Source organism: Terriglobales bacterium (genome assembly GCA_035567895.1).
GTDB lineage: Bacteria > Acidobacteriota > Terriglobia > Terriglobales > Acidobacteriaceae > Gp1-AA112.
Genome location: DATMPC010000083.1, coordinates 57,672 through 108,737, shown reverse-complemented (window position 1 = coordinate 108,737; position 51,066 = coordinate 57,672). Strand labels below are relative to the sequence as shown.

Below are 51,066 nucleotides of genomic sequence, written 5' to 3'. Positions count from 1 at the left end.
TTTCCCGAGCAGATTGCGGAAGGACTGGAACCCTGGCAGCCCTTGAAGTTCTACAACGACAATCGCAGCGAAGCTGACGACTGGACCATACGCGTGGATTCGGGGGTTTACGATCCGGTTCTGGGACGCACGTATGGGCAGATTGCGCAGGAGGGATTGGGGCAGCAGGTTTCTCAAGCTGCTGCCGGCCCGATTCTTCCCGTGGGTTGGCCTTCGCTGAGCTACTACAAGTTGGTTAGCTCTAAGGTAGGGATGGCGGACAAGGAGTCCGACTTCTTCGAGCGCATTGATGTATCGCTGCGGAAATACCCACAGCTAGAAAAGCACATTGCAGCGGCGGCGAAAGCCTTTGATGCTCAACATCCAGAAGCCTGCCTCCCGCCTCTGGCCGAAGCCTTGAAAGAGGTACGTCGGCTTCGGGCCGCCGACGGCAAAGATTTCGATCTCGCCATCAAAGAGCAGCAACTGCAGACGGCTTTGGGCCAAGCACTGGGTTTGCAGTTTGAAGCCCTGGTGGAACCGGAGAAACCGGGCCGGACTTCCGGAGAGTACAAGGCGATGCGCACACCGCTGACTTTTGTACCCGGCGACAGCTTTCGCGTGACCGTAAATTTCAGCTCGACCAACGGCGATGCCGTCAAGGTGAAGCAAATCCGGCTGCGCGCACCCGCGGGCTGGAAGACTACAGAGCTGGCTTCCAACCGGTTTTCAGTCTCGATTCCGGAAAATGCCAGTTTGACGAGCGCATTCTGGATTCGCGATTCGCCGAACGATGGCTTCTACCGCATCACTCGCCCAGAACTGCTAGGTGAGCCGATCACACCGGATCCGCTGCAGGCTGAGCTCACTTACGCGATCGAGGGCGTTGAAGCTTCGATGCGCACCGACGTGGAAACCAGTTCAATCGGCAACACCGGCGTGCAATTTCGGCATGCAGTCGCGGTCGCCCCTCCGGTTTCGGTGCGTTTCCGACCGGAGGCGATTGCGCTCCCCCAGGGCCGTTTGCGCCAGAAAGTGATCTGCTCGGTTCGCAATTATGTGAATGGTCCCAATGAAGGAACAGTGCATCTGGAGCTGCCTGCGGGCTGGCGCGCGGAACCGCAGTTGGCGGCCTATGCCTTGCAGAAGCAGGACCAGGATGCAGACATCGTCTTCGAGCTGGTGGTTCCCCCTAAGTTGAGCGAGGGTGAATACCATCTTGCAGCAATAGCCGAATCGAGGGGCAAGAGCTACCGCAACAGCTTCCTACCGGTTACCGAAACCGGATTAGACACGGTGTACCTGGAGCTGCCGGCGAAACTGACGCTGCGTCCAGTCGAGGTGGTGATCCCAAAGGTGCGAGTCGGCTACGTGATGGGAACCGGGGATGAAGTTCCTGATGCCTTGCGCCTGCTCGGCGTCGACGTAGACCTGGTGGACAGCACGGCGCTTGCACAGGGCGATCTCTCCCGTTATGGAACGATCGTGCTGGGGGTGCGCGCCTATCTGGCGCGCGAAGACCTCCAAGCCTACAACTGGCGCTTGCTGGAATACGTGAAGAATGGCGGCGTGCTTGTCGTGCAATATAACACCGAGGAATTCGACGAAAGCTATGGTCCATACCCCTACGCCGCAGCAGGAGCCGCCCAAGATGTAACTGAAGAGAATTCGCAGATCGAAGTTCTTCAGCCGAATCACCCTGTCCTGAACTATCCCAACAAAATCGGTTCAGCAGATTTTGACGGATGGCTGGAAAAGCGCGGTCTCAGATTCTTAGCTTCTTGGGATGAAAGATACGTCCCGATCCTGTCAACGCACGATCAAGGACAGAAGCCGCAGGCTGGCGGCTTGTTGGCTGGCCGGTACGGTAACGGCGTGTGGCTCTACAACGGTTACTCACTCTACCGGCAACTCGCATTGGGAACGCCTGGAGGAGTTCGATTGTTCATGAACCTACTCGATCTCGGGAGCATGAATTCGGGTTGGCGAACTGGAGACGGTCAACGTCACTAGGCGCACATGTGCGCACATTATTACGCGCGTCGATTACGGCGAAATTATTCATGCTCGCATCGACGCCACGACAAGATAAATAACATTTAATCTCCCGTTTCTAATTCGTCTGGCTATGCTAGGCGGCGACGAATTCCGTTCTCTTGGCCCGACAAGGAAAGCAAATGGCTGTACTTGCTGTGCAGAGCTTTGTTCGTGCGACTCACGTGCCATCCAATTTCATTCGTCAGCCTTGTCGAATTCAGCACGATCAGTCCCCGCATGTTTGAGTATCCGGTCCTGATCTGACTTTCATGGAGGCACCACCATGAGTTGCAGGCAGCAACCAGTTCGCTTTTTCCTCAGCCTTCTCTTTCTCGCTTTTGGAGTCGTCAGCAACTTGCACGCGCAGGTTGCAGCCGGCACGATTCTAGGAGCTATCACCGACACTTCGGGCGCGAGCATTCCTAATGCCGCGGTTTCGATCAAGAATCCCGCAACCGATTTCGTGCGCAATGTTGTCACCAACAGTGAAGGTCTGTATCGAGCGCCCGACTTGGATCCGGGAACATATCAGGTCAGTGCCGCGGCACACGGATTCGCGACAGGCGTTCGTAACAGTGTCACGCTGAGGATCGGAGCAGAGTTGGTCGTTGATATGCAATTACGGGTCGGCGTTGTCAACGAAACTGTCGAAATAAAGGGTGACACCCCATCCGTTGAGACGTCGACTTCCACAATTGCGACAGTGGTTGATGCGAGAACAGTCCGGGAATTGCCTCTGAACGCCCGAGACTGGTCAGCGCTTTCCAATCTTGAGCCGGGAGTCGCTACCGTCCGCACGCAGGTTGGCGCTGCGAGTGGCTTTGAGAGAAGCAATCGCGGTTTCGGCACTCAACTCACCGTATCCGGCAATCGTCCTCAACAAAACAATTATCGCCTTGATGGAATCAGCATTAACGACTATTCGAATGGAGGGCCAGGAAGTGTGTTAGGCGGGAACCTCGGTGTTGATGCGATTCAGGAGTTCTCGGTCGTCACGAGTAACGCAACGGCCGATTACGGCCGCACGTCCGGAGGGATCATCAATGCGGTTACGCGATCAGGCACCAACGCGTTTCATGGTTCAGCCTACGAGTTTCTTCGTAACAGCGTGCTTGATGCGAGTAATTTTTTCGATCTAAAAAAGCCCCCATTCAAGCGAAATCAATTTGGCGCCACGGCAGGCGGGCCAGTCCGAAAAGATCGAACGTTCATCTTCGGAGACTATGAGGGTCTTCGCCAGACTTTGAACGTGACACAACGCTCTACCGTTCCTTCACAGGCAGCTCGAAACGGCCAGCTTACAACGGGTACCGTCCAGATAGACCCGAAAGTCCAGCCATATCTTGCGCTTTTCCCTTTGCCGAACGGGAATGCTAACGGGGGAGATTTTGGAACATTTACCTTCTCCAATCCTCAGGTTACAACGGAGAATTTCTTCACCATACGGGCTGACAACAAGTTGTCCGAGAAGGATAACTTTTACGCCACAACCATGTTCGACGACAGCCTAACTACCAATCCGGACACTTATACGTTTGTCATGCTCGAGTCGCACTCGAAGCGCGACTTGGTAACGATGGCGGAAACTCACATGTTTACCGGGAGTGTGCTGAACTCGGTCCGTTTTGGATTCAGCCGTGTCATTTCGGAAGCACCCAGGACGATTGGTGCCATAAATCCTCTGGCCAAAGACACAAACCTCGGTTTCATTCCGGGCCGCACCGTGGGACTGATAAACGTGTCCGGATTAACTATCTTTCCGGGAGGGCTGGATGCCCCCGGAGAGTTTGACTACCACTTCAACTCTTTCCAGGTGTATGACGATTTGTTTGTAACGAAGGGAATACACTCAATGACCATTGGGGGAAATGTAGAGCGAATCGATGCTAATCAGCTGGGCCAATCGAATCCGAACGGCAATTTTGGCTTTGCATCGCTGAGGAACTTTCTGACCAACAGGCCCAGATCGTTTATCGCCGCTCTTCCCGGGATTATTACTCCTCGAGACCTCCGACAGACGATTGCGGCCGGATATTTTCAGGATGGCATTCATTGGCGACCCAATTTTACTTTGAATGTTGGATTGCGATATGAAATGGCGACCGTGCCCACAGAAACAAGCAACAGGCTCAGCAATCTGCGGAATGTTACCGATCCCCAGCCGTTCCTGGGATCTCCATACTTCTCAAATCCAACGTTTCGCAACTTCGAACCACGGTTCGGATTCTCGTGGGATCCTTTCCACAACGGCAAAACAGCGATTCGGGGCGCGTTCGGTCTTTATGATGTCCTGCCGCTGACATATCAGTTCGATCTTCTATCGATGTTATCTGCCCCGTTCTTCGCCCGAGGTAACGTCGTTGGTTTGTCGCCGGGCGTTTTTCCGACGGGAGCGACGTCACTCCTGAACCCAAATCGCGTGAGATTCTTCCATATCGATACTCCTCGACGAAACTATGTCATGCAGTGGAACCTCAACGTCCAGAAACAGCTCACTCGAACTCTCACGACTGAAGTTGCTTATGTAGGTAGTCGGGGCGTGCATCAACCTTTACGTGTCGACGATATGAATATCGTGTTGCCGACTTCTCATACGTCCCAGGGTTATTTTTGGCCCACACCAGCAGGCACTGGCAAGATTCTGAATCCACCACTCGGACAAATCAGCGGGTTGTTCTGGGTAAACTCGTCTTCGTACCACGCAATGGAAGTGCGCGTGACGCAAAGAATGTCTCATGGACTGCAGTTTGGAGGCTCCTATACCTGGGCGAAGAGCATTGACACTGGATCCTCCTCGCTTGCCGGTGACGCTTTCCTCAATGCAGTTTCAAGTCTGCCTTTTTTTGATCCGAAACTGCGCCGCGGATTGTCTGACTTTGATATTCGCCACAATTTTGTTCTCAACTACACATGGCAAATCCCGTCGCCTGTTTCATTCTCGGGGTTCAAACGCGGATTAACGAACGGCTGGCAGTTGGGTGGGATCTATCAAGCGAGCGCTGGTTTGCCTTTTTCTGCACTGGTCGGCGGGGATCCACTTGGCTTGCTCAGCGGAGATACGTTCGACTTCCCGGATCGTATCATTGCGCCCGGATGTGAGTCTCCTATCAATCCTGGAAATCCGAATCACTACATCAAGACTCAATGCTTTGCTGCACCGAATCCACTTACTCGGTTGGGAAACGCCGGACGAAATACGATCATTGGACCCGGGCTCTCGAACTTCGACGTCTCCATTTTCAAGAACAACCCGGTGCCGAAGATCTCAGAGAGTTTCAATGCTCAATTCCGAGTTGAAGTGTTTAACGCATTGAATCATCCCAACTTTGCTCCTCCATTGCACAACAATACGCTATTCGACCAGAGTGGGAACTCCATCTCTACAGCCGGTGTGGTCGACTCGACATCCACGACTTCAAGGCAACTACAGTTCGCTTTGAAACTTATTTGGTAAGTTTGTTTGAGGTGGGAGAAGTGGCTGATCGTCAATCGGCGTTTGCCTTCACGTCTGATGCCTGACCCTTGTATTTTCGAATTGCGGCAGCTAGCTATTCGAGCCTAAACATGAGTAGCAGCCGAGGCACACCGATGTTGCCGAGTTGCTCTTCGGTTTGGCTTGCTCGCCCGGCTGCTACTACCATTCAATAGAATGGTATTTGTCTAACAGTACTCGTACGAGTGGGTAGTCTCGTTCATCCCGATGAGAAGGGAGACTGTCCGAGAACAGACTGATGGGTTCCGGAAGTTTTCAGGTTGGTTTTCCAGAATACTGACAAGCTCGGAATTCCTATTCATAACAGGCATCGCCCATGCTTTCCAGCAGCGGGCAGCTATCAATCCATGTTCTTGATTGCACACCTAAAGAGGCTTTTGTTTTTACGCGCCGCGCTCATCTGCACCTTCATGACAGCCCCCGCTTTTGCTCAAAATGCAACTCTGCGCGGCATCGTTACCGATCAGACTGGCGCCATTATTCCCGGCGCAACCATTACCCTCAGTGACGGTGCCGACGCTTCGCGTTCTGCGACTTCTGATCCGAGCGGAAATTATTCGATAGGTGGGCTTATCCCCGGCCCTTACACCTTGAATGCATCGGCCCCCGACATGGTTCTCGGCCAGCCCCTTCGCTTGGAGGTGAAATCAGGGACTCAAACGCATAACTTGAAACTTCAGGTACAGGCCGTTATCCAGAACCTGAACGTGGAAGCCGAAGGGATACCGTCGGTCAGCACGGATGCAACAAACAATGCCAGCTCGACGGTGTTAAGAGGAACAGACCTTGATGCGCTTTCGGATAACCCCAATGACTTAGCGGACGATCTGCAGGCTTTGGCGGGACCGGCCGCCGGACCGAATGGCGGCTCGATTTACATCGATGGATTCAGCGGCGGCGAGCTACCACCCAAGAATGCGATTCGCGAGATTCGCATCAACCAGAATCCGTTTTCACCGGAATACGACAAACTGGGTTTCGGCCGAATCGAGATTTTCACCAAACCCGGCTTCGACAAATTTCATGGCTCAATCGGTTACAACTTTGCCAACGACTTCTGGAACTCACGCAATCCGTACGCGGCCCAAAAGGCACCGTTTCATTTGGACGAATTTAGCGGGAGCCTGGCCGGTCCCCTCAATAAGCGCGCATCGTTCAATCTCGATGTGACGCGCGAGATGAACGACAGCGGCAACGTGATCAACGTCGTCACGCTCGATCCGCAGACCCTCGTTACGACTCCTTTCACCGGCAGCGTACTGTCCTATGACCGCTGGACGCGCGTCACTCCACGCGTCGATTATCAGCTCAGCCCCAACCATACGTTGTCGATGCGTTACGCCTATAACCGCGACGATGTCCGGAACGCCGGTACTGGCGCTTTCAATCTGGTCTCGCGCGGCTACCACAATGACGCCCGCAGCCATACGGTGCAGGTTACCGAGACTGCCGTGCTAAATGCGAACTCCATCAACGAAACACGGTTTCAATACTTCCGGTCTTACACGGTGTCGCAAGCGAACACCGCGGGATATGCCCTCCAGGTGCTCGGGGCTTTCAACAGTGGCGGCAATCCGATTGGCCACTCAACCGATACCCAGAACAACTACGAAGTACAGAACTACACCTCAATGCTTCATCGCGCGCATGCTTTGAAGTTTGGTGTCCGAGTGCGAGGTCAGACGGAAGCGGCTGTGTCGCCACAGAATTTCGCAGGCACATTCACCTTTGGCGGAGGTTTAGCCCCGGAGTTGGACGCCAATAATCAGCCCGTTCTCGACGCTTCTGGTCAGCCGGTGCTCGTCAATATCTCTTCGATTGAGAGTTATCGACGCACGTTACTTTTTCAACAATCGGGATTTTCTGGTGCGCAGATCCGGCAACTCGGGGGCGGTGCAACGCAGTTCACCATCAATGCGGGAAATCCGCTGGTTTCGGGCGGCCAGTTCGATGTGGGCGCTTTCCTGGGGGACGATTGGAAGGCGCGGTCGAACCTCACGGTTAGCATGGGACTGCGGTATGAGTCCCAGAGCAATATTCACGATTGGCGAGATTTCGCTCCCCGCATCGGATTGGCTTGGGTACCTGGTGGAGCTGGGGGAAAAACCGCAAAGACGGTGCTTCGCGCGGGCTTCGGCATATTCTACGACCGCTTTAACCTCTCGAATACACTGACCGCATTACGCTACAACGGCGTAGTACAGCAGCAAGTCATCGTCACCAATCCGGACTTCTTTCCAGCAGTACCGATTGCTTCTTCACTCTCTGGCTCGGCTCCTCCAAGCGCACGTCAACAGATCAGCTCCAATTTGCGAGCACCGTATCTCATGCAATCGGCTGTGGGGCTCGAACGCCAGATGCCTCTCCGAACGACAATCGCGATCACGTATGCAAACTCCCACGGCCTTCACCAACTGCGCTCTCACGACATCAATGCCCCTCTGCCTGGCACGTTTAGTCCTGAGGTTGCGGGTAGCGGCGTCTTCCCGTTGGGAAGACCTGGCCAGGTGTTCCTCATGGAGTCCGCTGGCCTATACAACCAGAATCAGTTGATCGTGAATGTAAATTCCAAAGTGAACCCGAACATCTCGTTGACAGGCTCATACTCGTACAACCGCGCGATGAGCAACACAGATGGTCTCGGAACCTTTGCAGCGAATCCATATAGCATGGCCGGGGAATATGGACCGGCTGCGACGGACGTGCATCATCGTGCCTTCGTCGGGGGCAGTATTACTCCCATTTGGGGAATCCGGCTCAATCCGCTGTTCATCGTTAGTACTGGACCGCCGTTCGACATAACGGTTGGGCGCGATCTCTACGGCGACACTCTGTTTAATGGACGTCCCGGGATTGAGAGAGATGCAAACCGGCCTGGGGTTATTGCGACTCGGTATGGCTTGCTCGATCCGAATCCCATACCAGGTGAAACGCTACTCTCTCGTAACCTCGGTCGCGGGCCAGGCCAGATTATGCTGAACATGCGGGTCGGACGCACATTCGCATTTGGAGCCCCTCGCGAGCCTGCAGCATCCGGCCACTCTGATGCAGGCGGAGCACCGCCTCGTGGCGCTTCCACCGGCCCATTCTCAATAGGTGGCGGTGGAGGCGGAGCTGCTTCATCCGATCGGCGGTACAGCCTTACAATCTCGATGTACATCCGAAACCTGACAAATCACAATAACCCTGGCGCCATCATCGGCAACATCACGTCGCCTTTGTTCGGCAAAGCCAATCAACCGTTCGCGGGTGTCGGAGCCGGAATCTTCACCGAGAGCGCCAATAACAGACGATTAGAACTGCAGACTCGGTTTACTTTTTGATGACTTTAGATCTTGCTAGCTCAGTAGCGACCAAGGGCGACGACATAAAGCCATCCAACGATTCAGCGACTTTCGTAGCCTCTTCCTAAGTTGGGAACGGTGCTGCCGCAGCGGCCGCCAGGTCGCGACCTAAACTCAGGAACTGCCATTGTGAAAAGTACTTCGCAGAACAATGTAAGCCCTTCTTCGTAACCGCGGCATACAGAAGGTTCACGGAAACGAACAGGCGAATTGCTAGCAGGCGCGGCTGCTCCTCACGCAACCAAGCTTGCCACCTAGGATAGTCTTCGAGGTTGGTGCGGTAGTCGTAGAAGGGTCGCTCTGAATCTCCACCTGGCCGAGCTGATTGAGAAGAGCAAATTCATCCGTCCACAGACCGGGGTCATAGCGTTCCACGTTGGGATCGCTTCCGACATGGCGCGTCTGAGTCGTCTGCAGCGACAGCAGGTTGGTACGAAGCGCGCTTTCGTTCGCGGCGGGATGAGCGATACCTCCCAATCCTCTCGACGCATGACCAAGGTCAAAAACCGCAAGCGGGCGGACTGCTTGTAGCCCAGCATGGAAGAGGGCTCTGGGTTTACAACGGTTACTCCCTTTACCGGCAAATACTGTTTGCAGTGCCTGGTGGCATCCGTTTATTTGCAGACTTAATCAGCCTTGGAAGTCCCGACGCACCCTGGAGAACCTCCCCCGCGGTAGCCAAGCCTGCCCGGGTCGGGAATCCTGATAGCGGGCCGCACGTGATCCCTCTAGGCCCATCCTCCCGATGACGGAGTTCACTCCGCCTGTATTACTTGCCTCCGCTCGATTGGCAGACACAAGCGCGGTTGAGAATCCGACGGCATCGCTGCATGTTAAAACGTTCAACGGTCCCGCCGGGTCTAGACCGATTGCTTATCGCGAGAACATTCAATCAGGCAAACGGGTTGGTACCAGCTTAAGACTCCATCTGTCCGATGAACGACATTTCATGTGGGCTTAATGCAGTCTTCATTGCCGTAATTCTTAATGAATCGTCTTTTTCCTGCACAGGAAACGAATGTGCGCCGAAGCATCAGCGAGCGCGCTAACGCAGTTGATCCGTACGAAGGAAAAAGATGGAGCCGCACACTGAGAGTTAAGTTCCTGGCTTCGTGCGTACATTCTGCACCCCCTGCAGCTTTGGCGGAGTTGGTGTTTGCGTTGACCGCCTCTTCGGGTCCTTTGCCCGCGTTCGAACGGCCCGTCTGATTCTTCCGGGATATCGAATCAGGATCTTCACGATTGTGAGGCGTGCGTATGCATTTCAGTGATCGCAGATTTGCTTCACTTGCACTCGTTTTACTCCTCAGTACCTTCAGCTCAATCGTTTGCCGTGGGCAAGTTGCCGGCGGCACCGTCAGCGGCGTGGTTAGCGACGCCTCTGGAGCTCGCGTACCGCGGACGCAGGTCTCTATTCAGAATCGTGCGACCGGCGTTACCAGAGTAGTGACAGCCAACGACGAAGGTTTCTACAACGCTCCAAACCTCTTGCCCGGCGAGTATGAAGTCACTGCCTCAGCTGCTGGTTTTCAAACGCGAACAACTGTTCTGGCGCTTACTGTTGGCCAGGATCTCGTCCTGAATGTCGCCATGCAGGTGGGAATGGCCACGCAAAGCGTAGAGATAAAGGACACTGCGCCCATTGTGGAACTTGGATCATCGACGTTGACTGATGTAGTCGGCGCCGCAGCCGTGCGCGATCTGCCTCTGAATGGACGCAGCTGGACCGACCTAGCGCTGTTACAGCCTGGAGTCGCGGCGGTAGAGACGCAGATTCCTTTCACCGGCGGAGCCGGCCGAGGAAATCGGGGATTCGGAGCGCAGATGTCGATCTCTGGGGCGCGTCCTCAACAAAACAACTATCGCCTCGACGGCATCAGCATTAACGACTACGCGAACGGTGGGCCCGGCAGCGTGTTAGGCATCAATCTGGGTGTCGACGCAGTTCAAGAGTTTTCCGTTTCCTCGAGCAACACTTCCGCCGAGTACGGGAAGACTTCCGGCGGCGTGGTGAATGCAACTACACGCTCCGGCACCAACCTGTTCCACGGAGATGCCTACGAGTTCCTGCGCAACAGCGCGCTCGACACCAGGAACTATTTTGATGGCGCGAGGATTCCACCGTTCAAACGCAACCAGTTCGGCGCCGCGGCAGGCGGACCAATCATCAAGGATCGGACGTTTATCTTCGGGGACTACGAAGGAATACGGCAGTCGTTGGGAACAACGAACGACATCGTAGTTCCTACCGACACTGCGTGGCAGGGTTTTGTTTGCACCGTCAATTCGAGCGGTCAAAAAACATGCCCGACCACGCCTATCGCTGTGAGTCCCGGGTCGCTGAAATATCGCGGCCTGTATCCCTCTCCCAATGGCGTAATTTCACCCGATGGCAACTCCGGTCACTTCCTGTTTGCAAGCCAGCAGGTAGTGAACGAAGACTACTTCACCGTCCGAGCCGATCACAAGATCTCAACCAAGGACAGCATTTTCAGCACCTACATGTTCGACAATGCTCCATTTACGCAGCCGGACAGTTTCAATAACGTCCTGCAGGGTTCCAAGACGCGACGGCAGGCTCTGATACTCGAAGAGAGTCACATCTTCAGTCCGACTCTGCTGAACACGTTCCGTCTTGGCGGGAATCGGCAGGCAGTAGATAACAATCAAAGCGTGGCGGCCATCAATTCGCTGGCCAATGACACTTCCCTTGCCGCCATGCCGGGAAGAACTGCAGCAGGGATCAACATACCTGGGTTCGACCGCATGGTCGGCGGGGTCGGTGCTTCTCCCACTTACTTCTTCCACTTCACTACTTACCAGGCCTATGACGATGCGTTCCTCACTCGCGGACTGCACTCGTTCAAGCTCGGAGCGGTCTTCGAAAGATTTCAGGACAACGTTTTAGCCCTCAGCAATCCAAATGGGCTATTTAACTTCGGAAGCCTGACTGCATTTCTCACGAACTCGCCAAAGAAGTTTCAAGCTGGTTTTGCCGATACGCTCACTCCGCGCAATCTTCGGCAAAATCTGTTTGGCGTCTATTTCCAGGATGACTGGCGATGGCGTCCGAACCTGACGCTCAACCTGGGACTTCGCTACGAGATGACTTCGGTTCCGACTGAAAAGCATGGAAAGCTTACCGTGCTGCGGCAGATCACCGACGCAACACCTCATCTCGGAGATCCCTACTTCTCGAACCCAACGCTGCGAAATTTCGAGCCGCGAGTCGGGTTCGCATGGGACCCATTCAGCAATGGCAAGAGCTCAGTCCGCGGAGGCTTTGGCATCTACGACGTATTGCCTCTCCTGTATCAGTTCCAGATTCTGGATGCGCTCTCTGCTCCGTTCTTCGAAATCGGTGCAACAACCAGCTGCGCCAAGCTGCCTCCGGCGCCGGCAACTGCAAGTTGCGCCGCTGTAGGCCCAGGCGGCAACGCCCAGTTCCTCACCGGCAACCCTGCAACTTTCGGCCAGGCCTACATAGAAGCCAATCCGCCTCGGAATTACGTAATGCAGTGGAACCTCAATATCCAGCGCCAACTCGCCAACAATCTCTCTCTGACAGTCGGGTACGTAGGCTCGCGCGGGATTCATCAGCCGTTTCGCTCTGAAGACGCGGATATGGTCCTGCCCACACTCACGCCGCAGGGCTACTTGTGGCCATCGCCAGCGGGATCTGGAACCAAGCTCAATCCTAATGCGGGAACGATTCGCGCGCTGATGTGGCGATCGGACTCCTATTACGATGCTCTCGAAGTCGGCGTGAAAAAGATCATGAGCCATGGCTTCCAGGCTCAGAGTTCGTTCACGTGGGGAAAGAGCATCGATACCAGCTCTGCCACCAACGCCGGAGATGCTTACGGAAACTCGGTTCCCAGCCTACACTGGTTCGATCCAAGACTCAGCCGTGGACCATCTGATTTCAATATTGGGAAAGTGTTCGTGCTAAATGGCATCTGGAGCGTTCCCGGAGTCACAGCGTCGGGACCTTTCGCATGGGCAGCGAAAGGCTGGCAGCTAAGCAGCGTTTTCAAGCTGAGCGACGGCGTGCCATTTACTCCGCTCATTGGCGGCGATCCCCTGGGCCTGAACAGTACCGATCCGTGGGACTTCCCGAACCGTGTGCCTGGATGCAGTCTGGTAAATGGAAACTACAAACAGCAAAGGCTCGACTACGTGAACCTGAGCTGTTTCAAGTTTCCTAATCCGGCGACGCTACGCGGCAATGCCGGACGCAACAGCATTGTCGGCCCAGGACTGGAGGCTCTGGATTTCTCGGTGTTCAAGAACAACTACATCCCGCGAATCTCGGAGAGTTTCAACGTGCAGTTTCGCGCAGAGTTCTTCAACATCCTGAATCACGCTAACTTTGGCCCGCCCAACACAACCAATCAAACATTCTTCGATGCCACTGGAAATCTGACCGGCGCGGCTGGCGTACTGAGTGCCCCAACCGTGACCAGCTCGCGGCAATTGCAGTTTGCCGTGAAGCTTATTTGGTGACGACGTCAAGTACGGAGGAGGTTCTCGGACATTCGAAGTTTTGGCTGTGATTCGGAGGCTCATTGAAGGTGCGGGAATTCCGTTCTCTAAAATACTCACCCGACGCTCAGCTTATTAGTGCATTACTGACGAGCCACGGATTGGTTTCAGCCGCAGGAGCGGCGCCTGCGGGCTCGAAACAGAACATGAGGACGCCTCAGGAGAAAAGGACATGATTCATCGCGGTAGAGTTCGACCACTCTGGATTTCGCTTGTTCCTGCGCTTTTTTTCTGCCTCGCCCTGCAGGCCCAGGTCAAAGACCGTCTCTTTCGGGTTCAAGTGGGTGGAAAGTTCGGGTATATGAATGAACAAGGAAAACTCATCATTCCCCCCGACTTCAAAGCAGCTCGCAAGTTTCGGGATGGCTTGGCTCCTGTACAGGCTGGAGACAAGTGGGGCTACATCGACACTAAAGGTCATCTTGTTATTAAGCCTCAGTATGACGATGCTCGAATCTTTTCTTTCGGACTTGCTTCAGTGGAAGTGGGAGAGCATTGGGGCTACATCAATCGCCAAGGGCGAGTTGTCATCCCTACGAGCTTTGAGGTCGCGCGGACGTTCATGGATCCAGGCGACGGCACAGGACCGACAGCTCGTGTCAAGACTACGGGTAAATGGGGAATGATTGACACGCAAGGGCGAACTATCGTTAATCCGATGTATGACGAGATGGAGGGACCGCTGGAGGAAGGAGTATCACCCGTAAAGTTGAACGGACTTTGGGGCTACATCGACCGCACAAATACGTACGTTATACAACCACAGTTCGAGTTTGCAGAAGCGTTCACCTCAGGCGTTGCCGCAGTAGAAAAGGATAATCACTGGGGCTTCATAGACCACAAAGGCGCCTGGCTAGTGCCCTGCACTTTCGATGGGGCTAATGAACTTTTCGAAGATCGGGGACCCGTGAAGATCGGCTCTAAGTGGGGGTTCGTGGACAAATCCGGAAAACTGGTTATTCCAGCGCAGTTTGAAGAAGTTCAAAGCTTCGAAAATGGGCTGGCGGAAGTCCGAAATGAAGTTGGTCTTGGCTACATTAACCGCAATGGAGAGTGGATATGGAAATCAGCAAAATAGGCCGCACCAGACTCAGGCGCTTGTTTTGTACTGGGCTGCTGAGTCTTTGCATTACTACCCGAGCTCTGGCCGAAGAGAGCTTCTATCGGGTTCGAATCTGTGGCAAAGTTGGCTTTATCGATAAACAGGGGCGCTTAGTCGTGCAGCCAGCTTTTGATTTTGCCCGCCGATTCCAGGACGGGTTGGCTCCAGTCAAGGTTGGCGAGAAGTGGGGCTATATCGATCACCAGGGTAAATTCGTTATTAAACCGCAATATGAAGAAACTCGAATGTTCACCTCGGGAATTGCTCCGGTGAGGGTTGGGGATCGCTGGGGGTTCATAAATCACAAGAACGAATTTGTCATCCCGCCGCAGTTTGAAGCGGCACGCAGTTTCGCGGAACCAGGCGACGGAATGGGCAATACGGCACGTGTTCTGTTGAATGGTAGATGGCATCTGATCGACGAGAAAGGCCATGACATACTTCCCCGAGACTTTGACGATATGGGGGGACCGGTCGAAGAGGGAGTGATACCTGTAATGGAGCGTGGACTGTGGGGATACATCAACCGCAAGGGCGAATATGTCCTGAAACCGCAGTTCCAAGGTGCTGAGGCGTTTACGTCCGGTGTAGCTGCCGTCAAACGGAACGGCCACTGGTGCTTTATCAACCACAGCGGCGAGGTTGTTATTCCGTGTCTATACGATGACACACACGAAATGTTCGAGGATACAGCGGCAGTGAAACTTGGATCTGAGTGGGGGTACATCAATAAGTTGGGCAAAGTGGTGATTGAATTTAAGTTTAAGGATGGGCAAAAGTTCCTGGACGGGTTATCTGAAGTAGCGGCCGAAACCGGATCTGCTGTCATTGACCATGACGGAAATTATGTGTGGGCCCCCGGCGCCGAGTGCAGTCGCTAATACCGAGTCATGCAGTCAAATCGCAATGAGAGCACCTCGGGCCCGGCAGGAGATGGATGGGTGTTCTGTTCCCAACTTGTTCCTCGTTCGTGTTCCAAAAGAGTTGGTTTTTGCGAACAGTTGTTGAGGAAGATCCAACATATGCGCTCGGTGCACAATGTAAACCCCGGTTTGTAAACTCCATCGCAGAGAAGCCCGTTCTCACGAGATTGCGGTCGTTGACTTCCTGGCGCGGCACCAGAGATTCAACGCGGGTCTATGGAGTATCGGAACGGTTTTCCCAAAAAGGAAAGCATTGCTAGCTCAGCGAAAACGGACGGTGAACCGCTATCCGGAAGAGTACTTTGCGAAAGAATGTAAACCCTTTTGTGTAAACCCCTAGCTGCGGTTTCGCGCAAGTCATTAATAAATAAGGAGAGGCAAAATTGGACCGGGAATCGCAGGAATTGCGCTGTAAGTCTCCTTCTTTCAGAGAGAAAGCCTTGTCCGAGGTCTCTGAGACCAGAGCACCTGGTGCTAGACCAGGGGGTCATCGACGACGCCTTGCATTTGCAAGTCTCTGATTCTAAAGTAGTTTGGTCGGGGAGAGAGGATTTGAACCTCCGACCCCCTGGTCCCGAAAAAGGGATTAGGTTGTCGTACTGAATGTTTTCAATCTCTTGTAGTGGTGCTTCAACCGTATCATTCCTACTCGGTCATCCCAGTTTGGAACTTTTGTAAACCCTTTTGTGTAAACCCTCACCAGGGGTTCAACGGTCGTTATCAGTCGAATAATTTGTCCCAAAAAGATCTCTTGCTGTTTACACGACGGATGAAATTCGAGATTGCGCTCCAACGCCACTCGACCACACGGTGACCATTCAGCTCGGGCGGAACCGCGCCTCTTTCATCTCGATGAACGTGAATTCCGAGTATCGGCAAGTGCTCTTCATCTGCGCAGCACATTTCCCATCGTGCGCCTTGCGCGCGCCAGGTCTTTTTGCTCAGTAGTGCGATGAAGCCGTGGCACTGCGAAATGTTTGCGCGACACCTCGTTTTCCATTTCGAGTCAAACGGCTCCTGGAGGGACATGTCACGAAATTCGAAAGGGGTATCTGAATGTTTTGCTTGACCAACCAATAGGTCTCGGTACCTAACATCTTCGGCGGCGAAGCTAATGAATATTCTCGGTGCCATATGAAGGTCCTTTATCCAGCGTTTTGAACGACTTCTCGTTATCCGACGTTCGCAGTTCCGTTAGGTTCCAGACGCTGAACAGTACGCAATATGGGATCGATGTGGATCAGTGGCGTGCCCCGGCGAAGCGCGTAGCCTACTATGTCAGCGGTACCACCCTTGCCTTTTGCCGTCTTGCCATCCCACACGGCAATGACAATGTCGGACAGATCGACAACGCGGTGACCTGCGGCTAAATACGCGTCCTCATCCTCATCTGTCTTCGGCTTGTGAAGCACTTCCAGGGTCGCCTGTCTTGCCAGTTCACGATAGGCAGAAAGATCCTGGATGGAAAATGATCGCTCAATATCTGCGAACGGCAAGACAGCGTGAATCTTTCCGCCAGCCTCTAGCACCAGCCGTGCGAGAAGCTGATCGGCACCTATCGCAAGAGATGTTAAAGCAGTTAGCGGTGGCGTCATTCGCGCTAGTTCTGCTCGCATTGTGGTGGCGACCCAAGACCACGCCTTAGGCTCGTCGAGCCTTTGGTGACCGGTGACCCCGACGCGAGTCATATCCACTCCTTCAACATGAAGTTCATCTATTTTGCTCTCACGACTAAATTCGCTTTCGGGCAACCAGCCGCCGATAATGTTCGCCAAGCACCGTTAGCTTGCATGTTTTGCTGCCCATGGCTGCGTGGTACATGTGCGGCGCATCGACTGGGACAACGAGATTCACACGATTGTATTTCTGAAGAATTGCGAATACGAGAGTGTTCTCTAAGTTGGGATTGGTGCTTTCAGGCTCGAATGACGGATTAAGCTGGAACTCGAACCCCGGAGATGGGAAAAACTCCGTAATTCGCTGCAAATCAGATAAATCGATCGGGGGCTGCACTTTTCGCAATGACACGAAGCTCTTAACATTCGTCTTGAATACCGGTCGCTGCTCCCAGGGACCCAAGGACTGGTCGATATGCGCATAGACGCTACCGGGAGTGACGTCCCCTACTAGATTGCTTGCGGCTCCGCTCAAAGCATCGATGAAGAGTGTCGTGAACACTCCGCTGCCGTTTTGCTCCGTTGCATATTGCTCCGCTGTCGACGCAGTTAGCACTGTGAGGCCCTCTGACAGTTCTGCGGTCTGACGAGCAACTGGACGCGTCCCCGCGACACCTGAGTGACAACTGTCCAGGACAATGACTTTATTTCGCGCCCTGGACCCATTTGCAAGCGTGAGCACTTCGTCCAGGGCAAGACCGTCGTCGCCAGTTTCGCAATCACTGCCACATAGATATCCTCCCGTCGTTTCAATATGGCCATGGCCTGCAAAGTAGAACAGCGCAATCTCGACATCATCGGCGAACAGACCTCGCACCCCTTCCTTCAAAGTCGCGCGAGAGATGCTTTCGGTCGGACTTATTCCTGCCAGCAGCTTGACTCCGAAGTTCACAGTGCCATCGCTGTTTCTTTCGAGAATGCTTTTCACCGAGTGAGCATCATTAACACACCCAAAGAGGGCGGAGGCTCTTACGTAATAGTCAATTCCGACCACAAGCGCTTTTCGCATAAGCAGAAATCCTTTGTAGGCGTACTACAGGCTATCTATGAACTTCTTAATCGCGTCCCACGTCCAGACGACGGTATTCGTGCCCGGAAGATTGGTCCTATCGTCACTGTAAGCCCATATCCCAAGCACCCTCTTCCTTTCCTCCCTCGCGCAGCTGAGCTCCCAAGCTTGGCCGCTGGATGTGAGGGAATTCTTACTTACCAGAGCGATGACTCCGTCTGAACGGCGAATGCGGGTACGCACCCGTTCTTTCCACTCCTTGTCATACGCTTCTTTAACGGACATATCGATATATTCAAATGGGCAGGCCGTGCTGAGCGTTTGCCCTTTCAGAAAATCCCTCTGCCGTTCGTCTTCTATCGCGAATGCGACAAACACAACCTTCTTGTCAGCCATCTGGTCTCCCATTCACATCTGAGTCCGAGTTTACTCCGCGCCACTGTGTCCCCATTGGTTCTAATAATCCCATTTTGAAATTTGCGAGTGAGTATTTTCGAATGACACGCCGGGCAGCGACGAATTTCCTTTATTCCATCATCACGGGATTGATAACGAGTGTATCTCCCATCGCGACGTTAAGAATGCAGTCGCATGCTTGCCGGGCGGGGCGGTCACTTTCGTCAAGTTCCCACTCTGGCAGAAAAAATTTCAGATCATTGGGTGTGCGAGTCGTAATCTTCAATGCGACCTGCATGAACTCGATTAGCGCCAAACTTACTCCCAGCATATTGAGCGGCAACACGCTTGGTTCAACTCCATCAGTTTCTTCGAGCGGAAGACCATAAGGGATCCGGTCTTCGATCCCGCGCTGAGTGCCCTGGGCTTCACGCATGAGAATATGAGAGCTGATCGTTTCGCGACACCAAGCACAGGGGATACCGGGAGACCAAACGTGGGCGTGCGTCATCAAGGCATCAATCTGCTGGTTGCGATCGGCGTGTACCCACGATGCCATATCGATTGTCGGTATGAGATGAGCGTAAGCCAAGTCGTTGAGGGGAACACGTGCGGCAAAGTTGTCAATGCAACAGAAGATGAGATCACAGTCTTTTAGCCTTGTGAGGGCCTCGGCGGTTGTGGCCCAGTCTTCGTAAACTTCAATAATGAACGGCTCGGCCGTAGCAACCGATTCGGCCATGACCTTCATCGCGGTAACCTTTGGCTTGCCAATTTGATCGCTAGTTATGCCCGCGGTGCGATGACGATTCTGCTTCTTCGCGATGTCCTTGTCCCACACGAGGAGTTTGCCAACCCCCATCGTGGCCAACCCGAAAATTGTGAGACTGCCCGTACCGCCTGCACCGGCAATACCTATGCGAAGGTTCTGCAGCCGTCGGCGTCCTTCCCCTCCCCACAGGCGTGTTGAGCGATCCATGACGGCTGGATCGGGATGATCTTTCCAAGGTGAGGATGGCGTTTCAATAATCGTGAGTTCGGGTCCTACGGCGCGAATTGCCTGCACGTCCTGAGTTACGCACTCGCCTCGCTCTCGCCACCAGATACGCGCATCGACATCGCCTGCGCTGCCGATTACGACGCTGGCTGAGATGGCGCCTGGACGGTCGAGAGTGATCGTAGGAAATAGCCGATTCTCGTACCAATCATCTCGGGAGCTAAAACGAGCGATGCCTTCGCCGAATTTCTCGGACTTGGGATGGGTATGAACAAGACAGAGACCAACCATCGCTCCTGCGTCAATCGCCGCGTCGATGGCTCTCGAGATGTAGTCAGCCGAGAGTTCCAAACTTCCTGGTGTTGCCTGTACGTCTCCTGGTTTTGGCCAAATGATCTCGCGAAGAATGACTGTCGTGCGAGTAATTCCTCGGCTCGGACGAGTTAAGAGAAAACAGCAGGCCTCGTCGGGGGCAGCCGCCGTCAGTTTAGTGCAAACCTCGCGCCAGGTGTCGGCGTCCGCGGCAATGTGCGTTTCGTCACCAAGCCGCGATGTGATTAAGGACACAGATTGGCTGTGCATCAGTCGTGTTCCGCCCTTTCAAATCGCCGTATGGAATGGGTGTAATGGTCGAACAGGGTGTGCTTGCGCCGATCCCAGGGGACGGTGTTCCACAAGTGCCAGGAGAAGACCAAAACAGATGCATTTCCCAGTCTGGAACCGCTGACGTGACCTTCAGCACGGCCGACACGGTTAAGATCGGCGCTGTTGCGAACCGGATCCGGGACTCGCAATTTTGCGTCGACCGCTGCAATGAAGAAGCTGTCCTCGGGGGCCGCTGTAGGAAGATTGAAGGGTACTCGAAACCCAAGCGGACCCGAGGTAATTGTGTATTCCGGCCGATACTCGTGGTTTTCGGTATGCACCACAAACAAGCTAGTGCCCGGTACCGGCTCCGGCGAGATGTGAAAGACGTGCCCCGATCTCGCCGAGAGCTCGGCGACCGCTTGGAGGAGCAGTTCAGAGGGCGGCACCGGGACCTCCGTGGTTGGGCACAGTGCGAAAACGCTCATCCTTGTGCAACTCGGTCTCCTCAGAGTCGCCGATAGTACGGATTTTCTTGCCCTGGGCGTTTACTTCCTGGGTTTCAAATCCGTCAACACGGTCTTGGGCACCGAGTTCGCGAATTTGCCTGCCGGTAAGTCGGCGTGAGGGACTCATGACGAGGAGGCCATCCAAATAGATTTCTACTGATTTCTGTTGCCCAGGCGCATCCTGGACCGATTGTTCAGTGACTTCTGCCATAAAAAGTTTCTCCTTTACCTCTCGGGATTTCACAACAGCTCGCCGAGCTGTGATCTCAATACATCTCACGATTTCGCGTTACAACCACTCGCCGTTTTTGGCAAGTCTCCAACGACGAAGAGTTATGCTGGTCTCGATGCCTTTTTAGACGAGATTGCGTTACAGGGTTTTGCGGTAGTTGCAGCGAGGGCAAACGTGTCACAGGTCAGATCACAATTCATAAGCAAGATGGCTGCTAAGCTGCTGAAAGAAAGCAAAATAACTGCACCACCTGTAAATTTGCTGATGATTCTTCAGGCGCATGCAATTGAATACAGAGAAGTCGATGGTTTTCCCGATTCAGTCGACGCATTAATCATCGATGACGGAACTCGGATTTACGCAGCCGTAAATGCGGGGCAACATCCGCATCGCCAACGGTTTTCGTTAGCGCACGAACTTGGACATTATTTCCTGCATCGGGATGCCGGAATTTATGAAGGTGTCACGATCGACAATCCACCCTCGGAAGAAGGTGAGATTGTGACCAAGGACCCGGCCGAAACAGAGGCAGATTTATTTGCGGGAGAGTTGTTGGTCCCGCTCGCATTTCTAAAGCTTCACACCGGGAAAAACGTTCCAGAACTGGCCAAAATATTTTTTGTTAGCGAACAAGTGATTGCAATAGCCATTAGCCGGCACATGAAAGCGCTCTTCAAGTAATCAAATCGTGTCGCCCACGCTTTTTCAGCTCGGCTTCGAGTTTCGCTAAGCAGGTTCGTATTTCTTGAGAAGTATTGGGATCATCCTTTGCTCTTGGATGAACGGTCCGCGCAAATGCCTCCAACGCACGTTCCACGTCTTCTCCACGCTGGTCGTGTCTCATACCACCATGGGAACGTGCGATTGCCGTGTAGCCGTGTTTTGCTCCCGCAATGCTCGCGCTAGCCGTAACCATCGACGGCAACACACTGAACTTGATATGAAAAAGCTCCACGACATCTGCAAATTCGTTAGTCTTGAGTTGCAGAGGATTGATATGCCCGCGTTCGAGTCGTTCCACAAAATCGCCAGTCTTATGCAGTCTCTCTCCGATGGCTGACCGGTCAAGCCCTGCTCCTTCGCGCACAGTTTGAATGAAGCGGCCAAATTGCACTGAAACCTGCGGGTGAATGGTAGCTCTAGCAGCTGTAATGGCCGCATCCTGCATCCGCATTTTCAGCTTCGACTTTACGCGTTCCGTGGATGCATTAGAGACCTTAGAGCCAGGCTGTTCGAGAATACGATCAACGATTTCATCATTGAGTTCCAAGGAAACGTGACCACTTCGAACGGCGGATGCAAGCAGATCATTCAATAATTTTTCATTCATGGTAGGGCTGCTCCTTTGCGGCTAGCCAGCTCGGCGGCGCGACAGCTAACAGCTTTTCAGTGGCACGTTTGTGCCGAACGCGAGCCGTTCCTTCGGTGATGCCGAGCCATTCTGCAATCTGCGAATACGGAATGCCTTGTGCTCGCCAGCCTAAGAGCCACTGATCTTGTTGCGACAATTTGTGGATGTGCTCCGACAACCATTGGAGAAGCTCTCGGTTTCGCCCCGCGTAACGTCCGTCGCTCGTAGTACGAACTTGGAGCGTATCAGGAAGCAGTTCAACTTCCTGCGGAGAAGACGCACGATGGTAATCTATGGCTTTGTTTTTTGCGATCTCGAATATCCACGTCGTTAATTTCGCTGGTCCACCATGCCGAAAGGTTCCGATTTTGGTATGGATGGTCATTAGCACATCACTTGCCAGTTCTTCGGCGTCTGCCTCCGGAATCGTTTTTCCAAACGCTAGAAACTTGATCAAATGTGGCAGCAGCTGATCGACCAGACGTTCAAACGCAGACATGGATCCTTGGCGCAGGGCCGAAACAAATTCTTCGGAATTGAGCTCCTCAAATGCCGTAATTCTCTCCCTATTTTGATGTAACGGATTTCCGTTACATGTATGACGATCTCAAGTGGCGTTCTTCTTAGGGGATGGACTACCTACTTGAACCGTTGACAATGCTAGTCCGCTCATGACTTAATTGTCCAGCTCTAGTGATAATCTGCCTGGCCTAAATGAAAGACATAGACAAAGAATTCGTCCACCTGGCCCGTTTGGCACTTGAGGGGAAAGCCGAGGATGTCGCTGCCGTAATCAGGCGCTCGCTGCGCGATATAAGCGAGAGACGACCGGATTTAGCCGGCGAAGCAAGGAAGCTGATGACAGTCGCTGGCAGTACTCCGCTGCGCTCATTTGGAATCGCCACGGCGATCCCCGTTGACGCTGATAGTCGGCTGGAACTTCTGAGACGGGAAGAGGATCCTGAAATCCCGATCGACCCGATTTGGCCCGAGAGCGTTTTTGCACATCTTGAAGCCGTTCTCGGAGAACGGGCCAACGAAAAACAACTAATTCATGCAGGTCTGACGCCGTCAAAGTCGCTTCTCTTTGTCGGTCCGCCGGGAGTAGGCAAAACGCTGGCTGCACGATGGCTAGCGAAGCAGATGAGAAGGCCGCTGATCACCCTTGACCTTTCGGCAGTGATGAGCAGTTTTCTTGGAAAAACGGGAAACAATATTCGTGTCGTGCTGGATTATGCACAGAAAACTCCATCGGTCCTTCTCCTCGATGAATTCGACGCAATTGCCAAACGACGTGATGATGCGGCAGAGATCGGTGAGCTCAAACGCCTCGTGACTGTCTTGATGCAAGCTGTGGATGACTGGCCTGCTGAGGGTCTTCTAATCGGCGCGACGAATCATCCTGAGCTTCTCGATCCGGCAGTCTGGCGACGATTTGATCGGATTGTGCAGTTTCCTTTGCCTAACGCCGAAGAGATTGGTCGAACGGTTTTCCGAGCGTTGGGGGAACTGCATAACGGTAGCCGCAACTCCTTGCTGCAGTTGCTGCCGACCATGCTGCAGGGTCGATCATTCGCAGAGATAACGAGGGAATTACTTCGGATGCGTCGCGCCGCAGTCCTGAGGGGATTACCTGTCGAGGAAGCGCTGCTCGGTTTGGTGACGGAGTCTGCGAAATCTGCCCCATTAAATATGCGCCTGGCGATTGCGCGGGAGCTACAAACAAGCGGTTGCTCGCAGCGTGGTATAGCCGAAGTCACAGGATTATCGCGCGATACGATTCGAAAACACCTAACGGACCGGTCGCAGCGGAAACGGAGGGATGGTGCCGCGCGCTAATAACTTTCTCCTCGGAAACGGAGAGCGCCTAACCGCAAAGGTCCGCGTGGCGACCGGAGGAGGGGAAAAAAACCCTCCCTACACGTTCGAACGTGCCCAACGGCGGCTATCGAGCAAGCTTCGCGAAACGGTCATAGCTTTGGACGCAATTCCCGACGATGCTGCGCCAAAAGATGAAGTCGTCGCCGTCGTAACGATGCATCCTCGCTACATCTCAAAGAGCGACTTTCCCCAAGAGCTGCTATCCGCAGTGGGGCTGCGGCCAATCGGCAGCCGAGCGCAAACTATTACTCCAGAATCGTGGGGTATTAAGAAGCATCCGAAGACGGCCATTACAGAACAACTCTTTGTTGCCGGAAAGAGGAGCACTTTTAGGAAATGGGCGGGTGAGGTTCAGCGCTGGACTTCAGCTTCACGAGGTGCACAGCAAATCTCGCAATTCGAGAACGTAGCTGCATTCGGACCAAAGGACAAATTGCGCAGCATCCCTTCCGAGCACGGGAGTCACGGAATTCTCGAAATCGTGCTCCATAACGCCGGTGAACGAGAAATTGTTGACTCGTTCGTAGAGTATGCTCGTCGCCACAATGCGCGTCCCATTACGGATCGCAGACGAGACGTGAAGGGCCTAACTTTCATTCCGGTCGAAGCTGATTTTGAAAGAGCCGAAGAATTGGCCCAGTTTTCCTTCGTTCGCATTGCTAGACCCTTGCCCTCGCTGCGCCTGCGACCCGCGCTGACTCGAACTGTTGCTGCCGGTTCCGTGAAGTTACCGGCTCCGGCTCCGATTGATCCATCGTTTCGGGCGGTTGTGTTTGACGGCGGTCTGCCGGACAGCGCAGTCGGTGCTCTGAGTCCATGGGTCAATTACGTCGAACCAAGCGGTATTGGAACCGCTGTGCCCAGCATGCAAGACCATGGACTAGCAGTCACTGCGGCTTTCCTGTTCGGTCCCGTGCCGTCGGGAGAGTTGCCGGTGCCACCTTGCGCGGTGGATCACGTTCGTGTGATCGACTCCCAGACCACACCAGGACCAGATCTAGAATACGTTGATGTTCTTGACCGCATCCTCGCACACCTCGATGCTCACCCCGACTACCAATTTATAAACCTGAGTCTCGGGCCAAACACGTCGTTGAGCGACGATGAGGTCACAGCATGGACTGCTTCCCTCGATGATCGGCTCGCGAGCGGTCGAGCGGTCGCAACTTTTGCAGTCGGCAATGAGGGAGAAAGAGATGCGTCGGCTGGACTGAATCGTCTGCAACCACCCGCCGATGCGGTGAATGCACTAGCGGTGGGGGCTGCCGATGCATTGGATACGCCTTGGATCCGCGCACCTTATAGCTGCATAGGCCCTGGCCGCAGTCCCGGCTATGTAAAACCGGATGGTGTGGCCTTTGGCGGATCTGACAATGAGCCGTTCGCTGCGCTCGCAATGGACGGAGGTTTAGTTCTCATTGAGACCCAGGGGACGAGTCTTGCATCGCCTTACGCTCTGCGCTCGGCTGTGTCTGTTCGTGCACAATTGGGAGCGACATTGTCACCCCTCGCCATTCGTGCCCTGCTCATCCATCGAGCGGACCCCGGCATGAATAGCCGTAATGAAGTCGGCTGGGGCCGATTTGAATCAAATCCTGAACGCTTGATCACTTGTGATGACGATGAAGCTGTAGTGGTGTATCAAGGCAGCTTACCGGTAGGTGAACATTTACGAGCGGGAATCCCACTACCATCGAACGGTTTGCGTGGAATGGTGCATCTCACAGCGACACTGGTTATTGCGCCGGAAGTCGATCCTGAACATCCAGGCGCATACACGCGCGGCGGACTCGAAGTTGCATTTCGACCAAACTCCAAACGCTATTCCGAACATGAGGGAAAGCGTTCTAGTCATCCTAAGACGCGATCATTTTTTTCAGCCGGAAAACTTTGCGATGGCACCGAGACCCTGTTGAGCGATGAAGCATATAAGTGGGAACCCTGTCTCCGGAGCTCGCAGCAGTTTAGAGCGGCGACGCTTCACGAGCCTTGTTTTGACATCTATTACCATCACCGGCAGTCTGGTAGTAAAGCAACATTGCCGCAGCCAATTCCGTATGCCTTCCTTGTGAGCATAAGGGCACCGCGCGTTCAAGATCTATACAACCGGGTCGTTAGAGCCTATGCGAATGTGTTGGTGCCTTTGCGTCCCCGCGTACGCATTCCTGTTAGGACGTGAATGACCGTGCCCTTCAGAGAGGGATGCGCCGAACCTCGGCGCCGTACAGTCAGGATGTCCGCTCTTCAAAGAGTTGCAATCGCTGATTTTCGAGGCCGAATCGAGTCGTAAGAATCCATGACTGTCACACTATCAAAGACCCGCTTTCTCGCAGGCTGCCAGTGCCTCAAGCGACTTTATCTTCAACTGCACCAACCGGAGCTGGCAGCCGAGGGGGATGATGCAGAGTACGCAATACTGGAGCAGGGGCGCGAAGTCGGCCTACTCGCCCGCCGATTGTTTCCCGATGGTATAGAAGTGGAAGGTTCCAGTGGCCTGGACCGGGCAATCCGCACCACAAGAGAGCTAGTCGCAAATCCCGAGGTTCCTGCAATTTTTGAGGGTGCTTTCCTGTATCAAGATGTCGTCGTTAAGACGGACATCCTCCTTCGACGTAAGGAAAACGTTTGGCGCCTCATCGAAGTGAAGTCCACAACAGACTTTAAAGAACATCACGCACAGGATTTGGGAATCCAAAGTTACGTGGTCTCTCACTCGGGAGTGAATCTCGGTTCGACGTGGCTCGCGCACATAAACCGCGGCTACGTTCTGGCGGGAGACACCGTTGATCCGCGCCAGTTCTTCCTCTTCCACAACCTCACCCGCAGAGTTCAGGAACTTCAATCCGCGATTGAGGCTGACCTGCGCTCGCAATTTCATGTCATCGCCTTGCCCGCCCCTCCGGATGTCGCGCCTGGACCGCATTGTCTCGAACCATTCGTCTGCGAATTTTTCAGTCATTGCAATCCTGCGAAACCGGCTGATTACATCGGCTACCTACCGCGTTTGAGTGTCAGTGCCCTTCAACAGCTTCAAGAAATGGGTGTTGATTCTATTCACGGCATACCGGCTGATTTCGATTTAACGGAATTTCAACGACGCGTCTGCACTGCTATGCAGACGGCCCAGCCGTGGTTTGGGGAGGAGCTAAAGAAGGAGTTCTCATCTCTTCGCTATCCGCTCTACTTCATGGATTTCGAAACGGTAAATCCAGCAATTCCGCGTTTTGTCGGGATGCGCCCCTACGATCATGTTCCGTTTCAATGGTCCGTGCATGTGCAGAGAGAGCCAGGAGCGACACCGGAGCATTTTGAATTCTTGGCGATGGACACCACAGATCCTCGTAAGGACTTTATCTCTTCTCTGTGCGTCGCTTTAGGCGACGCTGGCAGCATCATTGTCTATAACCAGCAGTTTGAATCTCAGCGGCTCTGGGAGCTTGCGAACTGGCTTCCACAATACGCCGAGCAAATTCGCGGTATTCAGCGCCGCTTATGGGATCTGCTCCCAGTTGTGCGCAGTCATGTTTACCACCCAGCATTTAGTGGATCGTTTTCTCTAAAAGCAGTGCTTCCCGCTCTTGTGCCTCAAATGAGCTACAGCGGAATGGATGTGGCAAATGGGCAGGCTGCTGGACTGGCTTGGGAATCCATGATCGTGGGAAACTGCAGTGAGCCTGAACGCGAAAGCAAACGAAAGGCACTGCTCGCCTACTGCGGACAGGACACATTGGCCCTCGTTCGACTTCTCAAAGCCCTCCATGATCGCTGTATTGCCTAAACCTGAACCGCAGTCCCAATCCCGTCGTCATCCAGCCGCGATCCTTTTGAAGATCTCGTTGATATGCCGCAGGTTTTCACGGTCACGGAAGAATATGTGATGCACTTCGAATTCGTCCTCCGTCATGCCGGAGTCCCACCAACGCACCTGCTTATATGGGGTAACCGATATCACAAACGAGTTGAGGACAACATTCGGATCTCCAAGGCGCTGTTCCAGGGCTTTGATCGTCTGGTAGAAGCGTATCTTCGGGTCACTCGGTCCTTCCGCATTACGCAGGCCGTGAGGATCAACAAAACTCACACACTGCCGCCCCGGGATAAGCAGCCAGAGGATGAAATCAGGGTAAAAATTGCCAGCTTCAAAAAATCCGATGCCCCGCCCACGGCTCTGGTTCCTCAGCAGATACAGCTCTCTCCCAGTGAAGTATCCGCCGTTTTCAGTGTGGAACCGCTTCAAGTCGAGCACGAAATCGCGTTCCCCTTCGTTCAGCGCAACGGGACGTACATCGATCAAATCGCCACGGATATGAACGAGAGGCTCGTATAGATGGCGGTTGAAAGTCATGCAGCGCAGGTTTCCGACCTCAACATCTCGCAGCTTCCCCTGGCCGATCTCTTCCTTGATCTGCTTAAGGGTCTCAATCACAGTCTCTTCCGATTTGGCGATCAAGAAGCGGTATTCGTCGAAGAAATTCGGGTCGTCCGCCTTTAGCTCTCGGTATTCGAGATGAGGCAGCTCGTATTCGTTCCGGCGATATTTGTAATAGCCGTCGCAGTACTTCTTCAGCAAGGCAATGGCGATTTCTTGCCACAGGCGCACACGTTTGAAATCGGTAAATTCCAGTTCCTCCGGAGGGATCAGCAACTTGTACCAGTCCGGCGTCTCCAGCAGTTGACGCACGGCCTCGCGTGGCAGATTCAAGTTGTGCCAGACCCTTTCGTTCTTGTACTGCTCCAGTTCGAAGTAAACGGCTTCCCAATCAAGAAAAGCCAGATGGTCCTTCCTTAACTTTGCTTCGTACTTCTCGGCGGGATCGACAGCGGCTCGAATACCCTTGCTCCGTGCGGATTGAATCTTGGGGTACCAGTCCAGAATGACGGAAATCTTGTCATGACCGACCGGCTCGAGTGTTGGCTTGGGACCTGTTTTCTTAAAATCGATGTCTTCCTTGAGCCGAATGATCCTTAGCTGCAACTGCTCCAGGCCTTTGAACCTGACGACAGGGAGAATGAATTCCTCGCGTTCTTGTTGGTCCGGCAGCCCTTCTTCTTCCAGATACTCCTTGAACTGCCGCATGTAATCAGCGCGGATGCCGAAGATGTTCAAAGTTTCCAATGATCGGATGAATCGAGGTGCCCGAACGCCCCGCTCCTCCTCGACCTTTTGGCTTCGTTTGAGTGAGTAGTTATAGCCCTTCAGGCGAACGCCCCGCCCGAATAGCTGAATGATCTCGGAGCCCTCAGTCCGGCCAACGTTCATCAGGCCCATCGTACTCACACGCCAACTGTTCCATCCCTCGCTGAATTTCTTCGATCCGATCAGTACGTTAACCTTGCTATCTGGCGAGGCCAACGCCTGGAACAGCGATTCAGAGAAATCATGCTCCGTGACGACTAGCTCCTCGTGTTCCTCGCAGAGGCCGGACAGGGTTGCAGCATCACCAACATTGATTACGCCGAAAGGCTCGTTGTCACCCAGCCGCAACGCAATCTCGCCTTCGGTCCCCTTCAGTCGCTCGACGTGCAGCGCAGCTTGAGCAGGAGCATTGAAAAGGGTGCCGAGAATGTCCTGGAACACCTGTCCCGGCAAAGTCCCCTTGCTGACGAGATATGCAAATGCATTGGCGAAGATCTCGTGCCCCTTCGAGTTAGTCAATGCTCCGCGATCCCGCAGCAAGCGGTCAATGCGGCGAATGGACTGCGTGCGTTCGCCCACGAACTCCGCCAAGAAGAGCAAGATGTCGAGCACGTCCGAGACCTGTCTGCCGCGCTCGGTTCTAACGGCGTTCACGCTGCTGCCGACGAAGACCCACAACGGGCGCTCAAGCAGGTATTGGCGGAATTCGCCCTGCTTCTCCCGAAAGAGGCAAAGTTGCTGATAAAAGACGAGCAGGCAGGCAGTTAGATAGAGCTGATAATGGTCCTCGTTCCAGGTCTCTTCTAGATTGAGGATGTGATAATCCTTGCCGTAGCCATCGCGGTAAAAATACTTGTACGAATAATCGAACAGGATGCACTTCGCGTATTCCTGGACCAACGCCTCGCGCCGCTTGACGGCTTGGCCGAAAGTGGCCGAGTATTCGAACGAAAAGCCGTCCTCGGACAGCGCATTCCGGAACTTCATCCAAGCGCCCTCTTCGCCGGCTGATGCGCCGCGATGACCTTCGTCGACAAGAACAAGGTTGTTGCTCTCGAATGCGTCAACAGCAACTGTCTTGCTCCCCATTTCTTCTTTCAGCTTGTGAACGTCGATGATCTCTACCGATCTGCCTGCAAAAAGGCCGCGGCCTTCGTTTGAAAATAACTCCGCCTCGACTCCGGAAAGCTCAAATTCGTCCAGATGCTGTTTGGAAAGACCCTCATTCGGGGTTAGCAGGATGATTCTGTTAAGCTCACGCTCACGACTATGTAGCGCTAGATAATGGCGGTACTGCAAAACGTTGACGTGCATCTGGAGAGTCTTGCCTGAGCCTGTCGCCTGCCAAAACGCTAGTTTGTTCAGGTCACCTCCTTCGAAGGCGCTGATTTGGTCTGTCTCCGGCAGCCCCGTATTGAAATCCGCAACAAACGTGTTCAGGCTGGTCAGCAGCGCACCCACATCACGAAAATAGCGGTCCAGATAGATCTCAGAAAACAGCAGGGCCAGATATTGGAAGTACTTGGGAAACAGGGCAGTCCCACCGCGGTTCCGGTCAGTCGTAATGCGGCGCCAGTGCCGCACGATGTTGTGGTCATATCCCTGGAGAACGTCGGCTGACAACTCTTTCCGCTCGAAAAGCCGGGTCTTAAGGACGTGGTGGTAGCGCGAGGTGTTCTCTTCGTCGAATGCTTCGAGACTTGGGTCTTTGAGGGGTTCAGCAAGCTTCGCGAGGCTGTCAGCCTCGAAAAGATGCAGCACCCATTGTTGCAATACAAGACGCTTGTCGAACGGAACACGCGGAGGAGCGGCGCGTCGAGCTCGTGGGCGGGCTGTCGTGGCTGTTGGCATCGCGTTTTCCTACACGTCCTGCACGTCGAACATCAGCTTCTTGAAGTCTTCTTCAATCAGGCGCACCTTCCATGTATCGTCCGGCCGTTTCAGATTCTCAAGATTGTTGTCGCCATTGACGTAAATCACGTCGAATTCCATGTCGCGCGTGTTGTAGCCCTGCTTGAGGAAGAAGTCGTCCAAATCGCTGTTGGCCTTTTCACCTGTATTGCGCCAGATCACCAAGGCTCTTTCACCTCTTGCCATCGTGCCCTCGACGACACGAAAACCACGAATCGTGTCGATGTGCTTTACCCGAAGTCCTAGGAGCCAATTGAACGTCTCGATGAGATCAACAGTCCTCTTGCGCGTTTCGCCCACACTGCCGTTGCCAATGCTGAGCGTGTAATTGAGGGGGTCATCGAATCTAACGGTATTCAAGAGTGACGAGCTCCCGCTGCTCTCGACATCGAGCATGTAACGCAAGACGTAGTCTTCTCGCAGCCCAGCAGCGCGTCCGAGCAAGTCTGCTTGCGTCTGCGTGCGTTGCAGCTCTACGTTGTTCAACGCATCTTCGTACGATTCGAGCCGAATCACTTTCACGCAATGGCTGACACCCTTACGATCGACCGGCTTACCTGCTTTCCAATCGCTCGAATATGCGGCTTTGAGCACACGTGGTTTCAATATCGTGTCGAAATAGCTTCCCACCTCAACGAGAACATATTTCCTGTGGCCACGATCACCCCGATTTAGTTTGACTACAGCATGACCGGTGCTGCCAGTTCCACCAAAGCAATCCAAAATCGTGCTATTTGGCTTGGCCGAGTGCAGGATGAACCTCGATACAAAATCCGCGTGCTTCGGCGCGAGGAAAATACCGGATCGACCAAACATGGCAGACGTCTGCTTCTCGCCGTCCGAATAGTCCTGGAAGACGCTCTTTCCGATGTTCGTTTCAACCTCGTGGAGCATCCGCTTGATGCGAGGTACCTTATTCTCATCCTTGCCCCATGCAATTCGGTGATCGCGATCGAGCGATACAAAGCTCCGCTTCTCAGGTGAATCAGCATCATCGTCATATGCGAACTTCCATCCACTCTTGGGGTGTGGGCATGGCCTCCCTGTCTCGGGGTGCGGAGGTTTATAAAACCGCCAGTTTGGGTGGTTCGGATCGCGGGTGGTCTCAGCCTGTTTCGTTGCCGGCATCGAAGCGTCACCCTCTTGGAAAACCCAAATCTTCGCCGTCCTCTCCTTTGCTTCGCCCTCGGACGCAAACGCACCTGACGCGTCGCGATACTCAGCTTTGCTGTAGTTGAAGAGGCCCCTCCATGGATCGTTGCCCTTCTCATCCTCCCATTCAAGCCCCTGCGCTTCGACAGCTTCGCGGTACTCGATCCGATGGCGTTCGTAAAGATTCTGGATTTCCCCTTCGATCTCCTTAATCGCCGGGTATTGGGGATTCAGCCGTGCCACTAGCTCCATGACCTCTTCAAACCCTGGCTTAGGCTCACGGAACATGGTCGGGTCCTGTTCGGCGATCCTGCGATCTCGCGCATAGACCTCGACGTACTCATGATTGGTCGAGTAATTTGGCGCCTGGCTGTTTGTCGTATTCATGGCCCAAATTAACTCTTCCACACGATTCCCGTGCCCAAAGATCTCATCGAGCGCGTGCTCAAGTACGGTTCGTTCTGTCTTATCTATGCTGACGAAGATCGCAGCATCCGGCGTCATCGTACTTCGGAGCTCTGCGAGACGATCTCTCATCATGGTTGCCCAAGACGAGTGGCGATAATCATTCTTGTAGGGTATTGAGCTGCTGTCTGTGTTGTAGGGCGGATCAATATAGATGCACTTTACCTGCTGCCTATAACGCGCCTCCATGAGACGCAATGCCTGGAAATTGTCGCTGTGAACTAAGACGCCATCGATGTGCTCATCCAACTCCTGAATGCTCGCCAGCAGGCGGTCTTTGAATTGTGAATCAAAGAAACGCGTATCCACTGCCAGCGTATTGTGCGCCTTGAGGAACTCTACCGTCAGGGGCACGGAGTAAGCGGGTACAATCAAATCGCCTTTGATCTCGTCGATGGCGAACAACGCGACCCACTCGTCGCGTTGTGGCACACTGGCAGCAATTTCGGGGTACAGATCCTCGGGGATGCGATCCAGCGTGATGCAGTAGTTCGTCTCGACGACAAACTTCTTTTTGAGCCAGACCTTCTTCTCGAAGTTCTCAATCTGGGCCAAGAAGTCGATAACCTTGTGCGAGATCTGTCGGATCGCCTTCACCTTCGCCAAGTACTGCTCGACGCGTGGGGCAACATCGGATTCGATGTCGTCAAGGTGCACGATCTCGTTCTTTATGTAGAAATCAAGCTCGCGCCGCAAGAATCCGGCCAAGTCCTTGTGGATGAAATAGTCGAATGTGTTCCGCGCCGTGTAATCCGCCAAACGTTTTTCGAGGACAGTTCGATCTGGATTCTTGTCAGTAGGCGCTTTTGCGGCGATGTCGGCGAGCCAATTGCGGGCAGCCTCCGCCTCGAAAATCCTCCGAGTTGCTTGCGCATTCAGGTCAGTCTGTTTGCGCTTCCCGCCATCGGGGCGATATTCAAAGCGAATCACCAGCTCGCCATTTTCTTCGCCTACCGGATCGGCCTCGCGCAGAATGAAGCGCCGCTCGCGTCCGTTCGGTGTCCGGTTGTTGTCTTGCTCGCTGTCCGCGTCGGCGAGCCGAAAATGTACACGTCGGCCATTTCCTACGGTGAAGGTGTAATCGCGGAAATACTCAGCGGTCTTGATGTAGTACTGGTCGTAGTTCGCCCAATGAAACTTAAGCTCCTCGCCTTGGTACGGGATCGCGTACACGCCCTCTTTGTAGCGCCGCAAGGAGAGAAAATCACCGTCGTCGTAGTACCGGCGGAAGAAGTTGTAAAGGTCCGAAAACACCTCAGCTTCCAGTGCCTCGATATCGGCCGTTTTGGCGATCGCCTGACGAAGCTCCCTTACGCGGGGCGCGCTCTCCGGATCAACCCCCACGCCCTTGGCCTGTTCAATTGCCTTTGCAAGGTCCGTCTGAAGAGCAGCACGGTCGGCCTGCTCTAATTCGCCGATTGCCGACCGAACCTGCGGAAGCAGATCATTGTCAAGAAAGCGCGTGATTTCGTCGCGCTTCGCGTTCATGATTCGATAAATGCCGAAATCGAGGTCGGCTTGATCGAACATGAAAAGCTCGGCAAGAAGTCTCTTGAATTTGTCTAGGTAATTTTCAGCCATCAGCCCCGGTCCATCGTCCCGCTCATGCAACTACAAACCGCACTGTGAATAACGGCTCAACCGTCGTGCGCTGGCTCAAACGCTTCTCCAGGCCTGCAATTAGACCGTCGCGTCTTGCCGTGATCTCGTCTTCAACGTCGAAAATCCGTTGACGCTGCCGACGCATTTGCTTTTCGAGTTCCCGAATTCTTTCTTGCCACGAGTGCTGTTCCTGCAGAGTGGTGGCCATTTGCGCCTGCCTGTTGGCAGCTTTGATCTGCCCTTTTGTATCGGCAAGCTCCTTTTCGACAGACATCACCATGTCGTCTGCCCAGCGTTCGAGCTTGTCTAGTTCCGTCTCGAAAAACTTCGCATTGCGCGCTGTGAACTTTGCCAGGACCTCTTTCTGCTGCCGCTGCAATCCCTCGTCCAACTGAGACTCAAGCGTTTCGGGAACATAGCTGCAAGCTGCGGAGCCCTGTGAAGCATCGAGCGAAAAGAACCGCCGGCATTGTTCCGCATCGACCGGGGTGCCGTCATCGCAAATCCCACTCAGAAGAACGAAGTCTTCGGTTTCGAGAGCTGTCACACTCTGGCAGACTACGCGCACGAAGCCGCTCTTGCCGACTAGAGGCTCGATAATCGAAATCTTCTTACCCGAATGGCGGTAGTCGAATACCAGCGCCTGCGAATCAGGCGTCGATGCTTTGCATTGTTCGATAATCTTTTGGGCGAGCGGATGGCCCATGCGATAGAGGTTCGCGTCCTCGATGTTCTTGCCGCTGCGATACGGTCCAGGATGAATCTGGGCATCGGGGAACGGATTGTTAATGAGCATGAATCCGTTTTGGCCGTCCTCGAATTTGGCGTATGGCTGGAGATAGAACCGCGTTAGTTGCCATAGCCAGTTATCGTATTTGTTGAGGACTTCGCTGCTCTCCCGCAGATTCACCCGCAGCTTTTCGTGGACTTCTTCGTCGAAGTTTTCCAGCAGCTTTTGACGTGTCTGCTTGATTCGCTCATCAATCTGCTGCTCCAACTCCTGTTGAAGCTGATCGAAGTTGAACTGAATTTGCTCTTCGGTGCGGCATTTCTGGTAAATGTCAGCGATGCGCTTTTCGAAATCGATTCCCGACTCGATGCTGCCCAACACTTCGTCGCTCGCGCCAAAGACGCCGCTGAAGAGTTTGAACTTTTCGTCCAGGAGTTGGTAAACGCGCTGATCGGCAGCGTTCTTCTTGTTGAGAAAATTCACCACGACAACGTCGTGCTTCTGCCCATAGCGGTGACAGCGACCGATTCGCTGTTCGATGCGCTGCGGATTCCACGGCAGGTCGTAATTGATGACCAACGAACAGAATTGTAGGTTGATACCTTCGGCGGCTGCTTCGGTTGCGACCATGATGATCGCTTCGTCACGGAAGTAATCGACAAGGGCAGCCCGCATATCGGCGGTTTTCGATCCTGTGATTCGGTCCGTGCCCTCGTGCTTTTTCAGCCAGTTTTGATAAATCTCTTTCGACTTCGGATCATTGTTGGAGCCGTTAAATAGTACGACTTTGCCTTTGTACTGCGGGATGGATTCAAGAATGGAGCGGACGTATTCTTGAGTCCGTGTGGACTCGGTGAAGATGATCGCCTTTTCAGCGCCGCCCTTCTTCTTGGCTTCAGCGAGTCCTCGCTTCAGCGCCGTCTGGAGCCTTTCTCCCTTCGAGTTCTTGACTATCGAATTTGCCAACTCGGTGAACAGCCGGAGTGACTGAATCTCCGCTGTCATTTGTTCTATTTCTTCCGGCGTGAATCTTCGCTCCTCAGCTTTCTTGTCCTGTTCCTTCTCTTCCTCGTCCGCCTCCCATTCGTCTTCCATTTCCTCGAAGCTCTCGAAGGTCTGAGCAACCTCTTCCGGTGCCTCCACGACGGGTGCGTAGGCCTTGGTCGCCTTTTCGAGCTTGTTTGCCAATCCTTCCAGGGTTCCCGCAATTGCAAACGTGGATGAAGCCAAGAGCCGCCTGAGGATGAGAGTCATGAGTTGACGCTGACTCGCCGGAAGAGCGTAAAGGCGTTGTCGTTGCAAATAGTCGGAAACCACGTTGTAGAGCTTTTGCTCGGCATCGCTCGGGATGAACTCTTCCACCAAGGCGATGCGATTGGTGAAGGGTATGTATTCGAGCACCTGGCGGCGCAGCGTCCGCTGACAGATCGGTTTCAGACGCTCGCGGAGCGACTGGAAATCAGACTCGGTATCCAAACGTGAGAACTGACTGCGAAAACTCTTGATGTCGCCGAAGATGTGCTCATCAACGATGCTGACCAGGCCAAAAAGTTCAAGAAGCGAATTCTGGAGCGGCGTAGCCGTAAGAAGCAATTTGTCGTGCGGCGCGAGAGCCGCCTTGATGGCATTCCCGATCTTGTTTGAGGGCTTGTAAACATTCCGGAGCCGATGAGCCTCATCAATGACCGCGAGGTTCCATGCGACCTGGCGGATGTACGGCTCTTTTGCGCGCGCAAACTGGTATGAACAGATGACAATTTCGGAGCGGTCAAACGGATTCAGGTTTCCTTGTCGAATCTGTTCGTTGAAGGTCTTCGTTTCCAAAATCACAGAAGGAAGGAAGAATTTGTCCGACAGCTCCTGATGCCACTGTTTGCGCAGGCTCGCCGGGACAATGACCAGAATTTTTCTTTTCCGCTCTGCCCATCTCTGCGATAACAGAATGCCGGCTTCAATGGTTTTGCCGAGGCCGACTTCGTCAGCGAGGATCGCTCCTTTCGACAGCGGCGAGCGAAAAGCGAATAGCGCAGCTTCAACCTGATGAGGGTTGAGGTCAACCTGGGCATCAGCAAGAGAAGCAGCAAGCTTTTCCATGCTGTCCGAGGCGCACCGTTTTGTCAGTTCATACGCAAAATACTTTGCGTGGTAGGCGGTACTCATGGCCGAGGCGGATACCGGGCGTGCTGAAAGCAGAATTTGTAATGACGAAAATCCCCTTGATTTTACAACAATTTAGCGCGATTTCCAGTCAGCAATTTCACTGAGAAGGGCGTACAACAGCGCCAAAATGGGAGAAACGTAAATGCTAGAAACTAGTGTTTTCCGGGCTATTGTTTTGACAGTGTGAGTGGGCCGGTGTTTGTTACGGTGCCAAACAGTCCTCTTGAAGTCAGATCCATTGTTCCGTTTAATGACGCGCCTTTCACTGTGCCGTGGAAAGTAAGCTCGGCAGAGCCGCCTAGCGGGAGCTGCTGTTGGCCGGAGAATGTGACCGCGTCCTTTGAGACGATGCCCGAGGTGATCGGGACTTGAATACGCCCAGCCTGGGGATAATTAAACGACAGCGTGCCAGACAGCGCCTCGCCGTTTTGGTTCAACGTCAATTCGGCAGGACCTTGCCAGTTGTTCTTCCCGCCTTTTTCGCTCGCCTGAACTGTACCTTTCCAGACTCCGGAAACGTTTGGCTTTGAATTGCAGCCGGTCGCGCAGAGGCCAGCAAGAACCAGAAGGACAAAACTCTTCAAGAACCGTTTGTTTGGCATTGTGTTTCTCCAGGGAGACTCAGAGCCGTTTGACTTCTTCGATCGCCCTATCCAGTTGGACGTCTGATCCGGTCTGAAGCGCTTCACAAGTCATTTCAATTTCCACGTCTGGCTTGAGACCCGTTCCTTCCAGTAGTGCTCCGTTCCAAGTGAAATAGGCCGCAACTGGCAAACCAAGCACGTAGCCGTTCCCGAGATGGAATGCTCGGCCGCTTAAAAGTCTGCCGGCTGTCCTTGCCCCGACGATTGTCGCGAGCCGGTTTTCCTGTGCGAAGGCGGCGAGCATCTCGGCTGCGCTTGCGCTGTGCTCGTTGACCAGAATGACGACCCGGCCGTGAAATTTCTGAGGCGGCATACCCTCAGTCATGAGACAAATGGACTGATCGACTATTGCGCTTGCATATCTAATGATTAGCCATGCAAGGGCGATTTTCCGACGAGGTATCCGACAGAAACGGGTCAGCCCTTCTCTTTGGAATCCGCGCTCTGCTCGTTGCCGAGTCAAGCTGTATCCAATGGGAATCTTCTGTTGCGTTAAATAGCTCATCATACGCATGCCGCCGATGCCCCCGCCAGTATTGCCGCGGAGCTCAAGGATGAGCCGGTTGCAGTCGCTGATTTCGACCACCGCTCGATCGATGTCCGCTGCCAGATCGATTCCCACTGCGCCCGGAAAGATTCTGATCTTGATATATCCGATATCATCGCTCAGTCTCGAAACGGAGAGCGCCTTCGGCTCAGCAATGGGGCGCTTGCCCGAGATCGGCTTCGGCGTGATTGCCGGCGCAGAGAAGACCTTCCCGTCGCGTTTTCGAATTGTGAATTCAGTCTGCGTGGCCATCTTGAAGACTGGCTGAACTGGAGGCGCAATAGGTTCCCCATTTATTTTGACCAGCACATCGCCTGGCTCGATTCCCAAGAGGCTGGCCGTCCCGCCTTCATGTACATCTTGAAACACCCAATGAGCGATGCCATCGACCTGACATGCTTTGAAGGTCGCGTTTATGGCATGTCTTGCCGGCACTGTTCGGCCGCTCTTGTGAAAAAAGCCTGTATGGCTTGTGTGCAATTCGCCGAGAAGGGATTGAATCTCTTTTTCGAATTGATCAGCTCCAATTGCTGACAGAATCCGGTCAGACCGCTCCGCCAGCAGCGACTTCCAATTGGTTCCGTTCAATGACGGATTGAAGTGCTTTGTCTCGACCAAGTGTGAGACTTTGCCGAGGATGCGCTTACGTTCTGTCAGATCCAAATCAATCATTGCTGTGACAAGATGCGCGATGTGGAGTCTCCGTCCAAAACGAAACCAGCCCAATAAAATGGAGGAGCTTGCGGCCCAAATTTCTGCTTCAGCTCCAACTTGGCTTGCCTGAGAGCCGAGCCTTCGTCCATACCAGAAGCTAAATTCTTGTAGAACTGCTTTATAAGAGCAGCGGAGAACGTGTCATCCGCGGTCCACAGAGTTGAAATGGTCGCCTTTGCTCCCGCCACTAGGAAAGCCCGCTGCAGACTTGCAATGCCCTCTTCACCTTGCAGTTGGCCAACACCTGTATCACATGCGGAAAGAGTAACAAGATCAGCATTCAAAGTGAGGTCCGCGATTTCACGTGCTTGAAGCAGCCCGTCCTCTTGCGAGTTTTTCTCGCGACCGAGGACCAGAGCTGCTCGTTCTGGATATTTCGCGCTGGCAATGCCATGTACAGCCAAGTGCACCACTCGGAATCTGGATAAGGGTTCTCGCTTGAAAGCTGTCTCTGTCGCGCCGCTCCCAAGCAAGACAATGCTACCGGGACCAAAGATCTCTTCAGCATTGATAATCTCTCCTCTGCTGCCTGGGAGGAGTCCGAAGTGAGCACCCGCAAGGTCATATACGCCACGGGTCTCGGACGAAGCATTCGTCTCTCTTCCCAATTCGGAATCGTAAGCCACGTCGCCAACACCGAGAAATGGGAGTGGCGGTCTTGATCGTTGGCGTGACCGCAACAACTGAAGAACCGTAGACGATGGCGCATAAGAAATAACTGCTGAATCCAACACATACTTGCCATCGCCACTTTGTAAAGCATCGAAAGGCAGCAGGTGCAGAACGCCATCAGGGACAACGACGATTCGCGTTGCGCCTCGCAAACTAGTGATCGGAGCCAGTAGGATCGAGTAGAGCCGACGAGCATCTTGTTCGGAACCTTGCTTCGCTCTCACTTTGTCCAGATATTCATGCGCCAGCAGTTCAATGCGGCCACGGCTAGAGCCAAGACGGACAAGATGTGCACCACTGCGATTTATGGCAATGCAGTAGGAATCCGGGTCAGACAGTACGTACTGGAGAACCAACTCGCTTGGTGAGAGGATTCGCTGAAGTGCTCGGATCGATACGGGTTCCCGTACCGTGTACCGGCGCACACTTTCGCTGACCGCCGCAGATCTCCACTCTTCAGCCTCGAACAAGTCTGAAAGCAGCTTTTCTCGCTGTGCTCGCGATTGCGCGCGAATCAATTGAATCTGCAGGGTATTGATCTTCCGTTCCGAGGCTGTGTCGATTGCGACCTCTCGTTTATGCGTGGGACGGCCCCATAACAGATCCGCAACTGCGCGCCCGCGGGCGCGCTCCACAATCCGAAATGCCTTCGCAACATCATTTGTTTTCACAGCAAGTGCGAAGTGGCGGAGATAGATATCGCTTGATGCGGCAACCATGGTGCTTCTCGCATTTGCACTAGGAGCATTCACCAACATGCCTTCCAGAACGTCTGTTGCTTCTTCCCACAGCGCGTCTGCCTCTTGTGCTTTGCCTTCCAGAACCTTGATCTCTGCCAGGCTCGAAAGGTCTCGCGGGAGGTAGTACCTATCCCCCACCGCGCGGCTTGCGTCAATGCTTCTGCTCAGGTAATTCTCGGTCTCTTTAAGTTTTCCCTGATTACGCGAAACGCTCGCTAGTTGGTACATTGCCTCGCTCTCCATCCGGCGAAACTGGCTAGTGCTGCTCAACTCACCAGCATCCTGCAAATATTTCTCGCCCTCTGAGACCTTGTTTTCGGAGAGCGCCAGTTCTCCAAGCAGGATTAAAATTTGAGCTTGGTGTCCGCGCTTGTCTAGTCTCTTTGCTTCATCAAATGCCTTCAGCAGAAACTGTCGTGCTGCGTCTGGTTTGCCAAGTGCGGTGAGGGACTGGGCTTGTCCTTCGTAAGCCATGAATGGAAATCCAATATCTTTGGTGGTGTCCGCGAGCCGAAGGGCTCGTGAAAAAAACTCCAACGCCTCGTCATACCGCTTGATATCCGCCAAGCCGTTTCCGATCATCGATAGAAAGCGGACTTGTGCGGCTACATCGCCGTTCTTGATCGCTGACATGAGTGCGCTTCCAACTAACCTTTCCGCTTTCGTCCTGTCGCCCTCGAGGAAGGTCACGATGCCGAGTTCACCTGATGCGCGCGCTTCCCAATTTCGATCTCCTAGCTCGCTGGCAGTCTGAAGCGCTTGTTCCCATGCCGCACGGCAAGAGGCCAAGTTCACATCCAAATCTGTGTATCCTTTCGCAGTGAGGCCAAACAGGCGCAACTTGGGATCGTTTTGAACAATCGGATTCTCCAATTCGGTCGCCAACATTTCGGAGACTTGAGCGAAGGGCATACTCTCGGCTTGACTGCGAATCCTACCGATTTTCGCGTGTGCAGTCGCGTTGGGATCGCCACTCTGACTTGCTAGCAGTTCTGCTCTGGCATACAGAGGAGATGCTGCCGGCCAATTTCCCAACCAGGCTAGGCGGTCTGCTTCAGTCAGGAGTTGCCCGGTATCTTGATTAGCGAAGCCGGGAGAGACCGACTGCTTGCGCGACGCGCGTGGCAAACGAATCGAAATTAGCCGAGATGCAACGGAAGCCATCAGCCTGTCTCGCCAGCCAGAATGCGAAACGGGCTGATTCGATCTGATTAGCTGAATGGGTTGCACAAATCGCAGTCCATTCGCCGACTCGACTGTAATTTCATATTTGCCGAGCGAAAAAGGACGCAGATCGATTTGGGTTTGGAGCGTAAGTACATTGTTTCGCAAGCGTGCGTGTACAACTTTCGACCAGAGGACGTTCGGACCCGAACGAAGCGAGACTTGATAGGCTCCCTCCTCGCTACCCACGGGAAGCTGAATGCTTGCATCCAGAGGCGCCTGTGGAACTTGGCTTTCGCGAATGCCCGATTCCGGCCCGCCTCCACGTGACGGCGACAAATCTTGCAAATTCAGCGTAAAGGCTGAATATGAAATTGGTTTTGATGTTGGTCGCGTGAATATCAGAATTGCAACGATCGCGAGCAACGCAAGGACAGTAGCGCTCGCCCAAACGAACCTGGTTCGCCAAATACGCCAGCTACTTGCCCGGAGCTGGCGGGCAGACGCGACGGCTTTCTGCGCCTGAAGCAATTCTGCATAACGTTGATAGCACGGTGAACAGCAAGAAATGTGCTCGGTGAGGACTGCTTTTGTTGCACTCGGCTTTGCCGCCAAGTCGCGCAATTGCCCATCTGCAGGACAGCCGGTGCGGTCCGGATTTGGAAACGCTTCCCGCAAATAAGAGTCTGCGAATCGCAGAAGCTCGTCGTTATTGAGACGTGCTCTCATGAACCGAGCCCAAGTTTCCTTCGCACACGCTGCAGAGCTTGGCTAAATCTCGATTCTGCAGCGTGCGCCGAAATTGAATAAATTTCCCCAATTTCTTTCCACGAAAATCCTTGGTTGCGACGAATAAACATATCGCGCGTGACCGGATCGCAGCGAGTCAACAGTTCATCAACGAGGATCTTCTCCTCGAAGTTCTGTGCTGCGCCGAAATCAGCCTCTGAAGTATTGGTTGGGTTTGCTAGCGATGGCATGCGGCGCTTGGTCCTATTGACGCGTCGAAGGAATGCCCTAAAGAGATATGCCTGGAGATCGCGAATCGGATGATCTGTATCAGGGCGGGGTTTCTGCAAGACTCGGGAAACCGCCGCTGCGCATTCTTCGAGCAGATTGGCAGCTATTGCAGGATCGGCTAAGAGCTTCTCCGCATGGGCCATTGCTCGTGGCCCAATTTGGACTGCCGCATCCAGGACAACAGGGTCAATCGCTCTGCCAAATCGATCGATAGGGCTGACTTGAAACCGTTTCCCTGATTTAGACTCTCCCGCCATCGCAATCGTCCCAGATCGCCGAATCTCCCATTTTGGCGTGAAACGGCAACTCTTTCACACGACAGGGCGCCAGACTCCCTGTACCTTTAAGAGGTCCTATTCTGCAGAAAACTCAAGCAGAAATCTTGAGGGCTAATCCGGGAACTCTGGCCAGTGGTGGAAGCTTTGATGCAGGAATGGCTCTATATGACTGAAGAAGTTTAGGCGATTGGGGCCAAGTTGTGCTAGTCCCGGAAGCGGCCCTGATTACGCCAGTTAGCGTAACGCAAAAAGCGTAATGGGAGAAATGCTCTAAGCGCAGCGCTTTAGAACAGTGTGGCCTGCGTCGATGTGAATTCAGGCACTTCTTGTGTGCATTCCGATGTGTCATTCTCGGGATCGTTCACAGCCGAACTAACAGCAAATCGTTTCATCATGGCTGCGTCGAACGGCTGCAAAAAGTGGTTTAAACGTCCGCAAGCCGAAGCCGGAGCTTCAAGCCATTCCTGATATTTCTCAACCTTCAGGATCACCGGCATCCGGTCATGTACATCTCTGAGGAGATCGTTCGGTCCGGTGGTCAGAATGGCGCAGGATTCGATGACCTGTCCCTGTGAGGCTTTCCAGCGATCCCATATGCCGGCGAATGCAAAAATCGAGTCATCTTTCATCCCGAAATGGAAAGGCTGTTTTGACTTGCCGCTGCGTTTCCATTCGTAGAACCCGTTTGCCGGAATAAGGCATCGTCGCCGCTCAAAGTTTTCTTTGAACGCAGGCTTCTCAAGTAGTGTCTCGCTACGCGCATTGATTTGGGACATCGACGCGTCTTTTGCCCAATTCGGGATCAAGCCCCAGCGCATCGAGACGATCATGCGTCGAGAGCCGTTAGCTCGCACGACCGGAACGGGCTGAGTCGGAGCGATGTTGTAGCGGGGCGTCAGTTCCTCGGCAAGCTCCGCATCAAATTTCTCGGCGAGTCTATCAGCACGCGTGAGTCTGTAACGTCCGCACATGGGAGCATTGTACTCACAAGTCCTAAGCCGCCTTTCTGCGCTCTTTCCAACGCTTTGCCATTGCTGCGGCAATCTTGCGTTTGGTTTCGGCAGACATTGGCCTTCGCCTCCTCACGTTTCCGGTATTTCCAATTTGAATGCTGCGAGTACTACCAAGCAAAATGTCTCGGGCTGCCGTAAGTCGCCTTATCTCTGCATCGATCGCGTCAAGAATTGGTTCTCTCATAGGTGAGACATTTTAAATCCCGTTTTGGAAATGCAAGCAGAATGGCCGACCGACAATGCGTTCAGCGGCGATTCTCTTGCCCTGTTCACCAATTTGAACGTCCTCATTTGATGATTCGCCATATATTCGCCTATTATGTTTTCAGGATGTCAAAGCCGCGAGCCTGGGTCGTTCAGTGCAACGAATGCCGCTGCATCGTGACAGCACGAGCAGAAGATCCGCAGGCGCACATGCAAGAGCCTGAACCTCGACCGACTTGTCGGCTGTTAGTGACATGCTCATGCTGCTGGACATCCTGGCTCTATCCGCCAGAAGCGTTGTTCAACGGATCGCCAGCGCCGTCGCCAGAATGCTTCAAACGAGCGCGGCAGTCGGCCAGGACTGAGAATGCGAAACTGATCGCGGCTGCTGTCATTGCAGCAATTCGCTTGAATCGTGATGAAATCAAGAACTCGCCAGTAGTACACGCAAAAATCAGTGACAGCCTCAGACTGGCGGAGATGATCATTGCGAGAATGAACACGTAAGGCGGCTAGGTTCTCATGCAATCTGCCGTTGAACTTGCTGTTGCTTCCAGCTATATGAGCGCACTTCTCGTCCCCTGGATCATCGCCGTTCCTCTGGGCGCCCGTATCAGGAATTATTGTGCAGTGTGAAATCCGCAACTGCCGGTTTATCGGCGCCATAAAACACTTTAATCCGTGCTGAAAGTTTACGACTGAAGGGTTTCCCTCGATTTCGTTGGACTATAAATTCTGGAGTATTCCAGGTCTCGTGTGGACTTATCTCCATACGAGCTGCCCAAAAAAATTCAATTGGGAATTGTTCTTCATCACTCCGTGTGGGCTCCCATGGGCCATTCCAGCGAGCATCACCTTCAGACAAGTACAGTCGCACACTGAGTATTCTCACTAACTGATCGGCTTGAAGTTGAAAAGCTGGTATTACAAGACCATTCAACACGTCTGACCGGCCACTCGTATTAATTAGTCTTCCCTGTAAGTCTTTATTCGCGTGAAGAATCTTTATGGCTGGGTGGGATGTACGGGCTGAAGAAGTGTTGAGAACTTCTTTACTCAAGGCAGTAGCGAAACGAGTGTAGCGAGGATCCTCACGGTCGGTCGGTTTGACGATATCAATATGGTCTGCTGAAAAGGGATCAATCTCTCGATTGCACAGTGCGGTGGCACTCGAACGAGAAACAATCATAATTCCGAATATCGGAAGAGTTTCTACAGCGCAGTGAGAGGCAATGGATTTGGCTTGGTCCGAAGCAAGCCAGCCACTTTGGATCGATTGGAGGAAATCGTTGCCTTCGAGCGGAACCATACCACGCAGTTGGGGGTTGGAGGATGCGAGTTTCGCAAGCGATGCCAGATCGGAACCGTTTGTAGGAGTTGCATAGAAAAAGACCATTGGGACCTTGCCAATTCGGTCTTGATGGTTAAGCAAGAATTGGCGAACAACAATTCCACCCATGCTGTGTGCAAGGAACGCGACTTTCTCGTGGTCTTCGAAAACGTGATGGTCATCGAGCTCTCCGCGGAGCTGATTGGCGAGGTCTACGATTGAAGGAGCGGCGCCGGATTTGGGAGTAAAGTACTCAAATGTGAAGACATCCACATTGTCTTTTAGCTCTGGGTCTGTGGCAAGGAGTTCGGGGAAATTGCCACCATGACCACGGCTGAGCCATGTATCCTCCTTTGTGCCGAACACCCCGTGAACAAAAACCACAGCTACGAATTTGTGGTGCTTTCCCGCCGTGACATAGCCAGACTTGACCTCCGGCGAGCGGTTAGCTCCAAGACCCAAGCCAAGCTTTTGCCCGGCAATGAGGGCTAGGGCGACCAAGGTGAGCAAGGGAAGCCCGACACGCGCTTCCTTCCAGAATGCCAAAGTTTTCGGAGTACCAGAAGAAACACGATCACCAGGACGCCCCCGTACACGCCAACCTAGAACAATTTGACGAAAGCGATCTGCTACGAAGACACCCATTTCCCTTTTTAGCAGCTCAAGTTGTTCGGCAGACAAGGACAAGTGCCGCCGCCTGGCCTTGGGAATTGCTATCCATCTAGCGATGAGCGCGATTGAAATCAAGCATCCGGCAGTGTAGAGGAGAAATGTGTCTCGGATGACGAGCCACGCGATCGCATAACACATACAAAAAAACAGACAAAGCAGGAATATATCAATCGCTGTCGAATACTCGATTCCGTTTGAGTAGAAGTGCTCCTTGTGGGCGCGAAGAACGGCATTCTGATCGACGGCCTCCCAAAAAACGCCTGTTAGTTCTCTGTAGATTTCCGAGCTTGCTAGTTGCTCCCGCTCAGCTGGCGTGATGTTGAGGTCTTCTGGCACGAGGGCGATCAACCTTTCTCGAATTTGGGCCCCCACATAGTTGTCCATTTCGAGCTTCCAGCGTGGCTCACGGAATTTAAGGAGCACGTAGAAGGAGGCAATGGCGACGGCCAGGCCGAGGATCGCGAGGGTTGCGCCGACACTCTCGAACCTATGCACAATCCAGGGAAGGACGCATAAACCAGCTATTACGAAGGGTGCTTTTTTTCTCCACTTGTGGAGGTCGTTAAGCGTCGTGTGCGCACCATTCTTTCTGTATCTCGGTCAGCTCCTCGTTGCTAACAAGCTGTAGTCCGGACTGTTGTTGGGTTTTTAATAACTTCTTAAGGGCCAACCTCCTCCAAGGCAAAGTCATTGGCCCGGGTCCAAGGGCCCCATTTCTCCGCTTACTTCGTCGGAAACGAGGGTCGCTTCGATGTCGCTCAAGCCATAAACGAAATTCCAGCAATGGCTTCAAGTTAGTGTGGCCGCTGTCGATTAGATTTCTTAGGGTGGTGCCGTTCTTAGCAACAGTGCAGGTCCAACATCCGAACCTCGCTTTGCCGCATGGTGCTCCCTTCACGTCACGGATCGTGGGACATTCGCCCGAGGCACTCGCGTACAAATCTGCCACCTCCTCTGCGTGTAGCGCCCGCGGAAGTTTCAGCATTAAGTTCACCTGCCAGACGTCCAGAACTGAATAGTCCAATATCGGCATGAAGAGCCGCCGTTTGCTATGGTCGCGCTGTATTCTCCAGAATCGATCCTGAGTTCGATTTTCGCTTAGCGTCAAAGATCTGGCCGCACTCTCAGATTCCCGTACGCCCAAGACAACGGTTGCTGACTGCGTATTCGCAGACTCCAAGAATCTAGTGACTGGATCGATCCGCAATCGATCCGTGCACCAGCGGAATTTATCTGTAGGTGGGGGATATCCTCTCCCTAAGACTTTCACGAAAAATCTCTCGTTCATTGGCGGGGAGAGAATTCTGACTGAAATCGGAACAGCCAAACTTGCCGCTTCGCTTTCAAGCTCACTGAGCGCCTTTCGCGCCAAGGCTGACGCCAGGGGAATTTCGACTCCAGTATCGCAGTAGATGACAGTCACCGGCTTGCGCGCATGCTTGAGGCGAAGGAGGCTTTGAAAAATCAACTTCACGACTGCTGTTGAATCCTTGCCTCCGCTGTAGCCAACCACCCAAGGTTCAGGGTCACTGAGGTAAGCAGTCGTGATGCGGGAAATGGCGTGAAGGACTTGGATCCTATTAGGCAATCGGTGAAGACACTGCAGAATCGGTCGGGTTGTTAATGGCGGGGTGTCTTTTGGCAGAAAATTTGTCATCGCGCGAACATGGTTCGCTCATTCACCAGCATTAATAAGCACTACTATATGCGAACTTACATCGGATGAATTGGCCATTCTTTTGCTATGTTCTCAATTTGGAACGGGATTACCCAGACACATTCGAGCATGACGTCTCGGATGAATGGGCCGGTTCAGCGACCATTCTCTTTCTCGCCATCACGTTTGAGTGAGATTGCGATATGCAGGCTCCCCATCGGTATACTGATAGCAGTGTCTCTGCCGAAATTCCAGCCGATGCCGCTCGGGCGAGCGCGGGCGCCGTTCTCCCACTCGGATTGGGTTTACGAGATCAAGTGGGATGGCTTTCGTGCGTTGGCCTATGTCGAAGACGGCGTCTGCCGGTTAGTTTCCCGCAATGGGAACGTCTTCAAGTCTTTCCCTTCTCTGGCCTCTTGTCTGCCGGATGAACTCCGGGTTGGCGCTGCTGTCTTGGACGGCGAAATCGTTAGCCTCAACTCCGATGGCAAATCTCAATTTGAAGAGCTGCTATTTCGGCGCGGTGAGGCTCGGTTCCAGGCGTTTGACCTGTTGTGGTGTGACGGTGATGACTTGCGCTATTCTCCGCTGATCGAGCGCAAGGCACGTCTTCGAGCCATCACTCCGAAGCGCGGCACTTGGCTCCTGTATTCCGGCCATGTCGAACGTGAGGGTGAGGAATTCTTCAAGCTCGCCTGTGAGCACGACCTCGAAGGTATCGTCGCGAAGCACCGGTTCAGTCCTTACCAGCCCGATTCGGAACCTGGCTGGCTGAAGGTTCGCAATATCGCGCTGGCGGCGTCGGCGGTGAGCTGTCTGTCGGCAATCGCTCGCGCATAAAGTTGGGCAAAACCAAGGGGATCAGTGTTAAGCTTTCGCGCTCAAGAAGGCAAAGATGTACCCGCGTCGTCTATCCCGCCGCTTGCTTGTTGCTGGATTTCTCACTGCAGCTGTTTGTAGACCATGTCGTGCTTCGGGCAACCGTTCGGCTGTCGACACCAATGCTCCATTGTCCGCCGACTCATCTGTAAGTTTTAGCTCGTCGTACTCTAAATTTGTTGAAACAAGTGACTACAGGCCCTCCCGTACCCGAACTGCACCCGTGGGTACGATCGAAACGCACTTCAACGTGACGCCTGATGGCGCCGCAACTCTATCGATTCCGATTGCAGTTCCGCCGGGACGAGAGGGGATTGAGCCCTCTTTATCGTTCGACTATGACAGCCGGCGAGGTAACGGTCCTTTGGGCGTGGGTTGGACACTTGACGGATTGTCGGAAGTTCGGAGATGCAGGAAAACATTCGCGCAAGATGGCTACGCTGCGGGAGTGTCATTTGATCAGAATGACGCCTTGTGTTTGGACGGAAACCGCCTAGTTGAGGCGAGCACACACTCCTGTCCCGGCAATGGCCGCGAATACCGCACAGAAACGCATCCGTTTTCTCGGATATGCCGCTACGAAGATAAATCCGCGGCCCTTCTAGGAGAATGGCGAGTCTGGGAGAAGGATGGAAGCATTCGCAGCTTCGGCAGGGTCGAGTGGAGAAGTATTGTTGCTGGAGCCACTCTGAAACGATACTCGTCTGTTTCCGAGCCTATTCTCGCGTGGGCGCTCGCAAAGGTTGAGGATCGTCGCGGCAATTTCTTCTTAGTGCTATATCGATCCGCTTCCGTCTCCACAAATCCGGCAACATATCTTCCATCGCAAATCTTGTATACCGGCGGGGAGAGGTTAAGGCCGTCACGACGTTTGGACTTCATCTATGAAACTAGGCCAGATCCGATTCGCGGCTTCTACCACGGGGTGGCAATTGATAGCGATCTTCGCCTGGCAAGAATTGCCACTTATGGTCCTGGAGGCCATCTCACAACAACCTACAGGCTCTCATACGATGCGACAGGCACGACCGGAAGAAGTAAGCTTGCTTCACTGCAGAAATGCGGGTCAGACGACGTCTGCATACCTGCTACGACGTTTGGTTGGAGCCAGAGTTCCGGACTTTCGTTTCAACGCTCTTATGGCAACGGGCAATTCGAAAGTGCCCCCGTTGGCGGTTATCTTCAGAGCCAACGGATCGTTATCGCAGACTTCGATGGGAGTGGCAGAAAGTCGCTGCTGGTTCCGAGGCCCACCGCAACCCCTGGATTGAAATTCGATATATATCACTCCGACGACACGGGATCCTTTACAAAGATCCCGACAGGAGTTGCGACATCAGCTGCAATTTTGGCAACTCCGCTTGCAGTCGATACCACGGGGGACGGTAGGCCGGAGCTGATCAGCATCGATAGATGTCCACAATGCGTTATGAACGTGTATTACGGCCCTACGTTCTCCACACGTTGGCAAACACCGATGGGTGCTGTAGTTATTCGAGATAAATGGGTCGGCGACTTCGATGGCGACGGTATGCAGGAACTCTTGCTGCAGACCTACGTCGCAGGAAGGTCCAACCCGTTCGCATTTGAGCACATGGGTGTCATACCTGGTGACCTTGTGGATACGGGGATCAGTCCGGGATCAGGCGAAACGCGGCCTTTCTCATTTGTCGGTGACTTCGATGGCGACGGTGCGGACGACCTTCTTTATTATGATCTTCCAGTCTCACCAAATCAGCAGCCGTACAAGTTGCTTTCGTATAAGCCCTTCTTGAATCCACAAGACCCCTCGCAAGTCGATTACAAGTGGGTGTCGCGCGTCGTGAACGTGCCAAATGGTCTTCTGCCGCCTTTCGCAGCTGCTTTGGACTGCAATGGAGACGGGCTTTTGGATTTGGTTGTTGGTCAATCTGGAGTTTTGCATTTTTGGATCAATACAGGATCGGAGTTCGTAGAGTCGGGAACCGAGATTCCGATTTTCCAAAGTAGCGATCCAATGTCTATCACTTTAGCCCCCGATCTCGATGGTGATGGTGTGGATGAAGTTCTCTTCTCCTCTGCATCTAATGGAAATCTTGTTGTTGCTGACGTACGCGGTGGCGCGACGCGCACTCGAACCATTTCAACTGATGAGTCACTCTTCGCTTACGGTGCGATGTTTGTTGATGTGAACGCCGATGGGAATATTGATGTCATTACCACGAATGGCAGAGTGTTCCATCGAGTATCCGCAGCCCCGGAATTGCTGATCAGTATCCGCTCAGGATTAAATCCAGACACTCCGAACTTCCCTAACCCAGATGTAGCGATTCAGTA

Annotated in this window: 30 protein-coding genes (1 of these 30 cut by a window edge); 12 read left to right on the top strand and 18 right to left on the bottom strand. The window is 53.6% G+C overall.

Annotation, left to right across the window (positions count from 1 at the left end; genetic code table 11):
• The 3 genes from VNX88_16860 to VNX88_16850 form a co-directional block, all read left to right on the top strand.
• Positions 1–1,992, top strand: a 1,992-nt coding sequence (locus VNX88_16860) for a hypothetical protein (protein HWY70342.1), incomplete at its 5' end; no start/stop codon positions are given.
• A gap of 307 nt (positions 1,993–2,299) precedes the next feature.
• Positions 2,300–5,470, top strand: a complete 3,171-nt coding sequence (locus VNX88_16855) for a carboxypeptidase regulatory-like domain-containing protein (protein HWY70341.1) — start codon at positions 2,300–2,302, stop codon at positions 5,468–5,470.
• 449 nt (positions 5,471–5,919) lie between these two features.
• Complete coding sequence (locus VNX88_16850) at positions 5,920–8,832, top strand: carboxypeptidase regulatory-like domain-containing protein (protein ID HWY70340.1); 2,913 nt, start codon at positions 5,920–5,922, stop codon at positions 8,830–8,832.
• Between the two features lie 234 nt (positions 8,833–9,066).
• Here the strand turns inward: VNX88_16850 and VNX88_16845 are convergent, their stop codons facing one another.
• Positions 9,067–9,330 carry a hypothetical protein gene (locus VNX88_16845; protein HWY70339.1) on the bottom strand — a complete coding sequence of 88 codons (264 nt, stop codon included), beginning with the start codon at positions 9,328–9,330 and terminating at the stop codon, positions 9,067–9,069.
• A 780-nt stretch (positions 9,331–10,110) separates the two neighbouring features.
• On the opposite strand from VNX88_16845, the gene VNX88_16840 reads away from it, so the two are divergent.
• The 3 genes from VNX88_16840 (at position 10,111) to VNX88_16830 (ending at position 15,381) form a co-directional block, all read left to right on the top strand.
• On the top strand, positions 10,111–13,359 hold the full coding sequence (locus VNX88_16840; GenBank protein HWY70338.1) for a TonB-dependent receptor: 3,249 nt from the start codon (positions 10,111–10,113) through the stop codon (positions 13,357–13,359).
• Positions 13,360–13,570: 211 nt separating this feature from the next.
• Positions 13,571–14,476 (top strand): WG repeat-containing protein, encoded by a 906-nt coding sequence (locus tag VNX88_16835; GenBank protein HWY70337.1) that lies wholly within the window; start codon positions 13,571–13,573, stop codon positions 14,474–14,476.
• Positions 14,458–15,381: a WG repeat-containing protein gene (locus tag VNX88_16830; protein HWY70336.1), complete on the top strand. Its 924-nt coding sequence runs from the start codon at positions 14,458–14,460 to the stop codon at positions 15,379–15,381. The genes VNX88_16835 and VNX88_16830 overlap by 19 nt, the downstream gene beginning before the upstream one ends.
• Positions 15,382–16,595: 1,214 nt before the next feature.
• Here VNX88_16830 and VNX88_16825 read toward each other — a convergent pair.
• The 6 genes from VNX88_16825 to VNX88_16800 all read right to left on the bottom strand — a co-directional run bounded on the left by VNX88_16825 (position 16,596) and on the right by VNX88_16800 (position 20,806).
• Complete coding sequence (locus tag VNX88_16825) at positions 16,596–17,111, bottom strand: hypothetical protein (GenBank protein ID HWY70335.1); 516 nt, start codon at positions 17,109–17,111, stop codon at positions 16,596–16,598.
• 43 nt (positions 17,112–17,154) lie between these two features.
• A complete protein-coding gene (locus VNX88_16820) occupies positions 17,155–18,108 on the bottom strand; it encodes a caspase family protein (protein ID HWY70334.1) in 954 nt (317 codons plus the stop codon).
• Positions 18,109–18,132: 24 nt separating this feature from the next.
• Positions 18,133–18,504: a TIR domain-containing protein gene (locus tag VNX88_16815; protein HWY70333.1), complete on the bottom strand. Its 372-nt coding sequence runs from the start codon at positions 18,502–18,504 to the stop codon at positions 18,133–18,135.
• Between the two features lie 130 nt (positions 18,505–18,634).
• Positions 18,635–20,083: a ThiF family adenylyltransferase gene (locus tag VNX88_16810; GenBank protein ID HWY70332.1), complete on the bottom strand. Its 1,449-nt coding sequence runs from the start codon at positions 20,081–20,083 to the stop codon at positions 18,635–18,637.
• Complete coding sequence (locus VNX88_16805) at positions 20,083–20,535, bottom strand: hypothetical protein (GenBank protein ID HWY70331.1); 453 nt, start codon at positions 20,533–20,535, stop codon at positions 20,083–20,085. Before VNX88_16805 ends, VNX88_16810 begins: the two co-directional genes overlap by 1 nt.
• Positions 20,522–20,806 carry a hypothetical protein gene (locus VNX88_16800; protein ID HWY70330.1) on the bottom strand — a complete coding sequence of 95 codons (285 nt, stop codon included), beginning with the start codon at positions 20,804–20,806 and terminating at the stop codon, positions 20,522–20,524. The genes VNX88_16805 and VNX88_16800 overlap by 14 nt, the downstream gene beginning before the upstream one ends.
• A 228-nt stretch (positions 20,807–21,034) precedes the next feature.
• Between VNX88_16800 and VNX88_16795 the strand changes: the two genes are divergently transcribed.
• A complete protein-coding gene (locus VNX88_16795; protein HWY70329.1) occupies positions 21,035–21,508 on the top strand; it encodes an ImmA/IrrE family metallo-endopeptidase in 474 nt (157 codons plus the stop codon).
• Here VNX88_16795 and VNX88_16790 read toward each other — a convergent pair.
• Positions 21,501–22,157, bottom strand: a complete 657-nt coding sequence (locus VNX88_16790; GenBank protein ID HWY70328.1) for a helix-turn-helix transcriptional regulator — start codon at positions 22,155–22,157, stop codon at positions 21,501–21,503. The two genes, VNX88_16795 and VNX88_16790, sit on opposite strands and share 8 nt — an antisense overlap.
• Positions 22,150–22,677, bottom strand: a complete 528-nt coding sequence (locus VNX88_16785; protein ID HWY70327.1) for a sigma-70 family RNA polymerase sigma factor — start codon at positions 22,675–22,677, stop codon at positions 22,150–22,152. The genes VNX88_16790 and VNX88_16785 overlap by 8 nt, the downstream gene beginning before the upstream one ends.
• A 215-nt stretch (positions 22,678–22,892) precedes the next feature.
• Here VNX88_16785 and VNX88_16780 point away from each other — a divergent pair, with 215 nt between their 5' ends.
• The 3 genes from VNX88_16780 to VNX88_16770 all read left to right on the top strand — a co-directional run bounded on the left by VNX88_16780 (position 22,893) and on the right by VNX88_16770 (position 27,837).
• Positions 22,893–24,017 (top strand): ATP-binding protein, encoded by a 1,125-nt coding sequence (locus VNX88_16780; GenBank protein HWY70326.1) that lies wholly within the window; start codon positions 22,893–22,895, stop codon positions 24,015–24,017.
• Positions 24,001–26,238, top strand: coding sequence for a S8 family peptidase (locus tag VNX88_16775; protein HWY70325.1), 2,238 nt, complete (start codon positions 24,001–24,003; stop codon positions 26,236–26,238). The genes VNX88_16780 and VNX88_16775 overlap by 17 nt, the downstream gene beginning before the upstream one ends.
• A gap of 117 nt (positions 26,239–26,355) precedes the next feature.
• Positions 26,356–27,837, top strand: a complete 1,482-nt coding sequence (locus VNX88_16770) for a DUF2779 domain-containing protein (protein ID HWY70324.1) — start codon at positions 26,356–26,358, stop codon at positions 27,835–27,837.
• 27 nt (positions 27,838–27,864) lie between these two features.
• Here the strand turns inward: VNX88_16770 and VNX88_16765 are convergent, their stop codons facing one another.
• The 9 genes from VNX88_16765 to VNX88_16725 all read right to left on the bottom strand — a co-directional run bounded on the left by VNX88_16765 (position 27,865) and on the right by VNX88_16725 (position 46,598).
• On the bottom strand, positions 27,865–31,047 hold the full coding sequence (locus VNX88_16765; protein HWY70323.1) for a DEAD/DEAH box helicase family protein: 3,183 nt from the start codon (positions 31,045–31,047) through the stop codon (positions 27,865–27,867).
• Positions 31,048–31,056: 9 nt separating this feature from the next.
• Positions 31,057–34,305, bottom strand: a complete 3,249-nt coding sequence (locus VNX88_16760; GenBank protein HWY70322.1) for a DNA methyltransferase — start codon at positions 34,303–34,305, stop codon at positions 31,057–31,059.
• A 22-nt stretch (positions 34,306–34,327) separates the two neighbouring features.
• Positions 34,328–37,216: an SNF2-related protein gene (locus VNX88_16755; protein ID HWY70321.1), complete on the bottom strand. Its 2,889-nt coding sequence runs from the start codon at positions 37,214–37,216 to the stop codon at positions 34,328–34,330.
• A 167-nt stretch (positions 37,217–37,383) separates the two neighbouring features.
• Entirely contained in the window at positions 37,384–37,818 is a 435-nt protein-coding gene (locus tag VNX88_16750; GenBank protein ID HWY70320.1) for a hypothetical protein, read from the bottom strand.
• Between the two features lie 19 nt (positions 37,819–37,837).
• On the bottom strand, positions 37,838–39,079 hold the full coding sequence (locus tag VNX88_16745) for a S41 family peptidase (protein ID HWY70319.1): 1,242 nt from the start codon (positions 39,077–39,079) through the stop codon (positions 37,838–37,840).
• The gene (locus tag VNX88_16740) at positions 39,076–42,426 is read right to left on the bottom strand and encodes a CHAT domain-containing protein (protein ID HWY70318.1); all 3,351 of its coding nucleotides are present in this window, start codon (positions 42,424–42,426) and stop codon (positions 39,076–39,078) included. The genes VNX88_16745 and VNX88_16740 overlap by 4 nt, the downstream gene beginning before the upstream one ends.
• The gene (locus VNX88_16735; protein HWY70317.1) at positions 42,423–42,974 is read right to left on the bottom strand and encodes a sigma-70 family RNA polymerase sigma factor; all 552 of its coding nucleotides are present in this window, start codon (positions 42,972–42,974) and stop codon (positions 42,423–42,425) included. The genes VNX88_16740 and VNX88_16735 overlap by 4 nt, the downstream gene beginning before the upstream one ends.
• 305 nt (positions 42,975–43,279) lie before the next feature.
• Positions 43,280–43,966: an SOS response-associated peptidase gene (locus VNX88_16730; protein ID HWY70316.1), complete on the bottom strand. Its 687-nt coding sequence runs from the start codon at positions 43,964–43,966 to the stop codon at positions 43,280–43,282.
• An 859-nt stretch (positions 43,967–44,825) separates the two neighbouring features.
• Complete coding sequence (locus VNX88_16725; GenBank protein ID HWY70315.1) at positions 44,826–46,598, bottom strand: hypothetical protein; 1,773 nt, start codon at positions 46,596–46,598, stop codon at positions 44,826–44,828.
• Between the two features lie 1,507 nt (positions 46,599–48,105).
• Here VNX88_16725 and VNX88_16720 point away from each other — a divergent pair.
• Both VNX88_16720 and VNX88_16715 read left to right on the top strand, forming a co-directional pair.
• Positions 48,106–48,711: a hypothetical protein gene (locus VNX88_16720; protein ID HWY70314.1), complete on the top strand. Its 606-nt coding sequence runs from the start codon at positions 48,106–48,108 to the stop codon at positions 48,709–48,711.
• A 262-nt stretch (positions 48,712–48,973) separates the two neighbouring features.
• Positions 48,974–51,066, top strand: the beginning of a protein-coding gene (locus VNX88_16715) for an FG-GAP-like repeat-containing protein (protein HWY70313.1). 4,084 nt of this gene lie beyond the right edge of the window; only the first 2,093 of its 6,177 coding nucleotides appear in the window; the start codon lies at positions 48,974–48,976; its stop codon lies off the right edge, out of view.

Coding starts and splice junctions, on each gene's coding strand:
- VNX88_16815 (HWY70333.1), bottom strand. CDS start 18,504: ATGGCTGACAAGAAGGTTGTGTTTGTCGCATTCGCGATAGAAGACGAA.
- VNX88_16855 (HWY70341.1), top strand. CDS start 2,300: ATGAGTTGCAGGCAGCAACCAGTTCGCTTTTTCCTCAGCCTTCTCTTT.
- VNX88_16760 (HWY70322.1), bottom strand. CDS start 34,305: ATGGCTGAAAATTACCTAGACAAATTCAAGAGACTTCTTGCCGAGCTT.
- VNX88_16790 (HWY70328.1), bottom strand. CDS start 22,157: ATGAATGAAAAATTATTGAATGATCTGCTTGCATCCGCCGTTCGAAGT.
- VNX88_16745 (HWY70319.1), bottom strand. CDS start 39,079: ATGATTGATTTGGATCTGACAGAACGTAAGCGCATCCTCGGCAAAGTC.
- VNX88_16840 (HWY70338.1), top strand. CDS start 10,111: ATGCATTTCAGTGATCGCAGATTTGCTTCACTTGCACTCGTTTTACTC.
- VNX88_16785 (HWY70327.1), bottom strand. CDS start 22,677: ATGTCTGCGTTTGAACGTCTGGTCGATCAGCTGCTGCCACATTTGATC.
- VNX88_16800 (HWY70330.1), bottom strand. CDS start 20,806: ATGGCAGAAGTCACTGAACAATCGGTCCAGGATGCGCCTGGGCAACAG.
- VNX88_16735 (HWY70317.1), bottom strand. CDS start 42,974: ATGGCGGGAGAGTCTAAATCAGGGAAACGGTTTCAAGTCAGCCCTATC.
- VNX88_16770 (HWY70324.1), top strand. CDS start 26,356: ATGACTGTCACACTATCAAAGACCCGCTTTCTCGCAGGCTGCCAGTGC.
- VNX88_16820 (HWY70334.1), bottom strand. CDS start 18,108: ATGCGAAAAGCGCTTGTGGTCGGAATTGACTATTACGTAAGAGCCTCC.
- VNX88_16780 (HWY70326.1), top strand. CDS start 22,893: ATGAAAGACATAGACAAAGAATTCGTCCACCTGGCCCGTTTGGCACTT.
- VNX88_16755 (HWY70321.1), bottom strand. CDS start 37,216: ATGAGTACCGCCTACCACGCAAAGTATTTTGCGTATGAACTGACAAAA.
- VNX88_16825 (HWY70335.1), bottom strand. CDS start 17,111: ATGACTCGCGTCGGGGTCACCGGTCACCAAAGGCTCGACGAGCCTAAG.
- VNX88_16725 (HWY70315.1), bottom strand. CDS start 46,598: ATGGACAACTATGTGGGGGCCCAAATTCGAGAAAGGTTGATCGCCCTC.
- VNX88_16850 (HWY70340.1), top strand. CDS start 5,920: ATGACAGCCCCCGCTTTTGCTCAAAATGCAACTCTGCGCGGCATCGTT.
- VNX88_16740 (HWY70318.1), bottom strand. CDS start 42,426: ATGAGAGCACGTCTCAATAACGACGAGCTTCTGCGATTCGCAGACTCT.
- VNX88_16830 (HWY70336.1), top strand. CDS start 14,458: ATGGAAATCAGCAAAATAGGCCGCACCAGACTCAGGCGCTTGTTTTGT.
- VNX88_16775 (HWY70325.1), top strand. CDS start 24,001: ATGGTGCCGCGCGCTAATAACTTTCTCCTCGGAAACGGAGAGCGCCTA.
- VNX88_16810 (HWY70332.1), bottom strand. CDS start 20,083: ATGCACAGCCAATCTGTGTCCTTAATCACATCGCGGCTTGGTGACGAA.
- VNX88_16730 (HWY70316.1), bottom strand. CDS start 43,966: ATGTGCGGACGTTACAGACTCACGCGTGCTGATAGACTCGCCGAGAAA.
- VNX88_16750 (HWY70320.1), bottom strand. CDS start 37,818: ATGCCAAACAAACGGTTCTTGAAGAGTTTTGTCCTTCTGGTTCTTGCT.
- VNX88_16835 (HWY70337.1), top strand. CDS start 13,571: ATGATTCATCGCGGTAGAGTTCGACCACTCTGGATTTCGCTTGTTCCT.
- VNX88_16795 (HWY70329.1), top strand. CDS start 21,035: ATGGCTGCTAAGCTGCTGAAAGAAAGCAAAATAACTGCACCACCTGTA.
- VNX88_16765 (HWY70323.1), bottom strand. CDS start 31,047: ATGCCAACAGCCACGACAGCCCGCCCACGAGCTCGACGCGCCGCTCCT.